This window comes from Kitasatospora sp. NPDC004531 (genome assembly GCF_053602195.1).
Window position 1 is genome coordinate 55,708 of sequence record NZ_JBSGDD010000014.1, and the last position, 47,441, is coordinate 103,148.

Here is a 47,441-nt window from a genome sequence, read left to right on the forward strand (position 1 = left end):
CTCCACGTGCCGAGCCGCCCTTCGCGTGGTCTGCGTACGAGTCGGCATTCTGCCAGGGCCCGACGACGCCCCGGGGCGGTGCACAACCAGGGGCGCGGGGAACTGCGCGAGGGGGAACGCACTCGTCGGAAAGATCGCGACGCAGGACAATGACCTGCACGTGATCGCGACCCGGCTGACGTGCGCTCCCCTACTTCACCTACGAGTGCCCGAGCTCCTCCGCCGGCGCGTCCGGCTCGACCGAGCCCGAGCCGCGGTCCGGGTGGATGTGGAGCGGTTCGACCACCGTCTCGTCCAGGATCAGCTCGGACGGCACCGGCGGCGCCGGCAGCACCGCGGCCTCCGAGTGCGCCCCGCACCCGTACGCGAGCGACACCACCTGGCCGTCCGCAGGACCGAACTCGTTGCCGCACACCCCGAACGCCTGCCCCAGCGACCCGCCGATCGGCACCAGGAAGCCGCAGGTGTTGCAGGACGCGGGCGCGGACTGCGCCATCGGCGTCTGCGCCCCGTACGCGGTCTCCCAGCGTTCGGCGGCCTGGTGCAGCCCGCGCCGGGAGAGCACCCGCGGCCGGCCCAGGCCCAGCTCGTCGGCCACGGCACCGATCTCGGCGCGGGCCGGCGGCGGCTGGATGCCGGGCTCCGTGACGACGAGCTCCTCCTCGGCGGCTTCGGCGAGCGCCGAGTTGGGGGCGGGCTCGTCCTCGCCGGTCCAGCCGGGTTCGAGGCGCAGGTCGTCCGCGCCGGTGGGCAGCAGGTCGCCGGGGCCGAGGTCGCCGGGCAGCAGGCGCTCGCTCCACGGCACCCACTGGGGGGCGAGGACGGCGTCGGGGCCGGGCAGCAGCGCGACCTCGTCGAGGGTGACGTTCTTGGCGCGGGGTGCGCGGGCCACGGTGACCGCCCAGTGCCAGCCCCGGTAGGCGGGGTCGAGGCACTCGAAGGTGTGGGTGACCAGGCGCTCGGCGTCCGCGTTCGCCTTCAGGTGGGCGCCGACGACGGACTGTCCGACGCTCTCCACGACTGCCTGGCGGGCGAGATCGACGGCCTCGGCACAGAGCCGGTCAGGGGTACGGCTTCGCATCGCAGCACTCACGGCGTCGGTTCTCTCCCAGTCCTGTCATCCTGCGGTCTGTCCCGAGTCGGCCCTCGCTGGGCGGGCTCGCACCGGTTGCCGCTGCCGCGTCAGCCGGAGCAGCACCCGCAGTCGCGGGACCGATCCATTCTGCTCGACCGGGGACCGCTCCGTGGCCGGGCCGCGCCGCCCCGGTCGGCCACCCCCTGCGCAGGCCGGGCAGGCGCGTAGTGCAGGCTACCCGCCGGTCGGCGGTGGAGCACAGTCCGGGGCCGTGCCGGTGGGCGCGCCGTGCCGCGTTCAATCACTCGTACGGCGTGTGTTTGTCGGGCAGGATGGGCTTGTGGCGGAGGAGAACCCGCCGCAGCACGGACTGCGCCCCGGGCAGGACGAGAGCCGGCCGGAGCCGTCAGTCGCGCCGCGGCAGCATCCCGCAGCCCCCGGCGAGCCGGAGGCGGACGAGCCGCGCCCGACAGCCCGTCAGGCCGAGCCGCGGCCCGGCGAACCGTCCGGCGACGCGGCCCCGACGGTGCGCACGCGCGGGGTGTGGGCCAGGGGCGCGTCCGCCGCGGGGGTGCGCACGGGGCGGGTGGTGCACGGCACGGGGCAGCGGATCCGGAGGGCGACGTCGGCGGAGGGCGCGGGCGAGTCGGGTCTGGCGAAGCTGATCGAGCTGCACGCGCTGAACTCCTTCGGCGACATGCTGATCACGGTGGCGCTGGCGTCGACCATCTTCTTCTCGGTGCCGACCGGCGAGGCCCGCGGCCGGGTGGCGCTCTACCTGGTGATCACGATGGCGCCGTTCGCGGTGCTGGCCCCGGTGATCGGCCCGCTGCTGGACCGGCTGCCGAACGGCCGGCGCTCCGCGGTGGCGATGGCGATGCTGGCCCGGGCGGTGCTGGCCTGGGTGATGGCGGGTCTGGTGCCGGGCGGCGGGCTGGCGTTGTACCCGGCGGCGCTGGGCGTGCTGGTGTCGTCGAAGGCGTACGGGGTGGTGCGCAGCGTGGTGGTGCCGCGGCTGCTGCCGGCCCGGTTGTCGCTGGTGAAGGCGAACTCGCGGGTGACGCTGGCGGGTCTGGTGGCGACGCTGGCGGCGGGCGGGGTGGGCGGGGCGCTGCACCTGATCGGGCCGGCCTGGCCGCTGCGCGGGGCGTTCGTGGTGTTCGTGATCGGCACCCTGATGGCGTTTCACCTGCCGCACCAGGTGGATTCGGCGAAGGGCGAGCAGCGGGCGCAGCTGCTCGCGGAGCCGTCGGAGCCGCGTCCGAAGGGGGTGCTGCGGGCGGTCGGGCCGTCGGTGATCATGGCGTTGCGCGGGGTGGCGGGCCTGCGGTGGCTGGTCGGGTTCCTGGTGATGTTCCTGGCGTTCCTGATCCGCAAGCATCCGCCGGGCGGGCTGCCGGAGACGGTGGCGCTGGGCGTGGTCGCGGCGGCGGCGGGCCTGGGCAACGCGCTGGGGTCGGTGCTGGGGTCGTGGCTGCGCACCCGCGGCTCGGAGTTGACGGTGACGGTGATGCTGCTGCTGGCGACGCTGGCGGCGAGCGCGGCGGCGCTCTGGTACGGCATCGTGACGGTGACGGTGGTGGCGGCGACGGCGGGCATGGCGGCGTCGTTGGCGAAGCTGGCGCTGGACGCGCTGATCCAGCGGGACGTGCCGGAGGCGGTGCGGACCTCGGCGTTCGCCCGGTCGGAGACGGCGCTCCAGCTGAGCTGGGTGGTGGGCGGCGTGGTGGGGATCTCGCTGCCGTTGAACCCGGTGCTGGGTCTGTGGGTGGCGGCGGGGGTGACGGCGGCGGTGCTGCTGTGGACGTTCCGGGCGCTGCTGCGGGTCGGTCCGCGCCGTTCGGCGGCGCGTCCGCGCGTGGCGTAACGTCACCCGACTCGGGCACCCCGGCGTCACGTGATCACGGAAGGCGAGTAGCCTCTTGCGCATGAGCCTCAGCACCAGCGTCACCGCCGGACTCGCCGCCGCCGCCGTCGTCGGCGCCGGCCTTGCCGGTTTCGGCATCTACCAGGCCGTGGACAACGGCAAGCCCGCGAAGAACGAGGCCACGCTGGTCGTCGGCACCTCGTCGGTCCGCGCCGAGCCGGCCTGCTTCAACGGCGGCAAGGCGATCACCGACGCCGACCTGACCGCCTGCGCGAAGCAGGCCGCGAAGGACTCCAAGGACAAGAAGCTCGCCAACCTGGACGTGCGCTCCAGCGACCGCGTCGGCGTGGGCGTGCCGAAGGACCTGGCGGACAAGGGCTGGTACGCGTTCACCGGCTCGGGCCAGAACCGGATGCCGATCACGCAGAACTCCGTCGGCAACACCTTCTCGGGTGCGGTGTCGGCCACCACGGTGATGAGCCCGGGCGACGAGCAGACGCTGGTGACGGTCGCCGCGGTCGACCAGGAGACCAACGAGTACTTCGCGGTGTGGTTCTTCAACCTGAACAACCAGAAGAGCTGACACCCGGTCGATGACCGCTGAGCTTCACGACGAGCAGTCCGGCCCCGCCGCCGGGCTGCTCGTCGTCGTCGCCGTGCCCGCGGAGGCCGAGGCGGTCCGCCGGGGGCTGGGCGAGGGTTCGCCGGTGGAGGTGCTGGCGGCGGGCGTGGGCCCGGCCGCGGCGGCGGCCGGCACGGCGGTGGCACTGTCCCGGGGCCGGTTCCGGCTGGTGCTGTCGGCGGGCATCGCCGGCGGTTTCGCACCCGCCGCGCCGATCGGTTCACTGGTGGTGGCGGACGCCCTGGTGGCGGCCGACCTGGGCGCCGAGACGCCGGACGGCTTCGCGGACGTCGCCGAGCTGGGGTTCGGCACGGCGCGGTACGCGGTGCCGGACGGGGTGGCGAAGCTGCTCGCGGCGGCCACCGGCGGGGCGGTCGGCGAGGTGCTGACGGTGTCCACGGCGACGGGTTCGGCGGAGCGCGCCGACGCGCTGAGGGCGCGTCACCCGGGGGCGCTGGCGGAGGCCATGGAGGGGTTCGGGGTGGCCGAGGCGGCCGCCCGTTTCGGTCTCGCGGCGGGGGAGCTGCGGGCCGTGTCCAACGCCGTCGGGCCGCGCGACCGCGCGGCGTGGCGGATCGGCGAGGCGCTGGCGGCCCTGGAGCGGGCCTTCGCGGCGCTGCCGGTGTCCCGTCTGCTCCAGGAGGTCTGAACCGATGGCCGAGCCGCTGAGCGTCGCCTACTCGCCCTGCCCGAACGACACCTTCGTCTTCCACGCCTGGGCACACGGCCTGGTCGCCGGCGCGGACGCCCCCGAGGTGCGGTTCGCGGACATCGACATCACCAACGGGCTGGCCGAGCGCGGCGAGCTGGACGTCCTGAAGATCTCCTACGGCCAACTGCCGTGGGTGCTGGACGAGTACGCGCTGCTGCCGTGCGGCGGGGCGCTCGGCCGGGGCTGCGGGCCGCTGGTGCTGACCGCCGCGCCGATCGACGCGGCGGAGCTGGCGGGGCGGCGGGTGGCGGTGCCGAGCGAGCGTTCGACGGCGTACCTGCTGTTCCGGCTGTGGGCGGCCGAGGCGGTGCCGGGCGGGTTCGGCGAGATCGTGGTGCTGCCGTTCCACGAGATCATGCCGGCGGTGCGGGACGGCCGGGTGGACGCCGGGCTGGTGATCCACGAGGCCCGGTTCACGTACCAGCGGTACGGGCTGCACTGCCTGGCCGACATGGGCGAGGCGTGGGAGGCGGCGACCGGGCTGCCGATCCCGCTGGGCGCGATCGTGGCCCGGCGCTCGCTGGGCGCCGAGCGGCTGCGCGAACTCGCCGACACCGTGCGCTCCTCGGTGCGGCAGGCCTGGGCGGACCCGGCGGCCTCCCGGCAGTACGTGCTGGCGCACGCCCAGGAGATGGACCCGGCCGTCGCCGACCAGCACATCGGGCTGTACGTCAACGAGTTCACCCCCGACCTCGGCGAGGACGGCTACGCGGCGGTGCGCGGCCTGCTCACCCGGGCCGCCGAACAGGGACTCGTCCCCGCCGTCGACCCGGGCGCGCTGGCCTTCCCCTGAGCGGGGATCAGACGTCGAACTGGTCGGCGATCGCGCGCAGCACCATGGCGATCTTCTGGCCCTCCGGCTTGCTCGGGTAGCGGCCGCGCTGCAGGCCCGGCAGGACGCTGTCCAGCTTGGTGATCAGATCCTGCACGATCGGGGCCATGTCGTCGGCGCTCTTGCGCTGGTTCGCCGCCACCGACGGCAGCGCGTCCAGCAGCGTCACGCTCATCGCCTGGTCGCCGCGGTGGCCCGCGGCGATGCCGAACTCGACGCGCTGCCCCGGCCTCAGGGTGGTGACGCCCGCGGGCAGCGCCTTGGTGTGGACGAAGACCTCGCCGCCGTCGTCGCGCGACAGGAAGCCGTAGCCCTTCGTCTCGTTGAACCACTTGACCTGGCCGGTGGGCATCTCGAAAAGTCCTCGGTGTCGGGTGCGAGCGACCTCGTCCGGTCGCGGGTGGATGTGCGGCTCGGCCGCCGCGAACGGGCGGCCGGTGTCACTCAGTGGGGCAATGATCCCTCAGCGTGCGCCCCAGCGGCGACGGGATTCCGGACCGGGGCGTGGCCGTGCCTCGCGCCTGTCGCGCCTTCCATCGGTCCACACCTCCCATCGGCTCCGGGCGGGCGATTCGTGGACCAGCCGCTGGTCCGCCCGCGCGATGGCTGCATACCCGGGCCCGACGAGGGTCGAAACTCTTTGCGCGCACCGAGTTGCGCGCTGTGACGCAGGGCCGGTCAGGCGGGGTCGGCCAGGTGCCCGCCGAGCCAGCCGAGCGAGGCCGGGAGCATCCGCGACCAGGTGTTGAAGTTGTGCCCGCCGGTCTCCAGGGTGATCGCGGAGACGGTCGTCGCGGTGCCCTTGGCGGCGGCCCGGAACCGCTCGGTCTCGCTGAAGTAGTCGCCGTCGCCCTCCCGGCTGCCGCCCACCAGCAGCGCGGTGCCGGGGGCCGGCAGGTGGGCCAGCCGCCAGTTCAGGTCGGCCTCCTCGCGGCGCTTCTGGTCGCCGCCGAACAGGTCGCCGGTGGTCGGGTCCTCGGCGGCCTTGTAGTAGCCGGACAGCGACACCGCGGCGGAGAACACGTCCGGGTGACGCATCGCCAGCTTCAGCGCGCAGTACCCGCCGGTGGAGTTGCCGATCACGCCGAGGCTGCCCGGGCCGTCCGAGATCCGGTACGAGGAGCGCAGCGCGGCCGGCACGTCGGCGCTGAAGTAGCGGTCGGACTGCGGGCCGCCCGGCACGTCCTCGCACTCGGTGTCGCGCGGCATCGCCGGGGACGGGCGCATCAGCACCAGGACGGTCGGTTTGGTCTTGCCCTCGGTGGTGAGCTTCAGCTGCACCGCCGGGTAGTTCAGCTTGGTGATCAGGTTCTTCGCGTCGCCGGGGAAGCCGGTGATGGCGATCGCCGCCGGGAAGCGCTTGTCCTGGAAGGCGGGCTGGAAGTACTGCGGCGGCAGGTACACGTAGCCCTCGGTGGACAGGCCGGTGGCGGCGCCGGGCAGCCGGACCTTCTCCAGCCGGCCGACCTGCGCCGGGTCGCGGCCCATCGCGCCGGTGTCGCGGACGTTCTCCGAGCTGATCCGCTCGACGCCCTTGGTGCGGCCGAGCAGCTGGTTCTGGATGGTCACCGGGCCGTCGTCGTTGGTGCCCAGCAGGTCGGCCCAGCTGCTGTAGAAGGCGAAGTAGTTGTTGGCGACCAGGCCCAGGGTGCACATCACGGCGAGCTGGGTGCCGACGATGGTGCCCAGCCGGCCGAGCACGGCCTGCCAGCTCCGCCGGGCCAGCCTCGGCCACAGCCAGACCGTGCCCGCCACCATCAGCGCGGAGAACAGCGCCGACAGCGCCAGCACCTTGTGACTGGTCAGTCCCATACCGCCGTGCGCCTCGCTCCCCGCCGATTTCCCCCGGAGGGTTCAGCATGCCTGAGAGCTTCCTGGGAATCCTGAGCGTTCAGGTGGAGGGCGCACGGTCGCGCCCCCGCCGATCGGCGGGGGCGTACGTGGGAAACTGGCACAAAGTCCCCGCGAAGGAGAGCAGCAGTGACCCGTCAGTCCCGCGCAGCCGGTGAGATCGTGGTCCGCGTCGGCGGAGTGGTGTTCGGCCTCGGCACCCTCGCCACCGTCGTGACGTTCATCCCGTTCCTGTTCCACCTGCGGCGGCTGCCGTCCATCGCCTACGGGCTGTCCATGCTGATGCCGCTGGGGATGCTGCTGGCCCTGATCGGGCTGTTCCTCACCGCCCGCGCCGAATCCCGCCGGCGGCGGGCCGCCCGCGAGGCCGCCGCCTCCGCCTGACCGGCCGTCAGGCCAGGTGCGAGGCCAGCCAGTCGGGGAACTCGGTGAGGTCGCGCAGCACCACGTCCGCGCCCGCCTCGGCCAGTTCGGCGGCGCTGTACGGGCCGGTGGCCACGCCCACCGCGACGGCCTCGGCGGCCCGCGCGCCCCGGATGTCGCCCAGGTGGTCGCCGACGTAGATGTCCGCGCCGTGCGCGCGCAGCGCCTCGCCCTTGCCCTCCGCCCACAGGTCGCCGAGCAGGACGTCCACCTCCAGGCCGATGCCGTCCAGGTGCAGGCGGGCGTTCGGCTCCCACTTGCCGGTCACCACCAGCACCCGGCCGCCGACCGCCCGCACCGCCGCGACCGCCGCCAGCGCGCCCGGCAGCTCCAGCGACCCCGCGACGGCGTGCTCCGCGTACAGCGCCCGGTACCGGTCGGCCACCGCGTCCACCTGCTCGGCCGGGAACCAGTGCGCCAGTTCGTGCAGCAGCGGCGGCCCGAGGCGGCTCACCGCCAGCTCGGAGTCGATGAAGGTGCCGGTCTCCGCGGAGAGCACGTCGTAGGTGTCCCGGATGCCCGGGCGGGTGTCGAGGAGTGTCATGTCAAGGTCGAAGCCGACGGTCAGAGCCATGCCACCAAGCCTAGCCAGCGCCGTTTCGGACCGGAAAAGCCGGACGGACGCCCACAATGCGGACATACTGCTGGAGTCCGACCGAGCCATCGGAGGTCCCGGGTGCCGCCCCCGCTCTCCCGCCGCGCCGCCCTCGCCGGGCTCGGCGCCGTCCTGCTCACCGGCTGCGGCCCGCACGACCTCCCGCCGCCGCTGCCCCCGGCCCCCGCCGGCTCCGCGCCGCCGCCCACGCCCAGCCCGACGCCCAGCGTCACCGTCGACAGCGCGGACGGGCCGGTCGCCGTCCCCGGCGGGGCGACCCGGGTGATCGCCCTGGACACCGCCGAACTGGACTCCGCGATCACCCTCGGCATCCCGCCCGTCGGCGCCGCCAAGGCCCCCCTCGACGCCGGCCTGCCCGACTACTGGCCGGCCTCCTGGCGGGCCCGGATCACCGTCGTCGGCGACATCGCCGCCCCGCCGGACCCGCCCGCGATCAGCGCCCTGCGACCGCAGCTGATCCTCTCCAACCGCACCCGCGACGCCGCCCACCTGGACACCCTGCGCGGCCTCGCCCCGACCGTCCTGACCCACACCACCGGCGCCCCCTGGAAGGAGAACTTCCAGCTGCACGCCACCGCCCTGGCCCGCCACGAACAGGCCGCCGCCGTGGTCGACGCCTACGCCCGCCACCTCGACCAGGCCGCCCGGGCACTCGACACCGCCGGCCTCACCGGGCAGCACATCAGCCTGGTCCGGTTCGTCGAGGGCTCCCCCACCGTCCGCCTGTACGCCCGGCAGAACTTCCCCGGCAGCATCCTGGCCGACCTCGGCCTGCCCCGGCCCGACCAGCAGAACACCGACCAGTTCGCCGTCGAGACCGCCCCCGACCAACTCGCCCACGCGGACGGCGACCTGCTGCTCTACTCCGGCTACGGCCACCCCGACCGCAACGGCCTCAACGCCACCCTCGCCTCCCCCGCCTGGCAGGCCCTCACCGCCGTCCGCGCCCACCGCGCCCTCCCGATCGACGACCAGCTCTGGTTCCAGGGCATCGGCTACACCGGCGCGCACTTCCTGATCGCCGAACTCCTCTACCTCCTCGGCGCGAACTGACCCGGCGGAGGGTCGCGGCGGCGGCGGCCGACACGAGCCGTCGGAGGAGCAGCTGCGGCTGTGCAGGCCGGCGCGAGACGCGTGGATGCCGCCGCCGGGCGCTCGACGCCGAACGACGCGGGCGGAGGCGACGCGGGCAGGGCCACCCGTGCCGTCGCCGTCTCCGCCGTTGCGCGGCCACCGCGAGGTACTGCGCCCCACGGCGGACAGGGCCGGCAGACCAGGCCGGATGCCACCGCCCCGCCGCCCCGCCGGACCTCGACGCCCGGCGGTGTGGGCGCAGGCAGCGTGGGCAGCGCCACCCGTGCCGTCGCCGTCTCCGCCGTTGCGCGGCCACCGCGAGGTACTGCGCCCCACGGCGGGAAGGGCCGGCGAACCGGGCCGGAGACCCCAGTCCCCCGCCCCGTCGTCCCGCCGGTCTCCTCGACCCCCGGCGACGCGGGCGGAAGCAGCGCAGGCAGCGGCGAGGTGTCGACCGCCCTGCTCTGCAACGGCGCCCGTGCCGTCGCCACCTCGCCCTTGCCTGGGCCCGGTGGCGTCTCCGCCGTGCGGCGCTACGCCTTGCGGCGGCCAGGGCCGGCGAACCGGGCCGGATGCCACCGTCCCCCGCCCCCGTCGTCCCGCCGGGCCTCGACACCCGGCGACCCAGGCGGCGGCAGCGCGGGCAGCGCCACCCGTGCCATCGCCGTCTCCGCCGTTTGCGCGGCCACCGCCAGGTACTGCGCCTCGCGGCGGACAGGGCCCGATGCCACCGTCCCCTCGCCCCTGCCGTCCCGCTGGTCTCCTCGACGCCCGGCGACGCGGGCGGAAGCAGCGCAGGCAGCGGCGCCTGTACCGTCGCCGTCTTCGCCGTTTGCGCGGCCACCGCGAGGTACTGCCTGAGCCCGATGGCGTCTTCGGCGTGCGGTGCTATGCCTTGCGGCGGCGCAGGGTCAGCGCCAGTAGGAGGAGCGCCGTCAGGACGGCTGCGACGCGCAGGGCGCCGACGCCCGCGTCGAGGGTGGCGCGGCTCGCGTCGGTGCCCGGGGCGAGGGCGGTGCCCCAGCGGCCTTTCTCGCGGCCCCAGTTCCACACGGTCAGGCCGGTCACCGTGATCAGCGGGATGCCCAGCACGGCGAACTTCTTCGTCAGGTCGGACAGTCCGCTCGACAGGTAGGCCAGGCCCCAGCCCAGCACCATCGCCAGCAGCGAACCGGCCCCCGCGCCGCCGAGCAGCACGACCGCCCCGAGCAGCAGCAGCGGTGCGGGCCGCCGCGACCCCCCGGACGCCGCCGGGGTCTCGGCCGGGGCGGGCTCGGGGGCCGGCTGCGGCTTGCCGAACAGCGCCCGCAGGGCTCGCACCGCCAGGCCGGGGCGCGGCTCGGGCGCGGGCTCGGGCTCCGGCTCGGGTTCGGGTTCTGGCGCGGGCTTGGGCGCGGGCTCCGGCTCCTCGGTCGGGAGGTCGAAGTACACCTCCGTCCAGCCGGGGAAGACCGAGGTGACATCGGCCCGGCCGCGCCCCTCCGCCCACTGCGCGGCCCGGTCCACCTCGGCGGGGGACGGGCCCGGCGGCAGGTCGAACTCGACCGGGGGCACCACCGGCTTGTCGAACTCCACCGCGCGCCGCGGGGGCGGGAGCACCGGCGCGGGCGGGACGTCGGGCTTCGGCGGCACCTCGGCTGCCGGCACGTACACGCTCTCCCCGCTGTCCGAGCCGTCCCTCGCCCCGTCCTCACGCCACCACGAGCCGCCCGCCATCGCCCCGCCACCCACCCTCGGAAGTACCGCCTGCCGCACCGAGACGGTACCCACCCGCACCGGCCCGAAGCGAGCCCCGCCGGACGGCGTCGGCGCCCGATCGGAGCGTGATCGCCCAGGGGTTCGACGGGAGTTCTTCCTCCGTTCTGGGCCTCGGACGGGGGCGTTGACTAGGCTGGACCGGATGACCGCACCGCAGAGCGCGCCGCGCGCCACCCGCACAGGCGCCCCCCGGACGCTGGCCGAGGAACTCCGCGGCCGGGAGGACGGGGCTGTCGCCGCGCTGCTCCGGGCCCGCCCCGACCTGCTGAACCCGGTGCCGACCGACCTCACCCAGCTGTCCGCGCGGCTCTCCAGCCGGGCGTCCGTGCTGCGCGCCCTGGAGCGCCTCGACCGCTTCACCCTGCAGACCGCCGAGGCACTGGCCGCCGCCCCCGAGGGCGCGTCCGACACCGCGGTGCGCAACCTGCTGGCCGGTCCCGCCCGGGTCAAGCCGCACGCCGGGGCCGACCCGGTGGACCGCGCCGCCGTGACCGCCGCGCTCCCGGGCGCGCTGGCCGGGCTCCGCGAGCAGGCCCTGGTCTGGGGCCCGGACTCGGCACTGCGCCTGGTCCTCGCCGCCCGCGAGGCGCTCGCCCCCAGCGCGCTCAACCCCGGCCGCACCGGCCTCGGCCCGACCTTCGCCGAGGCCACCGTCGGCATGTCGCCGGCCCGCCTCCAGCAGCTGCTGGCCGGCGCCGGTCTGCCAGCCACCCCCGACCCGGTCACCGCCGTGGCCGCGCTCACCGCGCTGCTCGGCGACCGCAAACGCCTCACCGCGCTGCTCGACCAGGCCCCGCCCGCCGCCGTCGGCCTGCTGGAACGCCTGGTCTGGGGGCCGCCCACCGGCACCGTCCCGGACGCCGCCCGGCAGGTCACCGCCGCCGAGGCGCACAGCCCCGTCGAGTGGCTGCTCGCCCGCGGCCTGCTGCTGCCGTCCAGCCCCACCTCCGTGGTGCTGCCCCGCGAACTCGCCCTGCACCTGCGCGGCGGACGCACCCACCGCACCGTCGAACCCGCCCCGCCCGCCGTGCTGCCCGTCGTCGAACGCGACCCGGCGACCGTCGACCGCACCGCCGCCGGGCAGGCCGCCACCGCCGTCCGGGTCCTCGACGAGCTGCTCGAAGCCTGGGGCCTCACCCCGCCGCCCACCCTGCGGGCCGGCGGCCTCGGCGTGCGCGACCTCAAGCGCGCCGCCCAACTGCTCGAAAGCTCCGAGTCCGACGCCGCGTTCTGGCTCGAACTCGCCTACACCGCAGGGCTGTTGGCCCCCGACGGCGAGATCGACGAAGTCTGGGCCCCCACCCCGGCGTACGACCAGTGGCGGCAGCAGGACACCGCCGAACGCTGGACCCTGCTCGCCCGCGCCTGGCTCACCGCCACCCGGGTCGGCCGCCTCACCGGCACCCCCGACGGCAAGGGCCGGCCGCGCGCCGCGCTCGGCCCCGAACTCGACCGCACGCTCGCCCCGTCCGTCCGCCGCGCCACCCTCGCCCGGCTCGCCGAACTGCCCCCCGGCAGCGCCGCCGGCGCCGAGGCCCTGCTGCCCGTCCTGCGCTGGCACCGCCCGCTGCGCGGCGGCCCCACCGGCGCCGACGGCCGCGACCTGCGCGACCAGCTCGCCGACTGGACCCTGCACGAGGCCGAACTCCTCGGCGTCACCGGCCGCGGCGCGCTCGCCGCCCCCGCACGCGCCCTGCTCGACGGCGCCGACCCGACGCCCGTCCTCGCGCCGCTGCTGCCCGAACCCCTCGACCACGTCATCCTGCAGCCCGACCTCACCGCGATCGCCCCCGGCCCGCTGCTCACCCCGCTCGCCCAGGCCCTCGCGCTCTGCGCCGACATCGAGTCCAAGGGCGGCGCGACCGTCTACCGCTTCACCCCCGACTCCGTCCGCCGCGCCCTCGACGCCGGACGCACCGCCGCCGACCTGCAGACCTTCCTCGGCCGGCACTCCCGCACGCCCGTGCCGCAGCCGCTCGCCTACCTGATCGACGACGTCGCCCGCCGGCACGGCATCCTCCGGGTCGGCGCCGCGAGCTCCTACCTGCGCTGCGACGACCCCCGGCTGCTCGGCGAAGTCCTCGCCGACCGGCGCGCCGCCGAGCTGCGCCTGCGGCTGCTCGCCCCCACGGTGCTCGCCGCCCAGGCCCCGCCCGACACCCTGCTCACCGTCCTGCGCGCGATGGGCTACGCGCCCGCCGCGGAGTCCGCCGAGGGCGACGTCGTGATCACCCGCCGCGACGCCCGCCGGACCCCGCCGCGCAGCGCCCCCACCCCCGTGCCCGACGGCCCCGCCCGGCCCGACGACGCCCTGCTCACCGCCGCAGTCCGCGCCATCCGGGCCGGCGACCGCGCCGCGACCGCCCCCCGCAAGGACGCCGTCGCCGGCCCCGCGAGCGCCGCCGTCCCCCGCACCGCCGCCGCCGACACCCTCGCCTCCCTGCAGACCGCCGTCCTGCTCGGCGAACGCATGTGGATCGGCTACATCAACGCGGAAGGCCTCTCCTCCCAACGCGTCATCGACCCCGTCAAGGTCGAGGGCGGGTTCGTCACCGCCTACGACCACCTCTCGGACGAGGTCCGCACCTTCGCCCTCCACCGGATCACCGGCGTGGCCGAGGTCGACGACTGAGGGGCGCTCACGCGAAGCCTGGCGCCCCCGGTGGCGCGCCTGCCGCTAGATGAGCTGCTTCGCCGCGTCGTTCGCCGCCTTCTGCTTCTTCGCCTCGTCGTCCGCCGACCTGTGCTGCTGCTTCTTCGCGTCCTCCTCCGCCTTCTGCTTCTTCGCCTCTTCCATGATCGCGTGGGTGTCCGGCATCTTCGGCTCCACGCCCGTCAGCAGGCCGGTGCCGGTGAAGACGAGGGTGCCGAGGACGCCGCCGGGCTGGCCGACGTCGGCGACCTGGTCGATGGCCGGGGTGGCGGTCTCGGCGTTCGCGGGGGTGGCGCCGACGGCGGTGGCGAGGGCGGCGCCGGAGAGCGCGAGGCCGGCCAGGATTCGGTTGCGCATGGTCATGGCCTGCCCAACGATCCGGCGGCCGCGGGGTCACGTTCGGCGAACCGCCTCAAGCGTCCGCGGGCGGCGGTTAGACTGCGTGGCGGCCGGCCGGAACCGGGCCTTCGCCGGCGACCGACAGGACCGGAGCCGTGACCACTTCCCCCGCTCTGCCGACCGCGGCCGCCCCCCGGGCGACGTCCCGCGGGCCCGGGGCCCGACCGTCCCGCCGACGTCGGACCGTCCTGTTCAGCCTGCTGAGTTTCGCGGTCTGCCTGGCGCTGGGCCTCCAGCAGTGGACGTCGCTCCAGCTGGGCGGCTTCGACCTGGGGATCTTCGACCAGGGGGTGCGCGGGTACGCGCACTTCGGGCTGCCGGTCTCGACGCTCAAGAGCGTGCACCACGAGTTCCCGCCGGGATTCTCGCTGCTGGGCGACCACTTCTCGCCGGTGCTGGCGCTGCTCGCCCCGCTGTACTGGGTGTGGGACGACCCGCGGATGCTGCTGGTCGGGCAGGCGGCGCTGTTCGCGGCGGGCGTCCCGCTGGTGCGCCGGATCGCGGGCCGGGCGTTCGCGGGGGCGGACGCGCGGGTCCGCGCGCGGGTGCTGGACGTCGCGGCGCTGGTCTACGGGCTGGGCTGGCCGCTCATGATCTCCTCGCGCGGCGGGTTCCACGAGGTGGGGTTCGCCGTCCCGCTGTTCCTGCTGCTGTTCGAGCGGGCGGGGGCGCGGCGCTGGGGCGGCGCGGCTGTCGCGGCGCTGCTGCTGTGCGCCACCAAGGAGGACCTCGGCCTGGCGGTGGGCGCGTTCGGCGCGGTGCTGCTGTGGCGCGAGCGCGGCGGCGGCGACCGGTGGGCGAAGGTCCTCGGCTGCGCGCTGCTGGTGGGCGGGCCGCTGGCCAGCGCCGTGGAGATCGGGTACCTGATACCGGCGATGGGCGGCGAGCCCGGCTACTACTGGAACTACGGGCAGCTCGGGGCGGACGGCGGCGAGGTGCTCCGGCACGTGCTGGGCAATCCGTGGCTGCTGGTGGAGTCGGCGTTCTCCAGCCCGCTGAAGCCGATGCTGCTGGGCTGGCTGCTGCTCACCACGGCCGCGCTGCCGTTCCGCTCGGCCACCTCCCTCGTCGCGCTGCCGCTGCTCGCGGAGCGGATCCTGTCCGACAATCCGAACCACTGGTCGATCGCCCGCCACTACGACGCGTTCCTGTGGCCGATCCTGGTGACCGCCGCGATCGAGACCCTGGGCGTCCTGTGGTCGCGCGGCCACCTCCGCCAGGCCCGCCGGCTGGGCGCCACCGCCGCCGTCCTCTCGCTCGCCGCGTCCGGCGCCCTCGGCCTGTACCACCTGGTCCTGCCGTACGAGTGGCAGCCGAAGGCCCCGACGGCGGCGCTGGCCCGGGCGGCGCAGCTGATCCCGGACGGCGCCACCGTGGAGGCCGACAACCAGGTCGCCCCGCGCCTCACCAACCGCACCCGGGTGATGCTGGCGGACGGCACCCCGCGCGGCCAGGAGTACGTGATCCTCCGCTACACCCAGCGCGCCTTCCCGTTCCAGAAGGACCCCGACCAGGCCGCCTACCGCGCCTTCCTGCTCGCCCACGGCTACCAGGAACTCTTCGACCAGGACGGCGTCACCCTCCTCCACCGCACCGGCTCCACCCCCGCCCCCGGCACCCACCTCCCCGGCCCCGGCTCCACCCCGTACCAGGAGGTCATCCCCCCGGACGTCGGCCACAACTTCTTCCTCGGCTGACCGGCCGACTCGCGCGATGCGGCACACTGGAGGTTTGGCCCGCGCGGAAGGGGATGCACAGGCGTGAACGGACCGCTGATCGTGCAGAGCGACAAGACGCTGCTGTTGGAGATCGACCACCCGCAGGCGGCGGAGTGCCGGCGGGTGATCGCGCCGTTCGCGGAGTTGGAGCGGGCGCCGGAGCACATCCACACGTACCGGGTGACGCCGCTGGGGCTGTGGAACGCGCGGGCGGCGGGGCACGACGCCGAGCAGGTGGTGGACGCGCTGGTGAAGTACTCGCGCTACCCGGTGCCGCACGCGCTGCTGGTGGACGTCGCGGACACCATGGCGCGGTACGGGCGGCTGCAGCTGCAGAAGCACCCGGTGCACGGGCTGGTGCTGACCACCACCGACCGGCCGGTGCTGGAGGAGGTGCTGCGGTCGAAGAAGATCGTGCCGCTGGTGGGGGCCCGGGTCGATCCGGACACGGTGGTGGTGCACCCGTCGGAGCGCGGGCAGATCAAGCAGGTGCTGCTGAAGCTGGGCTGGCCGGCCGAGGACCACGCCGGGTACGTGGACGGCGAGTCGCACCCGATCCACCTGGAGGAGGACGGCTGGCAGCTGCGCCCGTACCAGCGGCACGCGGTGGACGGCTTCTGGCACGGCGGCAGCGGCGTCGTGGTGCTGCCCTGCGGTGCGGGCAAGACGCTGGTGGGCGCGGCGGCGATGGCGGAGGCGAAGTCGACCACGCTGATCCTGGTGACGAACACGGTCTCGGCGCGGCAGTGGAAGCACGAGCTGATCAAGCGGACCTCGCTGACCGAGGACGAGATCGGCGAGTACAGCGGCACCCGCAAGGAGATCCGCCCGGTGACCATCGCCACGTACCAGGTGATGACCACCAAGCGGAAGGGCGTGTACCCGCACCTGGAGCTGTTCGACGCCCGCAACTGGGGCCTGGTGGTGTACGACGAGGTGCACCTGCTCCCGGCGCCGGTGTTCAAGTTCACCGCCGACCTGCAGGCCCGCCGCCGGCTCGGCCTGACGGCGACGCTGGTGCGCGAGGACGGCCGGGAGGGCGACGTGTTCTCGCTGATCGGCCCGAAGCGCTTCGACGCCCCGTGGAAGGAGATCGAGGCGCAGGGCTACATCGCGCCGGCCGACTGCTGCGAGGTACGGGTGACGCTGTCCGACTCCGAGCGCCTGATGTACGCGACCGCCGAGCCGGAGGAGAAGTACCGGTTCTGCTCGACCACGGCGACCAAGCGCCGGGTGGTGGAGCGGCTGGTGGAGAAGCACAAGGGCGACCAGACGCTGATCATCGGCCAGTACATCGACCAGCTGGACGAGCTGGGCGAGGCGCTGGACGCCCCGGTGATCAAGGGCGAGACCTCGAACGCGCAGCGCGAGAAGCTGTTCGAGGCGTTCCGGTCGAAGGAGATCAGCGTGCTGGTGGTCTCCAAGGTCGCGAACTTCTCGATCGACCTGCCGGAGGCCACCGTGGCCATCCAGGTGTCGGGCACGTTCGGCTCCCGCCAGGAGGAAGCACAGCGGCTGGGCCGGGTGCTGCGGCCGAAGGCGGACGGGCACGCTGCGCACTTCTACTCGGTGGTCGCCCGGGACACCGTGGACCAGGACTTCGCGGCGCACCGCCAGCGCTTCCTGGCCGAGCAGGGCTACGCGTACCGGATCGTCGACGCCGACGACCTGTAGGAGCGGCTACATCTTGACGCCGTCGCGCCCGAGGAAGAGGACGCGCGCGGCGGTGTCGAGCACGATGCCGACGTTGCGGACGGCGTTGGCGAGCGGGCCGCGGCGCCGTCCGTGGGTGCCGTTGAGCTGCGGGTTCATTCGTTCGGTCGTCATGTCTCCACGCTAGGTTCACACCCGTGCGGCGGACATCAACCGAAAGGCCGTACCTGTCGGGCGGCCGGTCGTCCCGCAGGCGTACCGACCCCTACGCCGCCTAGGGGTGCCGTCCCCCAGGGGAACCGGCGGGAAATGGATTCGCACCCCGGCGGCGGCGGGTCTAGGATCGTCCGTCTGCCCCTCCCGAACCGTGGTGCCGCGTCGGCAGCCGTGGGAGGTGCCGGCCGCTCGGAAACCGGCCGGTGTCCTTCACCGTGAGCCAAGACGAGTCCGCCGCCCCGTGATGCCGGGCGGCCGGGAAGGTCCGCCGTGCACTCCCCCACCCCTGCCGACACGTTCGCCGCCGACACCGGTCCGCTGGGCCGCGAACGCTCCCACCTGGCCGCGTCCCGGGCCGCCCTGAAGGCGATGCGGGAGGACGTCGAGGCGCTGGACCTGCGCGACGTCACCGGCACCTGGGTGTCCGCGCTGGTGCTGCAGAAGCAGATCGACGAACGCATCAAGGCCCTCGCCGACCTCGCGCACACCCCGCTGTTCTTCGGCCGCCTGGACTACCTGCACGCGATCAGCGAGGCCGACTCCGAGGGCAGCGGCGGCGAGCAGTTCTACATCGGCCGCCGGCACGTCCACGACGCCGACGGCGACCCGATGGTGATCGACTGGCGCGCGCCGGTCTCCCAGCCGTTCTACCGGGCCAGCCGCAAGGACCCGATGGACGTCGCCAAGCGTCGCCGATTCGGTTACACCGGCGGCGAGTTGACGGCCTACGAGGACGAGAACCTGTCCGACCCGGACGAGGGCGACACCCGCTCCGCGCTGCTCGCGGCCGAGATCGAGAAGCCCCGCGTCGGCCCGATGCGCGACATCGTCGCCACCATCCAGCCCGAGCAGGACGAGATCGTCCGCGCCGACATCTCCGGCACCGTCTGCGTCCAGGGCGCCCCCGGCACCGGGAAGACCGCCGTCGGCCTGCACCGCGTCGCCTACCTGCTGTACGCGCACCGCGAGCGGCTGGCCCGCACCGGCACCCTGGTGGTCGGCCCGAACCGCTCCTTCCTCCAGTACATCGAGCAAGTCCTGCCCGCGCTCGGCGAGTTGGACGTCGCCCAGGCCACCGTGCAGGAACTCGTCGGCCACGTCGAGGTGCGCGGCGCCGACACCGCCGAGGCCGCCCGGATCAAGGGCGACGCCCGGATGGCCCGGGTGCTGCGCAACGCCGTCCGGGCCGGGATCACCCTGCCGACCGAGCCCTGCGTGGTGGTCCGCGGCTCCCGCCGCTGGCGCGTCCCCGCCTACGAACTCGAAGAGATCGTCCGCGAGTTGATGGACCGCGACATCCGCTACGGCGCCGCCGCCGAGGCCCTCCCGCAGCGGATCGCGCACGCCGTCCTGGTCAAGATGGAGCAGGGCGGCGAGGCCCCCGACGACCGGGTGCAGGACGCGGTGGCCCGCAACGCCGCCGTGAAGGCCGTCGTGAAGGCCTGCTGGCCCGCCGTCGACCCGGTCAAACTGGTGCACCGCCTGCTCGCCGACGCCGAGTTCCTGGCCGCCGCGGCGGACGGCGTCCTCACCGCCGAGGAGCAGGCCACCGTCCGGTGGGCCAAGGCGCCGCGCTCCGCCCGCACCGCGCCGTGGTCCGCCGCCGACGCCGTCCTGATCGACGAGACCGCCGACCTCGTCCACCGCACCCCGTCGCTCGGCCACGTGGTCGTCGACGAGGCCCAGGACCTCTCCCCCATGCAGTACCGCGCCGTCGGCCGCCGCTGCACCACCGGCTCCGCGACCGTCCTCGGCGACCTCGCCCAGGGCACCACCCCGTGGGCGACCGGCAGTTGGCAGGAGGCGCTGCACCACCTCGGCAAGGACGGCGCCCACATCGAGGAGCTCACCCAGGGCTTCCGCGTCCCCGGCGAGGTCATCGCCTACGCCTCCCGGCTGCTGCCCGCGATCGCGCCCGGCCTGGCCCCGGCGACCTCCGTCCGCGACACGCCGGGCTCACTGGTCGTCCGCCACGTGCCCGCCGGGCGGGACGAGGCCGTCCTCGCCGCCTGCCGCGACGCCCTCCGCCACGAAGGCTCCGTCGGCCTGATCGCGGCGGACGCGCGGATCCCCGCCCTCGCGCAGGCGCTCGACGCCGCGGGGCTGCCCTACCTGGAACCCGGCACCGAGACCACCGCCGACGCCCGCCTGACCCTCGCCCCGGCCTCCCTCGCCAAGGGCCTCGAATACGACTACGTGGTCCTCGACGAACCCGCCGCGATCATCACCGGCGAACCCGACCACCGCACCGGCCTGCGCCGCCTCTACGTCTCCCTGACCCGCGCGGTCTCGGGACTGACGGTGCTCCACACGGAGCCGCTCCCGGAGGAGTTGGGCTAGACGAGGAGCGCAACCCCGGGGGCGCGAGGAACTGCGCGAGGGGGAACGCACCACGTCCGCAAGATCGCGACGCAGGACAATGACCTGCACGTGATCGCGACCTTACGGACGTGACTTGCGCTTGTCGCGCAGTTCCCCGCGCCCCTGGTGGTTCACCCTCCGATCAGAGTCCGCCACTCGGCGACCTTCGCTGCGTCCACCGCCCCCGCCCACCCCCCCGTGCGCGCCGCGCCGCCGATGTGGAACGCGTCGAAGCCCGCGGAGCGCAGGTCGGGGACGTGTTCGGCGCGGAGGCCGCCGCCGACGAGGATCTGCTGGCGGTAGCCGGGTTCGCCGGCCTTGGCGAGTTCGCCGATGAGGACCTCCTGGCCGGCGTCCACGCCGGCCGCCGCGCCGGAGGTGAGGAAGGTGTCGAGTCCGGGCAGGTCGGCGACGGCGGCGCGGACCTCGGAGCGGTCGGCGCTGTGGTCGATGGCCCGGTGGAACGTCCAGCGGCAGCCGGCGACGGCGTCCGCGACGGCGCGGGTCGCGTCGAGGTCGACCGCGCCGTCCGGGGTGAGGAAGCCGAAGACGAACTCCTCCGCGCCCTCGGCGCGGAGGGCTTCGGCGCGGGCCAGCAGCACGTCGAGGTCGCCGGGCGCGAAGCCGTCGCGGATGCGGAGCATGACCCTGAGCGGCAGCGAGACCGCGGCGCGGATCGCGGCGAAGTCCCGGACGGTGGGGGTGAGCCCGTCGGCGGCCATGTCGGTGACCAGTTCGAGGCGGTCCGCGCCGCCCGACTCGGCGGCCCTCGCGTCCTGGGCGGTCAGCGCGATCACTTCGAACATTGGTCTAGACATATCCGATAGCCTGCCACATCGTCCCGCGCCGAGCGACCCCCCTCGGCCGTTCGGCCCCGCGTCCTCCTCCGTTCGTCCCCCGCTGGTGTCCCGTTCGCCCGATCCGCTCCCGTTCAGCCCAGCGGGGAGGCGATCTGACGCCCCGCCGGACGGGCGGATCCGAGCAGCCGGAACGCCAGCAGCAGCACCAGCGCGGTCGTGAGCGCGTAGGGCGCGGCCCGCCACACCCCGCCGAGCTGCTCCCAGAGCGAGAACAGGCTGAACGCGGCGGTCAGCGGCAGCAGCGCGAGACCGAGCGCGGCGGGCAGCAGCCGATCGCGGGCTGCGAACAGCATCAGCAGCAGGGGGAGCAGCAGCAGCGCGACCGGCCACCAGCCGTCCATCAGGTTGCGGGTGTCGTAGCCGCCCTGGGCGCGGGTCGCCGCGAAGCCGGCGGCCGCGCCGGCCAGGATCAGCAGCCGGTCGGTCCGGCCGTGCGCGTCGGCCGGGCGGGTCGGGGCGACGGCCAGCATCAGGCCGCCCAGCAGGTAGGGCAGCAGGGCGGTGGTCTCGTAGGCGAAGAACCAGCCGCTCCACACCCCGCTGGCCGGCAGGCTCAGCGCGGCGTGCCCGATCCGGACGGCGCCGAGCAGCGCCACCACGGTGCCCAGCAGCCGGACGGCCCGCCAGGCGCCGAGCGCGCCGGCGGCGACCAGCAGCAGCGGGATGACGGCGAGGCCCAGGACGGCGATGTTCTCGACCAGGTGGGGCCAGGGCAGGTCGGTCCCGGAGCGGGCGGCGCGAGTGAGCGTGTACTCCCGCCAGTCGCCGACGCCGGGCAGGACGGCGAGGCCGAGCAGGGCGCCGACCAGCAGCGGGGCGGCGGCGGCCAGCAGCCGGCCGGGGAGCGCGGTCTCGGTCAGCCCGGTGCGCAGCCGCAGGCCGTACGCGGCGAGGTCGAGGGCTTCGCGGGCGGTGGCGAGGCGGCCGGAGCCGGCGGTGCTGTCGGCGAACACCTCGGCGAGTTCGGCGCCCCGGTCGCGGCGGTAGCGGGCGGGGTAGAGCGCGAGCGCGGTGCGCAGGGCCATGTTCACGCGGTCGCTCCCCGGGGACGGACGGCGCCGCCGAGGCGGCGCTGGGCCTCGGCGGCGACGGTGCGCAGCCGCTCGGCCTCGGTGGCGAGGACGCCGCGGCCGGCGGTGGTGAGGGCGTACGTGCGGCGGGCCCGGCCGTCGACGATCTCCTCGGCGGCGACCTCGATCAGGCCCTGCTGGAGCAGCCGGTCGAGCGCGCCGTACAGGGTTCCGGTGCGGAGCTTCACCCGCCCCCCGGAGATCGCGTCGACCTCCTGGATCAGCGCGTATCCGTGCCGGGGGGCGTCCGCGAGGGCGGTGAGCAGCAGCAGGGTGGGTTCCTGCATGGCGCGTTCAGTCATACGACTACATATATCGCCGACCTGCCTATCCGCGCCATCCCGCCGGGTCGTCCCGGCGCAGCGCGCCGAGCAGGCCGGCGGCCACCGGCAGGGCCAGCGCGAGCAGCGCGATGGTGGCCCACGGGATGTCGGCGGGGTTCAGCACGGCGGGCGCGCCCATCACGCCGGACACCCGGGAGCGCAGCAGGGCGTACGCGGGGACGAAGCCGCTGACGGTGCCGAGCACTCCGCCGAGCAGGGCGATCAGGCCGGCCTGGAGTCCGGCGACGGTGCGCCGGGTGCGGGGCCGGGCGCCGATCGCGGACAGCAGGGCGCGTTCGCGGCGGGCGTCGGCGGCGGCCAGCGCGGTGGAGACCACGGCCGCGCCGAGCACCACCAGGGCGGCGAAGCCGCTGAGCGCGACCTGCATCACGCTGTCGGTGGCGCGGTAGCCGCGTTCCACCCCGAACTCGGCGTGCGGCGCGAGCCGGGCGACGGTGGCGGCGGCCCGCTGTTCGGCCTGCCGGGCGACGGGCGCGGTGGGCAGCCAGATCGCCCCGGCGGGCGCGGCCTTCAGGCCGAGTCCGCGGACGGCGTCCGGCGAGATCACCACCGCCGTGTACCGCTGCGAGGCGGGCCGGTCGACCAGGACGGCGTCCACGGCGATCTGCTTGACCTCCATGCCGTTGCCCTGCATCTGCAGCACCGCCTTGCCGTCGTGCAGGTAGGACGGGTCGGTGACCACGGCCTTCCCGGCGAGCAGCGCCGCCTCGGCCTCGCGGTCGTGCAGCGCCAGCAGGTTGCGCAGCACCGGGGCGTCGCCGACCACGACCGACTTGGTGACGGTCCGGCCGTAGCGCGGCCCGCCCTCCGCGGTGACCACGCTGGAGCAGCCCTCGCAGAAGATGTACTGCGCCTGGTACAGGTCGGCCCGCTCGCCGAGGTCCGGCAGGTCCTGGACGACGGCGGTGCGCAGCTGCGGCATGGTGTCGGTGTCGCCGTTCAGAACGACCCGGACGGAGCCGACGGGCTGCTCCAGCCGGTAGGAGGCGCGGTCCTGGGCCTCGGCGCCGGCGGTGTGCACGCCGACCGCGACGGCTCCGGCGACGGCGGCGAGCACGGCGGCGACCGCCGGTCCGGTGCGGGAGCGGTGCCGGGCCATGTCGCGCAGCGCGAGGCGCGGTCCGACCGGCAGCAGGCGGGCGAGCCGGCCGAGCAGGGCCAGCAGCGCCGGGGTGAACAGCAGCAGGCCGAGTTCGGCGAGCGTCGCGCCGCCCAGCACCGACAGGGTGCGGGTGGTGAGCCCGGCGAGCACCGGCATCGCGGCGGTCGGGGCGACCACCGCCCCGTACAGGGCGAGGCCGACGCCGGCCAGCACCACGACCACGCCGAGCACCGGCGTCCAGCGGGCGGAGCGGCGCACCGGGTCGCGGTCCGTCAGGCCGTCCAGCACCTCGCGGCGGCCGGCCTGCAGGGCGGGCAGCAGCGCGGCCAGCAGGGCGGTGACGGTGCCGACCGCGGCGATCGCCGCCAGGTCGGCGGGGCGCAGGGTGAACGCGCCGAACCGGCTGCCGCCCCACTCCTCGATCGGGCCGCGCAGCACCGCGACCAGTGCCGCGCCGAGCACGGTGCCGAGGGCCGCGCCGGCCGCGCCCAGCACCAGGCCGCCGCCGAGCACCACGGCCCGGACGTGGCCGGGGCGGCCGCCGGCCGCGCCGAGCAGGGCGAGTTGGCGGCGGGCCCGGCGGGCGCCGACCGCGAACGCCGGGCCGGCCAGCAGGGCGACCTCCAGCAGCGCCATCGCGGCGGTGGTGGCGACCGTCATCATCCGGCGCTCGCGGGCGTCCTCGGCGCCGACGGCCTCCTGGCGTTCCAGCGCGTCGGCCGGCGGGTGCGCGGCGACCTGGCGGCTCGCCAGGGTGTAGCCGTAGCGGTTGAGTTCGCGGACCTGCTCCCAGCCGAGGGTCGCCCCGGCGGGCAGCCGGACCAGCCAGGCGGCCTTCTTGGCGGCGGCCTGCTCGGCACTCGGGTCCTGCGGGGCGAGCCCGGCGGTCACCTGCGCGGCGTCCAGCTGCTGGTACAACTCGCCGGGGCGGGCGACCAGTTCGGACTTGTTCAGGTCGCCGGGGTGCTCCACGGCGCCGGTCAGCGTGAACGGGGTGGACTCCAGGCCGCGGACGGTGACCCGGTCGCCGATCCGCAGGCCGGTGTCGGCGAGGAACGCCCGGGTGGCGGCGGCCTCGTGGGCCGCGGCGGGGGCCCGGCCGGAGACCAGGTTCAGCCGGCCCTGCCACAGGTCGCCGGCCAGGTCGGCCTCGAAGGTGTCGACGGGGGCGAGGCCGTCACGGGTCTGCACGGAGGCGACCGGGCCGGTGCGGGCCGGCGTCAGGACGCTGCCCTTGGGGAGCAACTCGCCCAGCAGGACGGTCGGTTCGGTGGCGGCGGCGCGCTTCTGCTCGGGCGTCTCGCTGCCCGGGCGCAGCGGCAGGGTGCGGACGCCGTCGGCCGGGAACACCGACTGTTCGACGGCCCGGCCCGGGTCGTGGGCGCCGATCAGGGCGTCCGCCCGGCCCATCAGCCGGTCCGACCGCTCGGCGGCGCCGAGCTGGCCGCTGCGGTGCACCACGTCCACGCCGGTCGCGCCCAGCACCGGCAGCGCGATCATCGCGACCACCAGGGCGCTGCGGCCCTTGGCCCGCCACGCGTCGCGGCGCGCCATCCGCAGCACCGCCCGCCAGGCGCTCATCGGCCGGCTCCGGTGCGCTGCGCCGCCTCGCGGAGGAAGCGGCCGTCCCGCAGGAACACCACCCGGTCCGCCCAGGCCGCGTGCGTGGGGTCGTGGGTGACCATCATCGCGGCCGCGCCCGCGTCGCAGCGCGCCCGCAGGACCTGCAGCACGGCCTCACCGGTGGCCGAGTCCAGCGCGCCGGTCGGCTCGTCGGCGAGCACCAGGCGGCGCTCGCCCGCCAGCGCCCGCCCGATCGCGACCCGCTGCTGCTGGCCGCCGGACATCTCCTCCGGGAAGCGGTCGGCGAGTTGGGGGATGCCCAGCTCCTCCAGCGCGGCCACCGCCTCGGCCCGCGCGGTGCGGGCGGAGACGCCGTCCAGCTCCCGCGGCAGCGCGATGTTCTCCGCCGCCGTCAGCGACGGGATCAGGTTGTACGACTGGAACACGTAGCCGACCGAGCGACGCCGCACATCGGCGAGCTTCGCCCGACTCAGGCCCTCCAGCGGGGTGCCCTCGACCAGCACCCGGCCGACCGACGGACGGTCCAGACCACCGGCCAGCGCCAGCAGGGTGGACTTCCCGGAGCCGGACGGCCCCATCACGGCCAGGAACTCCCCGGCCCGCACCTCCAGGTCGATCGGGTGCAGGGCGTGCACCTCGGCCTCGCCCCGGCCGTGCACCCGGCCGACTCCCTCCAGGCGCAGCACTGCCTGCGCGCTCGATCCGGTCATGGCTCCCCCTCGGAACAGCGGAACGTCTTGCATACCGAGTATGTATAGCCGTCGAGCGTCGACTACTCAAGTGTGCGTCATAAGTCGGTGAACTACATATAAGCTCGATCACATCACGGGGCCGCATCCGACCGGGAAGGAGCAGAATGGCCGTCATGACCGCCTCGCTGTCCGAGCGGTGGCACGCCCTGCTCACCCGCTGCGGCGCCACCGTCGATCCGGAGCCCTACGCCCGCGACCTGCTCGAACGCTGGGCCGAACCCCAACGCCGCTACCACACCACCGACCACCTGCGGGCCGTCCTGGACCGGATCGACGAACTCACCGACCACGCCGACGACCCGGACGCCGTCCGACTCGCCGCCTGGTTCCACGACGCCGTCTACCGGCCCGACCGCTCCGAGAACGAGGAACGCAGCGCCGCGCTGGCCTGCCGCGCCCTCCGCGAGGCGGGCCTGCCCGAACCCCTGGTCCACGAGGTCGCCCGGCTGGTCCGACTCACCGTCACCCACCACCCGGCCCCCGGCGACCACAACGGCGAGGTCCTCTGCGACGCCGACCTCGCCGTCCTCGGCTCACCGCCCGACCGGTACGCCGCCTACGCCGCCGCCATCCGCGACGAATACTCCTTCGTCCCCCCGGACGCCTTCCGCGAGGGCCGGGCCGCGATCCTCCACCACCTCCTCGCCCTCCCCGCCCTCTACCGCACCCCCGAGGCCCACGCCCGCTACGACGCCCGGGCCCGCACGAACATGCAGGCGGAGCTCAGGGAGCTGGAGGCCTGAACCGGTCGGCGCGGCCTCAGGCCAGCTCGCCGACCGCCGCGACGACGATCCCCTTCTTGCCGCAGACCCAGTGCGGGTCCGCCCCCAACTCCGGCTCCACGCTCAACGCGTGCGGATCGTCGTCCTCCGCCGCACAGGCCTCGCACAACGGCCAGCGCCCGTACGACTCCAGCAGCGCGTCCTGCACGTCCTGCGCGACCAGCCCGAGCACGAACTCGCGCCCGTCCGGCCACTGTTCGAGCCACCACCGCCGGTGGGTGACGGCATCCTCGACCAGCGAGACGATCGCGGCATCGGCGACGTCCCGCGCGGTGAGGTCGGCAAGGATCTGCGCCCGCGCATTGTGCAGGGCGGTTTCGATTTCGGGGCTGGCCATCCGCCCATTGTCCCAAAGAACGCCGCGAGGGCGGCCTCCCGAAGGAGACCGCCCTCACGGCGTGAGAACGACGGATCCGTCCGAAGGGCCGGATCAGAAGTCCATGTCACCGCCCGGCATGCCGCCGCCGGCGGCCGCGGCGGCCTTCTCCGGCTTGTCGGCGATGACGGCCTCGGTGGTCAGGAACAGCGCCGCGATGGAGGCGGCGTTCTGCAGGGCGGAGCGGGTGACCTTGGCGGGGTCGATGATGCCGGAGGCGATCAGGTCGACGTACTCGTTGGTCGCGGCGTTCAGGCCGTGGCCGGCGGGCAGGTTGCGGACCTTCTCGACCACGACGCCGCCCTCGAGGCCGGCGTTGGTGGCGATCTGCTTGATCGGGGCCTCCAGGGCCACCCGGACGATGTTGGCGCCGGTGGCCTCGTCGCCGTCCAGCTCCAGCTTCTCGAACGCGACACCGGCCTGCAGCAGGGCGACGCCACCGCCGGCGACGATGCCCTCCTCGACGGCGGCCTTGGCGTTGCGCACCGCGTCCTCGATGCGGTGCTTGCGCTCCTTGAGCTCGACCTCGGTGGCCGCGCCGGCCTTGATGACGGCCACGCCGCCGGCCAGCTTGGCGAGGCGCTCCTGGAGCTTCTCGCGGTCGTAGTCCGAGTCGGAGTTCTCGATCTCGGCGCGGATCTGGTTGACCCGGCCGGCGACCTGGTCGCTGTCGCCGCCGCCGTCGACGATGGTGGTCTCGTCCTTGGTGATGACGACCTTGCGGGCGGTGCCCAGCAGGTCCAGGCCGGCGTTCTCGAGCTTGAGGCCGACCTCCTCGGAGATCACGGTGCCGCCGGTCAGGATGGCGATGTCGCCCAGCATGGCCTTGCGGCGGTCGCCGAAGCCCGGGGCCTTGACGGCGACGGACTTGAAGGTGCCGCGGATCTTGTTCACGACCAGGGTCGACAGGGCCTCGCCCTCGACGTCCTCGGCGATGATGACGAGCGGCTTGCCGCTCTGCATGACCTTCTCCAGCAGCGGGAGGAGGTCCTTGACCGAGGAGATCTTGGAGTTGGCGATGAGGATGTACGGGTCCTCGAAGCTCGTCTCCATGCGCTCCAGGTCGGTGGCGAAGTAGGCGGAGATGTAGCCCTTGTCGAAGCGCATGCCCTCGGTGAGCTCAAGCTCCAGGCCGAAGGTGTTGCTCTCCTCGACGGTGATGACGCCTTCCTTGCCGACCTTGTCCATGGCCTCGGCGATGAGCTCGCCGATCTGGGTGTCGGCGGCGGAGATGGAGGCGGTGGAGGCGATCTGCTCCTTGGTCTCCACGTCCTTGGCCTGGGCCAGCAGCTGGTCGGAGACGGCGGCGACGGCCTTCTCGATGCCGCGCTTGAGGGCCATCGGGTTGGCGCCGGCGGCGACGTTGCGCAGACCCTCGCGGACGAGCGCCTGGGCGAGCACGGTGGCGGTGGTGGTGCCGTCACCCGCGACGTCGTCGGTCTTCTTGGCGACCTCCTTGACGAGCTCCGCGCCGATCTTCTCGTACGGGTCCTCGAGCTCGATCTCCTTGGCGATGGAGACACCGTCGTTGGTGATGGTGGGGGCGCCCCACTTCTTCTCCAGGACGACGTTGCGACCCTTGGGGCCGAGCGTGACCTTCACGGCGTCGGCAAGCTGGTTCATGCCACGCTCAAGGCCGCGGCGGGCTTCCTCGTCAAAGGCAATGATCTTGGCCATTAGAAGTGGTCCTCCGGGACACGGTCGACTGCTCGGACCAAGGGGGTGCCCGCGACGGACGGCCCAGGACGCGGGGGTCTCCTCCCCTACCGCTTCCGGGGCCTCACCGGCCCGGTCCGTTGTCACTCTCACGCTGTGAGTGCTAACGCCAATGATTAGCACTCGGGGGTGTCGAGTGCAAGCCCATTCGGCATGCCCGGACAGGCGCCCGGGAAACCCCGCGGGCCGGCTCCGAGCAAACCCGCAGGCCCGGCCCGGAAACGCCGGCAGGCCCGGCCCCGGACGCGCGTCGCGCCGGAGCCGGACCTGCCGGTTGGTACCTGTCGTGCGTGCGGTCCTGCCGGGCTGTCAGGCGCCGGCGGCACGAACCATGTCGGCCTGCGGACCCTTCTGACCCTGCGAGATCTCGAACTCGACCCGCTGGCCCTCTTCCAGGGTGCGGTAGCCGTCCATCTGGATCGCGCTGTAGTGGACGAACACGTCCGCTCCACCGTCGACCGCGATGAAGCCGTAGCCCTTCTCGGCGTTGAACCACTTGACGGTGCCCTGAGCCATTCCGAACTCCCCTTGTGCTGTGCTGGCCCTTCAGAGATCCGCGGGACGCGGACCCGGAGGTCTGGAAGGCCGGCCTGTGGGGACTCCCCCCCGTACGGCGCAGCCTCTGTCGCGGCTGAATGTATCCGGATATGCGCCCTGCGCAACAGGCCCTAATTTCGCGGAAACTCCGTACCCGCCAGGGGATATGACGGGGCGAAAGGTGTGCGGGGCGACAATTGCCACCGGACATAACGGACGCGTCACCGCAAATCGCCGGAAGAATTCTGACGGCGGCCTGACAGGTCGGGCGGTGAACGGTCCGGCGCATGTCTCAGAGCGCGGGACGGGACGGGGACCGGCGCGAGTGCGATTCGGGGAAAAACGAGGATTGGAACGGGCCGTATCGGGGAACGGCGCCACCGGCACTCTACTCCTGTGCGGGCGCCGGAATTCCAGCGCCCCGCCGGGCCGGAAACCCGGCCGCCCGCACCCGGGAAGCGCACCCGGCGCGGATGCGGCAAGCCGCCGCCAGGCGGTTCGGAAATCGAATTCCGAAGGCCTGACGGCGGCTGCCGGGACGGGGCGAATGCGCGGCGTCAGCAGCCGCCGGCCACCGCCGGAATGATCGACACCGAGGCGCCGTCCTTGATCTCGGTCTCCAGGCCGTCCGCGAAGCGCACGTCGTCGTCGTTGACGTACACGTTGACGAAGCGGCGCAGCTTGCCGGTGTCGTCCAGCAGGCGGGCGGCGATGCCGGCGTGGTTGGCCTCCAGGTCCGCGATGACGGCGGCCAGGGTGGCGCCCTCGGCGGTCACCTCGGCGGCGCCGCCGGTGTAGGTGCGGAGGATGGTGGGGATGCGGACGGTGGCGCTCATGGGGGTGCTCCTAGGAAGGCGTGGGGGCGGCGGTTCAGGCGGAGACGAGGCCGGCGGCGCGGAAGGACTCCAGCGTCGGGCGGATCACGGCGGTCATGCCGGAGTCGGCGACCGCGTCGAGGGTCTTCAGGCCGTCGCCGGTGTTGATCGCGACGGTCTCCTTGCTCGGGTCGAGCTGCCCGGTCTCGACCAGCTTCTTGAGCACGCCGACGGTGACGCCGCCGGCCGTCTCGGCGAAGACGCCCTCGGTGCGGGCCAGCAGCTTGATCGCCTCGACCACCTCGGCGTCGGTGACGTCCTCGACGGCCCCGCCGGTGCGGCGGGCGATGTCCAGCACGTACGGGCCGTCGGCCGGGTTGCCGATCGCCAGCGACTTGGCGATGGTGTCCGGCTTGACCGGCTTGATCACGTCGCGGCCGGCCTTGAAGGCGGCGGAGACCGGGGAGCAGCCCTCGGCCTGGGCGCCGAAGATCTTGTACGGGCGGTCCTCGACCAGGCCGAGCTTGATCAGCTCCTGCAGGCCCTTGTCGATCTTGGTGAGCTGGGAGCCGGAGGCGATCGGGATGACGATCTGCTCGGGCAGCCGCCAGCCGAGCTGCTCGCAGATCTCGAACGCCAGGGTCTTGGAGCCCTCGCCGTAGTACGGGCGCAGGTTGACGTTGACGAAGCCCCAGCCCTCGCCGGCCGGGTCGCCGATCAGCTCCGAGCAGAAGCGGTTCACGTCGTCGTAGTTGCCGTCGATGCCGACCAGCTCGCCGCCGTACACCCCGGCCATCACGACCTTGCCCTGCTCCAGGTCGTGCGGGATGAACACGCAGGACTTGAAGCCGGCCCGGGCCGCGGCGGCGCCCACCGCGCCCGCCAGGTTGCCGGTGGAGGAGCAGGACAGCGTGGTGAAGTCGAACGCGCGGGCGGCCTCGATGGCGCAGGCCACCACCCGGTCCTTGAAGGAGTGGGTGGGGTTGCCGGAGTCGTCCTTGATGTGCAGCTGCGCGGTGAAGCCCAGCTCGCGGCCCAGGTTGTCGGCCTTCACCAGCGGGGTCCAGCCCGGGTTCAGGTTCGGCTTGCCGGCGACGTCGGCCGGGACGGGCAGCAGCGGGGCGTAGCGCCAGATCGACGCCGGGCCGGCCTCGATCCGCTTGCGCAGCTCCTCGGCGTCGTAGCCGGCGTAGTCGTAGGCGATCTCCAGCGGGCCGAAGCACTCCAGGCAGGCGAAGCTCGGGCCGAGCGGGAAGCGGGTGCCGCACTCGCGACAGGACAGCGCGGTGGCCGGACCGAGGTCGACGGCGGCGGGTGCGGGGGTGTCAACAGCCATGGTGGCGAGGCCCTTTCTCCTCATCTTCCCCGGGTCGCGGTCGCGCCCGGGACGGAATTGGCACCTGTCCCGCCGGGCCTGCGCGGCCGCACGGGAGGGTTGCCGGGACTTCAACGGGCCGTTCCCTCAGTCCCTCTGGATGAGCTCTGTGAAGTTGTGGTCGTACGCTGCGAAAGACCCCGACGTGCGAAGGTCCGAACGCAGTACGAAGACTGTAACGGAAGGCCGGTGCAGTCGAACCCCACCGTCCGACACCCGAGACGGTCCGAGACAGGGAGCGAGATCTTGGCCGAGCAGCCCGAGCCCGGGATACTGCCGGAGGTGGCCGACTGGCTGCGCCGCCGATCCTGGACGGCCGCCGACCGGCCGCTCGACCGGCTGCTCGCCGCCAAGCGCGCCGCCGGCCCGGCCGGCACCGTCAGCGTGGTGCTGCCCGCCCTGGACGAGGAGCCCACCGTCGGCGAGATCGTCACCGCGATCCGCACCGAGCTGATGGAGCGCGTCCCCCTGGTGGACGAGCTGCTGGTGGTCGACTCCGGCTCGGTGGACGGCACCGCCGCCGCCGCGGCCGCCGCCGGCGCCCGGGTGGTGCACCGCGACGCCATCCTGCCCCGGCTGCCCGCCGCCCCCGGCAAGGGCGAGGTGCTGTGGCGCTCGCTGCTCGCCAGCAGCGGCGCGATCGTCTGCTACATCGACGCCGACCTGCGCGAATTCGACCCGGCGTTCGTCTCCGGCATCGTCGGCCCGCTGCTCACCGACCCTGCGCTGCACCTGGTCAAGGCGATGTACGACCGGCCGTTCGAGGCGGCCGGCGCGGTCGTCCCGGCCGGCGGCGGCCGGGTCACCGAACTGGTCGCCCGCCCGCTGCTCAACCTGCACTGGCCGCAGCTGGCCGGCTTCGTCCAGCCGCTCGGCGGCGAGTACGCGGCCCGCCGCAGCCTGCTGGAGCGACTGCCCTTCCCGACCGGCTACGGCGTCGAACTCGGCCTGCTGGTGGACGCGTTGGAGCTGGTCGGACTCGACGCACTGGCCCAGGTCGACGTCGGCGTCCGGCACCACCGCCACCAGGACGGCCAGGCCCTCGGGCGGATGGCCGCCACCATCTACCGCACCGCGCTGGAACGCCTCGACCGCAGCCACCGGCTCAAGGCCGACGAGGACCTGGTCCGCCCGCTGCTCACCCAGTACACCCGCACCCCCGACGGCTTCACCCCCCGCACCCACCCCGTCCCCGCCACCGAGCGTCCCCCGATGGTCACCGTGCCCGAGTACCGCGACCGCTGACCGGCCCGGCCGACCCCGACTGTTCACCGGGTGCGGACCGCGCCGGGTGGTTTGGTCCGCTGATCACACGGCAAGGTTGGCTGTATGGCCGATCACGCGTCCGAACGCCCCACGCAGTCCGGAGCCGCCCCGATCCTGGTGGCCTCCAACCGCGGCCCGGTGTCCTTCCGCACGGAGGACGACGGCACGCTGAGCCTCCGCAGAGGCGGCGGCGGCCTGGTCTCCGGGCTCTCCGCGATCGACGACCCGAACGCCGTCTGGGTCTGCGCCGCCCTCTCCGACGCCGACCGCACCGCCGCCCGGCAGGCCCCCGACGGCCGCCTCGACCGGGCCGGCCACGACGTCGGCGGACAGGCCGTCCGCATGCTGGACATCGATCCGGAGACCTTCGCCCGCGCCTACAACGGCGTCGCCAACTCCACCCTGTGGTTCGTCCACCACCTGCTGTACGACATCCCCACCGAGCCCGCCTTCGACGCCGGCTTCCGCACGGAATGGGCCGCCTACCGGGCCTACAACGCCGCCTTCGCCGACGCCCTCGCCGCCGAGGCCGCCCCCGGCGCCGCCGTCCTGATCCAGGACTACCACCTCTCGCTGGCCCCCGCGCTGCTCCGCGAACTCCGCCCCGACCTGCGCATCGGCCACTTCTCGCACACCCCCTGGGCGCCGCCCGAGTACTACCGGCTGCTGCCCGACGACATCGCCGCCGAGGTCCTCCGCGGCATCCTCGGCGCCGACCGCGCCGCCTTCCTCACCCGCCGCTGGGCCCTCGCCTTCGCCGACTGCTGCGAGGCCGTCCTCGGCGCGAGCGTCGACCGCGACGCCCTCACCGTCACGCTGGCCGGACGCACCACCCGGCTCGGCGTCCACGGCCTCGGCGCCGACGGCGAGTTCCTGCGCGAACGCGCCCACCGGCCCGACGTGGACGAACGCCTCGCCGCCCTCCGTGAGACGGTCGGCGACCGGCGCACCATCGTCCGGGTCGACCGCACCGAACTCAGCAAGAACATCGTCCGCGGCCTGCTCGCCTACCGGCACCTGCTCCGCACCCGCCCCGAATGGCACGACCGGGTGGTCCACATCGCCTTCGCCTACCCCTCGCGCACCGACCTCGTCGAGTACCGCGACTACACGGCGGCGGTGCGGCGGATCGCCGAGGAGATCAACGCCGAATTCGCCACCCCCGACTGGCAGCCGCTCGTCCTGCACGTCGACGACGACTTCCCGCGCTCCCTCGCCGCGTACCGGCTCGCCGACGTCGCCCTGGTCAACCCCGTCCGCGACGGCATGAACCTGGTCGCCAAGGAAGTCCCCGTCGTCTCCGACCACGGCTGCGCCCTGGTCCTCTCCCGCGAGGCCGGCGCCCACGAGGAACTCGCCGAGGACGCGATCACCGTCAACCCGTTCGACGTCGTCGCCACCGCCGAAGCGCTGGCGCTGGCCCTCGCCATGCCCCAAGCCGACCGCGCCGACCGCACCAAACGCCTCGCCGCCGCAGCAACGGCGCTGCCGCCCCAACAGTGGTTCCTCGACCAACTGCGGGCCCTCTGAGCGCGGGGAGGAAGCGCACAACCAGGGGCGCGGGGAACTGCGCGAAGCGGAAGGCATCCCACCGCAAGATCGCGACGCGGGACAATCACTTGCACTTGATCGCGACCTTGCGGACGTGACTTGCGCTTGTCGCGCAGTTCCCCGCGCCCCTGGTGGTGCGCTCCCTGGCCCTCGCGCCCGCCCCCGCCCTCACTTCAAAAGTCGCGCGAGCTCAGTCAGCAGGTCCACCACCCCCGCCGGCCCCGCCACCACCAGGTCCGCGCGGTCCGCGAGCTCGCGGACCGGCCGCTCGCCGGTGACGGGCCCGCTGCAGACCAGCAGCCCGGGGTGGCCGGCCTTGCGGCGGGCGGCGATCTCCTCGTACGCGGCGATGTCCCCGAGGTCGTCGCCGGCGAACAGCACCGCCCCGGCGTCCCGTTCCGCCAGGAACTTCCGGAGCGCGACGCCCTTGTCGACGCCGGGCGGCCGCAGTTCGAGGACCATCCGCCCGGGTTCGACCACCAGCCCGTGCCGCCGGGCCAGTTCACCCAGCGGTGCCCGCAGCCGCGCCAACTCCCCGTCCGGGTCCGCGGCCCGCCGGGTGTGCACCGCCAGCGCCCGCTCCTTGTCCTCCACGAACACCCCCTCCCCCGCCTTCAACTCCTCAAGGATCAAAGGGAGTTCGCCCCGCACCGCAGCCACCCCGGGCGCCACCGGCGCGGCCGTGACGCCGTCCGTCGAGGTCCAGCGTTCGGCCCCGTAGTGCCCGAGGACGGTGAGGTGCTCCAGCCCGGGGGTGGCGGCGAAGCCGCCGTAGGCGGCGGCGGTGGCGGCGGGCCGCCCCGTCACGATGACGACCGCGCCGACCAGCGGCGCGAGCGCGGTGAGGGCGGGGACCACGCCGGGGTGGGCGCGGGCCTGTTCGGGGTCGGCGACGATCGGGGCGAGCGTGCCGTCGAAGTCGAGTCCCACGACCGCGGAGCGCGGGTCGGCGAGCAGGCCCGCCAGTCCGGTCCGCCCTGCCTGGGACGTGATCTGCTCAGCAATTCCCATGGCCCCGACGCTACCTGGCGCACGCCGCCGGCGGGCGGGTCTCACTGCCGGGCGTCGCGCCGGTTCTGCCGGACCCGCCGCAGCCGGTTGACCAGGACGGGGGCGTGGGCGAGCGCCTCCGGCCGGTCGAGGAGGGCGTTGAGCAGCTGGTAGTAGCGGGTGGCGGAGATGCCGAGTTCCTGCCGGATCGCCTGTTCCTTGGCGCCGGCGGTCCGCCACCCGCGTGCTTCCAGTTCGAGTACCGCCCGGTCGCGGTCGGTCAGTTCAGCCATGCGTCCAGGCTAAGCACCCCGGCTGTCAGGACGGGGTCACCCCTTGCGGGCCCGCGAGGCCTCCGCCGCCGCGGCGGTCTGGAGGTCGCCGAGCACCCCGTCCGCGCCGGGCTTCACGGCTTCGCCGATGCGCTGCTTGAGCATGCTGGAGACCTTGTCCCAGGAGGGGTCGCCGAGCGGGTAGAAGTTGGCGCTCGGCAGCGCGTTGAGGAACTCGGTGAGGTCCTTGTGCGCGGGGTTGGCGGACATCTCCTCAAGGGTGTCCTGGGTGACGGGCAGCATGTTGTACTGCTCGTCGAACTTGAGGGTGTTCTCCTTCGTGTAGACGAAGTTGAGGAACTTCTTGATCTCGGCCTTGTGCCCGTTCGCCTTGAACGCCATCACCCAGTCGGCGACGCCGAGGGTGGAGGGCTTGACGCCGGTGTCCTTGCGCGGGATCACGGCGGTGCCGTACCGGATCTTGCCGGCGACGGCCTTGCTGACCAGTCCGGGGTGGCCGTTGAGCATGGCGGTCTTGCCGGCGGCGAAGTCGTTGAACGCGGTCTTGCGGTCGACCTTGGACGGGTCGTCGTAGGTGAGGCGCTTGTCGACCAGGTTGGTGCGCAGCCAGCTGAAGGTGGCCCGGTTCGGCGTGCTGTCGATGGTGTAGTTGCCGGCGTTGTCGGAGAGTCCGCCGCCGCCGCTCATGGTCCAGATCATCGCCTCGCCCTGGGCCTCCTCGGGGCCGAGCGGCAGCGCGTACGGGATGACGCCGGGCACCTTGGACTTGATCGATTCGGCGGCCCGGCGCAGCTCGTCCCACGTGGTGGGAGGGTTCGCGATGCCGGCCTTGTCGAAGATGTCCTTGTTGTAGAAGAAGACCCGGCTGGAGGAGATGAACGGGATGCCGTACTGGCTGCCGAGCACCTGGCCGGCCTTGGCGAAGGAGTCGAGCAGGTTGACCTGGGTGCTGTTGGAGAGCACGTCGCCGGCGGGGTAGAGCCGGTCGGCGGCGACCTGGTCGGCGTAGCCGCCGGTCTGCGCGATGTCGGGGGTCTTGCCCTTGGCGATCAGGTCGGCAAGGTGCTTGTCGATGTCGTTCCAGCTGACCACGTCGACGTTGATCTTGATGTCGGGGTTGGCGGCCTCGAAGCGGCGGGCCAGGTCGTTCCAGTAGATCGAGCTGGAGTTGGTCTCGTTGTCGCCGTAGTCGGCTGCGACCAGGTTGAGCGTGACACCTCCCGACATGTCGAGGACCCCGCAGCCGGTGAGCAGCAAGGATCCGACGATGGGCAGGGGGAGCAGCGCTGATCGCTTCACGAATGGACCGCCTTCATAAGGGTGACAGCGTGACCCTGGCAGGTGTCCCGTGATGTGGTCCAGGCCTGTCCTGGCGGAGTTATCGAAGTGTCAGATCTTGTTGCGCTCAGAGTGACGACCCGTCAGCAAGCGTCCGTTAATAGGACGTTCAGGCCTTCAGAACGGTGACTCCCGCCTCGCCGAAGGCGGCCGCCAGCCGGTCGTCGACCTGGCTGTCGGTGACCAGGGTGTCGACCCGGTCGAGGCCGCAGATCCGGGCGAAGGCGCGGTGGCCGAGCTTGGAGGAGTCGGCGGCGACCACGACCCGGCGGGCCCGTTCGGCGAGCAGCCGGTTGACAGCGGCCTCGCCCTCGTGGTGCGCGGTGGCGCCGTGTTCGGCGTCGATCGCGTCCACGCCCAGCACGGTGGTGTCGAGGGTGAGTTCGCCGAGCACCTGGGCGGCCAGCGGGCCGATCAGCTCGTAGGACTGCGGGCGGGCGACGCCGCCGGTGACGACGATCTTCACCTGGGGGCGGACGGTCAGCTCGTTGGCGATGTTGAGCGCGTTGGTGACCACGGTGAGGCTCTGGCCGTGCTCGGGGTGCTCGGCCAGGTCGGGGCGGACCGCGAGGGCCCGGGCCACCTCGGTGGTGGTGGTGCCGCCGTTCAGGCCGACCACCTGGCCGGGGGCGATCAGGCCGGCCACCAGGGCACCGATCCGCTGCTTGGCGTCGGCGTTGCGGGCGGTCTTGTAGCGCAGCGGCAGGTCGTAGGAGACGCTGTGCGCCACCGCGCCGCCCCGGGTGCGGGTGACCATCTGCTGGCGGGCCAGCTGGTCGAGGTCGCGGCGGATGGTCGCGGCCGAGACGTCCAGCGCGCCGGCCGCCTCCTCGACGTCCAACTTGCCGTGTTCGGCCAGCAGTTCCAGCAGCGCGTTCCACCGTTCGTACCTGGACACCGTTCCGCTCCTTCCGCGCTCGCCGGCGCGCGCCCCGCGGCTCGGCCGGGACAGCTTCGCACACCCCGGTCGCCGCCGATGCATTGCGCAATGCTGCGCGAAACGGCTATAAAACAATCAGCTTTGCGCACACCTCTCCCGTCCTGCCGACCGCAGGCACGTAGCCGCAGGCATTCGTAAGGAGTCCGCACCCATGCCGCACCTGTCCCTGACCGGCGAGGAGATCGCCACCCAGCCCGAGAACTGGCGCACCGCCGCGGCGCTGGCGGCGAGCGGCCCGGCAGGCCTGCCGCGGCGCGGCGAGCGGGTGGCCGTGGTGGGCTGCGGCACCTCCTGGTTCATGGCGCAGGCGTACGCCACGCTGCGCGAGTCGGGCGGCCACGGCGAGACCGACGCCTTCGCCGCCTCTGAGTTCCCGCACGGGCGCCGCTACGACCGGGTGCTGGCGATCACCCGCTCCGGCACCACCACCGAGGTGCTGCGGCTGCTCGCCGACACCGACCTGCCGAGCACCGCGATCACCGCCTGCGTCGACCAGCCGGTGGCCGCGGACGCCGGCCACCTGATCGACCTGGGCTTCGCCGACGAGCGCTCGGTGGTGCAGACCCGCTTCGCCACCACCGTGATCGCGCTGCTGCGCGCCCACCTGGAGCTGGAGGAGGCCCGCCCGGCGGGCGTCGCCACCGTCGCCGAGGCCGCCGCGGACGCCGAGCGCGCCGTCGCCTGGCAGGTGCCGCAGGAGCTGGTGGAGCTGGAGCAGATCTCCTTCCTCGGCGCGGGCTGGACCAACGGCCTGGCGCAGGAGGCCGGGCTGAAGATGCGCGAGGCGGCGCTGGCCTGGACCGAGGCCTACCCGGCGATGGAGTACCGGCACGGCCCGATCTCGATCACCGCCCCGGGCCGCGCCGCCTGGGCGTTCGGCGCGCTGCCGGTCGGCCTGGCGGACGAGGTGGCGGCGGTCGGCGGCCGGCTGGTGGCCGACTCCGGCGCCGGCGGCCTGGACCCGCTGGCGGACCTGGTCCGGGTGCACAAGCTGGCCGTCGCGCTGGCCGAGCACCGCGGCCTGAACCCGGACGAGCCGCGCAACCTGACCCGCTCGATCATCCTGACCTGACCGCCCGCCAAGGCCCCGAAAACCCCCAGGAGTCGGCAAAGAGCGACAAACCTCACCTCTCAGGACCAGACCAATCGAGCAACTGGACTAGACCTCTTCGACCTGGCCAAGGGAAACTGTCCCCCGTGAAGCACGTCATCGCACTCGATGTAGGCGGCACCGGCATGAAAGCCGCGCTGGTCGCCCAGGACGGCTCCGTGCTGTACGAGGCACGCCGACCGACCGGGCGGGAGCACGGCACCGACGCCGTCGTCGCCACCATCCTCGACTTCGCCGCCGACCTGGCGCAGGAGGGCCGCACCCGGTTCGGTGCCGCCCCCCTCGCGGCGGGCGTCGCCGTGCCGGGAACGATCGACGAGAAGAACGGGATCGCGGTCTTCTCCGCCAACCTCGGCTGGCGGGACCTGCCGATGCGCAAGCTGCTCGGCGAGCGCCTCGGCAACGTCCCGGTCGCCCTCGGCCACGACGTCCGCTCCGGCGGGCTCGCCGAGGGCCGGATCGGCGCGGGCCGGGGAGTGGACCGCTTCCTGTTCATCGCGCTCGGCACCGGCATCGCCGGCGCGATCGGCATCAACGGCGCCATCGAGGCCGGAGCCCACGGCTACGGCGGCGAGATCGGGCACGTGGTGGTCCGCCCCGGCGGCCCGCAGTGCGGCTGCGGCGCCCGCGGCTGCCTGGAGACCCTGGCCTCCGCCTCGGCGGTGTCCCGGGCCTGGGCCGAGGCCACCGGCGACCCGGACGCCGACGCCGCCGCCTGCGCGCTGGCCGTCGAGGCCGGCGACCCGGCGGCCGTGGCGGTCTGGCAGGACGCGGTGGACGCGCTCGCCGACGGCATCGTGCTGGCGCAGAGCCTGCTCGACCCGTCGACGGTGATCGTCGGCGGCGGGCTGGCGGAGGCCGGTGACACCCTCTTCACGCCGCTGCGCGCGGCGGTGACCGAGCGCCTGACCTTCCAGATGCCCCCGAAGGTCGTTCCGGCCATGCTCAAAGACACCGCCGCGTCCCTGGGCGCCGGTTTGCTCGCCTGGGATCTGCTCTCCATGGAGGTGACCGCGTGACCGCGGACCGAACTGCACTGGCCGGCGCCCGACTGGTCCTGCCCGGCGGGGTGATCGAAGGCGGCCGGCTCACGGTCGAGGGGCCGCGCATCGCGGACCTCGGCGGCGAGACCGCGCCCGGCGACCTCGACCTGACCGGGTACACCGTCGTCCCCGGCTTCGTCGACCTGCACGTGCACGGCGGCGGCGGCGCCTCGTACGCCTCCGGTGTCGCCGAGGAGGCGCTCACCGCCGCCCGCACGCACCTGGAGCACGGCACCACCACGACGATGGCCTCCACCGTCACCGGCGAGATCGACGAGGTCTGCCGCCAGGCGGCCGTGCTCTCCGAACTCGTCGAGGACGGCGTCCTGGCCGGCATCCACTTCGAGGGCCCGTTCATCTCACACAACCGGTGCGGCGCCCACCGCCCCGACCTGCTGCGCGACCCCGACCCGGCGCTGGTGCGCAAGCTCGCCGACGCCGCCCGCGGCCACGCGAAGATGTTCACCCTCGCCCCGGAGCTGCCCGGCGGCCTGGAGTCCGTCCGGATGCTCGCCGACCAGGGCATCATCGCCGCCGTCGGCCACACCGACTCCGACTACGCGATCACCCTGGAGGCGATCGACGCCGGAGCCACCGTCGCCACCCACCTGTTCAACGCGATGCCGGGCATCCAGCACCGCGCGCCCGGCCCGATCGTCGCGCTGCTGGAGGACGAGCGGGTCACCGTCGAGCTGATCAACGACGGCATCCACCTGCACCCCTCGGTGCTCGAACTCGCCTACGGCACCGCCGGCGCCGAGCGGGTCGCGCTGATCACCGACGCGATGGGCGCGGCCGGCATGGGCGACGGCCTGTACCCGCTCGGCCCGCTCCAGGTCCGGGTCGAGAACGGCGTCGCCCGCCTGGTCGAGGGCGGCTCCATCGCCGGCTCCACCCTCACCCTGGACGTCGCCTTCCGGCGCGCCGTCACCGTGCTCGGCCTGTCGCTGAACCAGGCCGTCACCTCGCTGTCCACCGTCCCGGCCCGGCTGATGGGCCTGGACGGCACCCTCGGAACCCTGGAGGCAGGCAAGAACGCCGACCTGGTCGTCCTCGACTCCGACACCTACGAGCTCGCCGCGGTGATGCGCCGCGGCGAGTGGATCGTCGGCGCGGACCGCTTCACCAGGACCGGCAACCCGGCCTGACCCGGCGCCGCCCGCGAGGGCGGGTCCGCACGGGGGTGAGCAGCGGAACCTGCGCCTCGTTGCTCACCCCACCGGGAGACCCCCTTTGCCGCTCGCCACCACCTCCGACCTGCTCGCGTCCGCCGCCGCCGACCGGCGCGGACTGCCCGCCTTCAACGTGATCACCCTGGAGCACGCCGAGGCGATCGCCGCCGGCGCCGAAGCCGCGGGGACGCCCGTCGTGCTCCAGCTCAGCCAGAACGCGGTCGCCTACCGCGCCGGCCGGCTGCTGCCGGTCGCCCGGGCCTGCGCGGAGATCGCCGCCGCCGCCCGCGTCCCCGTCGCGCTCCACCTCGACCACGTCGAGGACTTCGACCTGCTGCGCGCGGCCCCCGCCGCCGGGTTCTCCTCCGCGATGTTCGACGCCTCCGCGCTGCCGCACGACGAGAACGTCAAGGCCACCGCCGAGGCCGCCGCCTGGGCGCACCGCCACGGCCTGTACCTGGAGGCCGAGTTGGGCCGGGTCGGCGGCAAGGACGGCGAGCCGCCGCTGTCCGCGCACGCCCCCGGCGCCCGCACCGACCCGGCGGAGGCCGCCCGCTACGTCGCCGACACCGCCGTGGACGCGCTGGCCGTCGCGGTCGGCTCCTCGCACGCGATGACCTCGCGCACCGCCGCCCTCGACCTGGCCCTGATCGGCGAACTGGCCGCCGCCGTCCCCGTCCCGCTGGTCCTGCACGGCAGCTCCGGCGTCCCCGACGAGCAGCTCGCCGCGGCCGTCGCGGCCGGCATGGTGAAGATCAACATCGGCACGGCGCTCAACCTGGCCTGCACCGCCGCCGTCCGCGACCACCTGGCGGCCCACCCGACCGCCACCGACCCGCGCAAGTACCTCGCCGCGGGCCGCGACGCGATGACCCGCACCGTCGAGCAGCTGTCCCGGGTGGTCACCGGCCGCTGACCCGCCGACGGGGGCGCCGGAACGTGCTCCGGCGCCCCCGTCGGGGCGGTCACTTGACGGGGTACTTGTCCACCGACATCGGCGTCACCGCCATCTGGTCGAGCAGCACGGGGCCCGCCCCGGCCGGCAGGGTCACCGTGATGGTGTTGGAGCCGGCCTGCAGGTCCGGCCATATGTTGGTGCTGTACCAGGACTGCGCCGGGTCCTGGCCGCCGCCCTTGGAGTAGTTCTTGAAGGTCACCCCGCCCGGGTGCTCCTTGCCGTTCACCGTGACCTGCGCGGGCTGGTCGGCGCCGGTGTTGTTGAAGTGCAGCCAGACCTTGGTCCGGCCCGCGGTGTCCCAGTTGACCGTCCAGGTGACCGACGAACCGCCCTGCAGCGCCAGGTACTTGCCGTCCGCGGAGACGGCGCCCTTGACGGCCGCGTCGGTGCCCGCGCCCTGCGCCTGCAGCTTGGACGCGTCGCCGAGCGGCTCGTTCAGCGCGCTCGGGCTGGGCGACGGGCCGGACGGCGCCGAGGAGCCGGACTCGGCCGGGGCGGACGGGCTGTGGGTGGCGCCGCCGGCCTGGTTCTTACCGGCGTCCGGGTCGCCGGTGGACAGTGCGACGCCCGCGCCGATGGCGATCGCGGCGACCACCGCGACGGCACCGATCACGGCGGCCTTGCCGCGCCCGGCCGGCCGGTCCTCGCCCGGCCGCGGACGCGAGCGCTCCGCGTACCGGGACTGCTGCGGCAGCGCGGCGGTCTCCTGCCCCGGTCCGGCGCCCGGCCCGGCCGGCGGGAAGCCCGGCCCGGCGGGCGGCGGGGTCTGCGGATACGCGGGCCGCTCCCCGTAGTTGGCGCGGCCGACCTCCATCGGGCGGCTGTACCCGGTCCGGGGCCGCTCGGCCGCGGGCTGCTCACCCTCGGCGGGACGGTAGAGGTACGCGAACGGGTCGTCCTCGCCCGCGCCGTCGTTGCTGCCGGCGGTCGTCACGGTCAACTCCCCAGGACTGGATGCTCTCGTACCCAGGGCACCCTACCTGCCGCCCTTCGGGGCGGACGAAGCGGTTCAGCCCGCCCGGCGGTGCGACCGCTCGCCGCGCGAGCCCCGGGCGGCGCCGCCCCTGGTGCGCTTCTCGTCGTACATCCGCTCGTCCGCGGAGTGCAGCACCTCGTCGATGCTCATGCCGCAGCCGGCCCACCCGATGCCGAGGCTGACGCCGACCCGGACGGCCCGGTTGTCGATCCGCATCGGCGGCAGGATGGCGCTGCGCAGCCGCCCGGCGAGCTCCTTGGCCTCCTCGCGCCCGATGGCGTCGGCCAGCACCACGAACTCGTCGCCGCTCATCCGGGCCACCGTGTCGCCCTCCCGGACGACCTGCTGGAGCCGGCGGGCGATCTCGATCAGCACGGCGTCGCCGGCGTTGTGGCCGTAGCGGTCGTTGACCAGCTTGAACCCGTCGAGGTCGCAGTACAGGACGGCGAGCCCCTTCTCCGGCCCGGCGCGGCGGTGGCCGTGCCAGAGCTCGCCGGCCGCCGGGTCGAACGGGACGACGGCGTGCACGTGGTGCGCGGCGGCCGCGTCGTGGCGGAGCACCTCGCCGGCCGCGAAGGCCTCCCGGTCGCGTTCCAGGGCCTCGTCGGGGGCCGGGTGACCGTGCGCCAGGGTGAACGGGCCGCCCTCGGCCGGCGCGCCGTCCTGGAGGGCGTGCGCGGCGCCGGGCGGCAGCCCGGGGGCGGGCAGCGGCGGTCTGGTACAGAGCCGCCGGGCCAGCCGGGCCCGCAGCTCGGCGCCGTTGGGCAGCCCGGTGAGCGCGTCGTGGCTGGCCCGGTGGGCGAGCTGCAGTTCGTGCCGCTTGCGGTCCTCGATGTCCTCGACGTGGGTGAGCAGGAAGCTGGGGCCCTCGGTGGCGTCGGCGACCACCGAGTTGCGCAGGCACACCCACTGGTAGCCGCCGTCGCGCCGGGACAGCCGCAGTTCGGCCCGGCCGCCCTCGGCGCTGGTGCGCAGCAGCAGCTCCAGGTCGTCGGGGTGGACCAGGTCGACGAAGCGCTGCTGGCGCAGGGTGGCCCGGGGCCGGCCGAGCAGCCGGCACAGGGCGTCGTTGACGCGGGTGAGCTGGCCGGTGCCGTCGCCGTGCAGTTCGGTGATGGCCATGCCGCTGGGCGCGTACTCGAAGGCCTGCCGGAAGGATTCCTCACTGGCCCGCAGGGCCTGCTGCTCCTTCTCCAGCCGGGCCAGGGCGCGCTGCATCTCGGCCCGCAGCCGGGCGTTGCCGATCGCTATCGAGGCCTGCAGGGAGAACATCTCCAGCGCCTCGCGGGTCCACGCGCCGGGGCGCTTGCCGCTGCGCGGCCGGTCCACCGAGAGGATGCCGAGCAGGTCGCCGCCGGCGCTGTACATGGGGGCGAGCAGGACGTCGGAGGGGTGCCAGTCGTTGTCGTAGACGGGCAGCGGGCCGTCGCCGGTCCAGGCGGGGATGTCGGTGGCGATCGCCCAGCCCCGGTCGTGCGGCAGGAAGCGCAGGGTGCCCCAGTGGTCGGCGACCTGGAGCATCCGGTCCCAGGACTCGCGGGAGCCGACCTGGCCGAGCAGCACGGACGGGCCGCCGAACGCGGTCTCCTCGATCTCCCAGACGGCGGCGATCACCAGGTCGCCGTCGGGCCGCACCAGGCTGACCGCGGCGGCGTCGAACCCGAGCCCGTGGACCGCTCCCTCGACGACCGCCTGCAGGGTTCCCGCCAGGCTCCGGGCAGCGTTGAGGTCCGCCACGACCCGGTGCAAGGTGCGGAGGGTCGCGAGGCGGACGTAGGGCTCCGACTCGGCTTCCATGCGGGGGCTCCCCGGCTGCTTCGGATGGTTCTTGAGAGGTGTCGTCCGATTGCCAGAAGAACTGAATCACAGCGAGCACTCCGATAGGCACGCTCGGTCAGCAATAGCCTGTGAGTGTGACTCAAATCACATAATGATCAAGTGATGATCGTATTCGAAACGGCAGGGAACGACGGGACGCCCGCCAGGCGACTTCCGTCGGCGCGCCGCCCGTGCGCTCGGCCCAGCGACCGACCCGGCCTACGACCAGGGCCCGATACCGGCGCGCCCGGACGGCGACTACCGTGCGGTACGTGTACAGCTCCCCACAGTCCCCCTCCTCCCCCACCGCCCCCGCCCCGGTCGCGGAGGCCGGCGCCTCCCCCGAGGAGTTCCGCGCGGCCCTCGGCCAGCTGGCCGCCGGCGTCTCGCTGGTGACCGTGCACGACGCCGAGGACGACGAGGACGCCGGCATGACGGCCACCTCGTTCCTGTCGGTGTCGCTGGAGCCGCCGCTGGTGCTGATCTCGGTGCGCGAGGACTCCCGGATGGACGACCTGCTCTCCCGGGCCGAGACCTGGGCGGTCTCGCTGCTCGGCGAGGAGCACCGGACGCTGGCCTCCCGCTTCGCCATGAAGGGCCGGCTCAGCGACCGCCTGCTGTTCGCCGACGCCGCCTGGCACCGCGGCCCGCACTCCGGCGCCCCGCTGATCGACGGCGCGCTCGCCACCGTCGAGTGCCGCACCGAACGCCGCATCCCGGCCGGCGACCACACCCTCGTCCTCGGCCGCGTCCTGGCCGCCCGGGTGCCCGCCCCCGCCGAGCGCCCGCTGGTGTACTTCCGCGGCGGCTACCGCCAACTCGGCTGACGCAGAAGCTAGTCGGGCTTGATCCGGCCCCGCCCCTGCTTCAGCGTGGCGCGGTGCCGCTTGTTCTCCAGCCGCCGCTCGACCATGCCCCGGGTGGGCTTGGTGGCCCGCCGGGCCTTCGGCGGCGGCGCGGTGGCCTCGCCCAGCAGCGACGCCAGCCGGGCGGCCGCGACCTCGCGGTTGCGCCACTGTGAGCGGTGCTCGGAGGCCCGCACCACCAGCACCCCGTCGACCAGCCGGGAGGCCAGGCGCTCCAGGGCGCGCTCCTTCCACACCGGCGGCAGCGCGTCGGACGCCGCCAAGTCCCAGCGCAGTTCGACCTTGCTGTCGGAGGTGTTGACGTGCTGGCCGCCGGGGCCGGAGGAACGGGAGAAGCGCCAGACGAGCTCGGCGTCGGGCACGACCACCGAACCCCGTACGCGCACGGGCTCAGTCATGCCGCCCATCATCCCGCCCGGGCGGCGCGCCCGTCACCTGGTTAACCCGGCACAATGGCGGGCGTGATCGAGCTCGGCTACTCCCTCTCCAACCGCTTCCCCGACCCCCCGCAGACCGACTACCGCACCGCCCCGGTCCGCGCGCTGCGGCACGACCTGTTCGCCGGGGACGTCTACCTGGAGAGCGACGACGGCAACGGCGTCGAGACCCTCTGGGGCTGGGTGCCGGTGCTGGACTTCGCCTGGGCGCTGTGCGACATCGTCGAACGCCTCGACGAGGACCCGCGCGGCAGCCGGGAGGCCCGGGTGCGCACCGAGGACCTGGACTTCACCCAGAACACCGAACTGCTGCGCTTCGCCCGCCGCTTCGGCTGGGTGGAGATCACCGCCACCTGGCGCCCGGACGACGAGCCGCTGGTCGTCCGGCACGCCGAACTCCGGCGTGAGGCACGGGACTTCCTCCAGGACGTGCTGGCCGACCTGACCGAGTTGCACGAGGATCTGGCGGACAACCCGAACATCTGGACCGTGCAGGGCCGGTACCCCAGAATCTGAGCGCGCACCCGGACGGCCGCAGCTGCGGAACCAAAGGCCGCCCGTCCCGCGTTCTCAGGGCAAAACCGACCGAAGGGACACCACAGACCATGCCCGTGAGCCTCTCCAAGGGTGGCAACGTCTCGCTGACCAAGGAGGCCCCCGGCCTGACCGCGGTCACCGTCGGCCTCGGCTGGGACGTGCGCACCACCACCGGCGCCGAGTTCGACCTGGACGCCAGCGCGATCGTGCTGAACGGCGAGGGCAAGGTCTACTCGGACCGCCACTTCGTCTTCTTCAACAACACCAGCACCCCGGACAGCACCGTCGTCCACACCGGCGACAACCGCACCGGCGAGGGCGCCGGCGACGACGAGCAGATCAACGTCAACCTGGCCGCGCTGCCCGCCGACGTCACCCGGGTCACCTTCCCGGTGTCGATCTACGACGGCAACAGCCGCGGCCAGAGCTTCGGCCAGGTCCGCAACGCCTACATCCGGGTGCTCAACCAGGCCGGCGGCGCCGAGATCGCCCGCTACGACCTCTCCGAGGACGCCGCCACCGAGACCGCGATGATCTTCGGCGAGCTGTACCGCAACGGCGCCGAGTGGAAGTTCCGCGCCATCGGCCAGGGCTACGCCTCCGGCCTGGTCGGCATCGCCCAGGACTTCGGCGTCAACGTCTGACGCCCGACGCGAGAAGGGCCCCGCTCCACCGGGAGCGGGGCCCTTCCCATGTCGTCACGGCCGGCCGGCCCGCAGCTCGGGCAGCTCCAGCAGCTCGGTCTCGTCGTGCGGGGTCAGGTCGACCACCTCGGCGGGCTCGGTGTCCGACTCCGCGTGCTGGTGGCTCGGCGGCTGCTCCACGGCGCGGTGCGCGGGCTGCACGGCGTCCACCGGGCCGGCCGCCGGCACCGCGTAGCGCTCGCTGTCGGCCACCGCCTCGTCGCCCACCACGTCCGCCAGGTCGCCGACCGCCGGGGCCGGCGCGGCCGCCCGCAGCGCCGCCCGGGCACTGCCGGGCCGGCCGAAGAAGCTGAACGCC

General features: G+C 74.0%; 45 protein-coding genes, 1 pseudogene and 1 riboswitch (1 of these 47 running past the window's edge). Of the genes and pseudogenes, 20 read left to right on the plus strand and 26 right to left on the minus strand.

Going from position 1 to position 47,441, the window contains the following annotated elements; translation table 11 throughout:
- Together ACWEMJ_RS09185 and ACWEMJ_RS09190 are read right to left on the minus strand one after the other, a co-directional pair.
- Positions 1-6: the start of a sacsin N-terminal ATP-binding-like domain-containing protein gene (locus ACWEMJ_RS09185; protein ID WP_452136339.1), read on the minus strand. Its footprint begins 3,282 nt before the window's first position; only the first 6 of its 3,288 coding nucleotides appear in the window; its start codon is at positions 4-6; the stop codon falls past the left edge of the window.
- 193 nt (positions 7-199) lie between these two features.
- Entirely contained in the window at positions 200-1,081 is an 882-nt protein-coding gene (locus tag ACWEMJ_RS09190) for a DUF3027 domain-containing protein (protein ID WP_452136340.1), read from the minus strand.
- Positions 1,082-1,601: 520 nt separating this feature from the next.
- Here ACWEMJ_RS09190 and ACWEMJ_RS09195 point away from each other — a divergent pair.
- The 4 genes from ACWEMJ_RS09195 to ACWEMJ_RS09210 all read left to right on the plus strand — a co-directional run bounded on the left by ACWEMJ_RS09195 (position 1,602) and on the right by ACWEMJ_RS09210 (position 5,069).
- Complete coding sequence (locus ACWEMJ_RS09195; protein WP_452136382.1) at positions 1,602-2,942, plus strand: MFS transporter; 1,341 nt, start codon at positions 1,602-1,604, stop codon at positions 2,940-2,942.
- Positions 2,943-3,003: 61 nt separating this feature from the next.
- Positions 3,004-3,525 (plus strand): hypothetical protein, encoded by a 522-nt coding sequence (locus ACWEMJ_RS09200; protein ID WP_452136341.1) that lies wholly within the window; start codon positions 3,004-3,006, stop codon positions 3,523-3,525.
- Between the two features lie 10 nt (positions 3,526-3,535).
- Positions 3,536-4,213: a futalosine hydrolase gene (locus ACWEMJ_RS09205; RefSeq protein WP_452136342.1), complete on the plus strand. Its 678-nt coding sequence runs from the start codon at positions 3,536-3,538 to the stop codon at positions 4,211-4,213.
- A 4-nt stretch (positions 4,214-4,217) separates the two neighbouring features.
- On the plus strand, positions 4,218-5,069 hold the full coding sequence (locus ACWEMJ_RS09210) for a 1,4-dihydroxy-6-naphthoate synthase (RefSeq protein WP_452136343.1): 852 nt from the start codon (positions 4,218-4,220) through the stop codon (positions 5,067-5,069).
- A gap of 7 nt (positions 5,070-5,076) precedes the next feature.
- Here ACWEMJ_RS09210 and ACWEMJ_RS09215 read toward each other — a convergent pair whose 3' ends face one another.
- Positions 5,077-5,460, minus strand: a complete 384-nt coding sequence (locus tag ACWEMJ_RS09215) for a cold-shock protein (protein ID WP_035865009.1) — start codon at positions 5,458-5,460, stop codon at positions 5,077-5,079.
- A 326-nt stretch (positions 5,461-5,786) separates the two neighbouring features.
- A complete protein-coding gene (locus ACWEMJ_RS09220) occupies positions 5,787-6,920 on the minus strand; it encodes an alpha/beta hydrolase (protein ID WP_452136344.1) in 1,134 nt (377 codons plus the stop codon).
- 168 nt (positions 6,921-7,088) lie between these two features.
- Here ACWEMJ_RS09220 and ACWEMJ_RS09225 point away from each other — a divergent pair, with 168 nt between their 5' ends.
- Positions 7,089-7,343, plus strand: a complete 255-nt coding sequence (locus tag ACWEMJ_RS09225; protein ID WP_452136345.1) for a hypothetical protein — start codon at positions 7,089-7,091, stop codon at positions 7,341-7,343.
- A gap of 7 nt (positions 7,344-7,350) precedes the next feature.
- On the opposite strand, the gene ACWEMJ_RS09230 is transcribed toward ACWEMJ_RS09225, so the two are convergent.
- Positions 7,351-7,956 carry an HAD family hydrolase gene (locus tag ACWEMJ_RS09230; RefSeq protein WP_452136346.1) on the minus strand — a complete coding sequence of 202 codons (606 nt, stop codon included), beginning with the start codon at positions 7,954-7,956 and terminating at the stop codon, positions 7,351-7,353.
- Positions 7,957-8,058: 102 nt separating this feature from the next.
- Here ACWEMJ_RS09230 and ACWEMJ_RS09235 point away from each other — a divergent pair, with 102 nt between their 5' ends.
- Positions 8,059-9,051 carry an ABC transporter substrate-binding protein gene (locus tag ACWEMJ_RS09235; protein WP_452136347.1) on the plus strand — a complete coding sequence of 331 codons (993 nt, stop codon included), beginning with the start codon at positions 8,059-8,061 and terminating at the stop codon, positions 9,049-9,051.
- 909 nt (positions 9,052-9,960) lie between these two features.
- Here the strand turns inward: ACWEMJ_RS09235 and ACWEMJ_RS09240 are convergent.
- Positions 9,961-10,719 (minus strand): hypothetical protein, encoded by a 759-nt coding sequence (locus ACWEMJ_RS09240; protein ID WP_452136348.1) that lies wholly within the window; start codon positions 10,717-10,719, stop codon positions 9,961-9,963.
- 253 nt (positions 10,720-10,972) lie between these two features.
- On the opposite strand from ACWEMJ_RS09240, the gene ACWEMJ_RS09245 reads away from it, so the two are divergent.
- Positions 10,973-13,462 (plus strand): helicase-associated domain-containing protein, encoded by a 2,490-nt coding sequence (locus ACWEMJ_RS09245; RefSeq protein WP_452136349.1) that lies wholly within the window; start codon positions 10,973-10,975, stop codon positions 13,460-13,462.
- A gap of 45 nt (positions 13,463-13,507) precedes the next feature.
- Here ACWEMJ_RS09245 and ACWEMJ_RS09250 read toward each other — a convergent pair whose 3' ends face one another.
- Entirely contained in the window at positions 13,508-13,840 is a 333-nt protein-coding gene (locus ACWEMJ_RS09250; protein WP_452136350.1) for a hypothetical protein, read from the minus strand.
- A 137-nt stretch (positions 13,841-13,977) separates the two neighbouring features.
- Between ACWEMJ_RS09250 and ACWEMJ_RS09255 the strand changes: the two genes are divergently transcribed.
- The gene (locus ACWEMJ_RS09255; RefSeq protein ID WP_452136351.1) at positions 13,978-15,579 is read left to right on the plus strand and encodes a DUF2079 domain-containing protein; all 1,602 of its coding nucleotides are present in this window, start codon (positions 13,978-13,980) and stop codon (positions 15,577-15,579) included.
- Between the two features lie 63 nt (positions 15,580-15,642).
- Entirely contained in the window at positions 15,643-17,274 is a 1,632-nt protein-coding gene (locus tag ACWEMJ_RS09260) for a DNA repair helicase XPB (protein WP_452136352.1), read from the plus strand.
- Between the two features lie 6 nt (positions 17,275-17,280).
- Here the strand turns inward: ACWEMJ_RS09260 and ACWEMJ_RS09265 are convergent, their stop codons facing one another.
- Positions 17,281-17,427, minus strand: coding sequence for a hypothetical protein (locus ACWEMJ_RS09265; protein ID WP_452136353.1), 147 nt, complete (start codon positions 17,425-17,427; stop codon positions 17,281-17,283).
- 312 nt (positions 17,428-17,739) lie between these two features.
- Here ACWEMJ_RS09265 and ACWEMJ_RS09270 point away from each other — a divergent pair, with 312 nt between their 5' ends.
- Positions 17,740-19,809: a HelD family protein gene (locus ACWEMJ_RS09270; protein WP_452136354.1), complete on the plus strand. Its 2,070-nt coding sequence runs from the start codon at positions 17,740-17,742 to the stop codon at positions 19,807-19,809.
- A gap of 152 nt (positions 19,810-19,961) precedes the next feature.
- On the opposite strand, the gene ACWEMJ_RS09275 is transcribed toward ACWEMJ_RS09270, so the two are convergent.
- The 5 genes from ACWEMJ_RS09275 to ACWEMJ_RS09295 all read right to left on the minus strand — a co-directional run bounded on the left by ACWEMJ_RS09275 (position 19,962) and on the right by ACWEMJ_RS09295 (position 25,500).
- The gene (locus ACWEMJ_RS09275) at positions 19,962-20,648 is read right to left on the minus strand and encodes a copper homeostasis protein CutC (RefSeq protein ID WP_452136355.1); all 687 of its coding nucleotides are present in this window, start codon (positions 20,646-20,648) and stop codon (positions 19,962-19,964) included.
- Positions 20,649-20,761: 113 nt separating this feature from the next.
- Positions 20,762-21,721: a hypothetical protein gene (locus ACWEMJ_RS09280; RefSeq protein WP_452136356.1), complete on the minus strand. Its 960-nt coding sequence runs from the start codon at positions 21,719-21,721 to the stop codon at positions 20,762-20,764.
- Complete coding sequence (locus ACWEMJ_RS09285; protein WP_452136357.1) at positions 21,718-22,062, minus strand: PadR family transcriptional regulator; 345 nt, start codon at positions 22,060-22,062, stop codon at positions 21,718-21,720. The genes ACWEMJ_RS09280 and ACWEMJ_RS09285 overlap by 4 nt, the downstream gene beginning before the upstream one ends.
- Before the next feature lie 25 nt (positions 22,063-22,087).
- Positions 22,088-24,787 carry an ABC transporter permease gene (locus tag ACWEMJ_RS09290; protein WP_452136358.1) on the minus strand — a complete coding sequence of 900 codons (2,700 nt, stop codon included), beginning with the start codon at positions 24,785-24,787 and terminating at the stop codon, positions 22,088-22,090.
- The gene (locus ACWEMJ_RS09295) at positions 24,784-25,500 is read right to left on the minus strand and encodes an ABC transporter ATP-binding protein (protein ID WP_452136359.1); all 717 of its coding nucleotides are present in this window, start codon (positions 25,498-25,500) and stop codon (positions 24,784-24,786) included. The genes ACWEMJ_RS09290 and ACWEMJ_RS09295 overlap by 4 nt, the downstream gene beginning before the upstream one ends.
- Before the next feature lie 146 nt (positions 25,501-25,646).
- On the opposite strand from ACWEMJ_RS09295, the gene ACWEMJ_RS09300 reads away from it, so the two are divergent.
- Complete coding sequence (locus tag ACWEMJ_RS09300) at positions 25,647-26,285, plus strand: HD domain-containing protein (RefSeq protein WP_452136360.1); 639 nt, start codon at positions 25,647-25,649, stop codon at positions 26,283-26,285.
- Positions 26,286-26,301: 16 nt separating this feature from the next.
- Here the strand turns inward: ACWEMJ_RS09300 and ACWEMJ_RS09305 are convergent, their stop codons facing one another.
- From ACWEMJ_RS09305 to thrC, 5 genes are all read right to left on the minus strand, one after another.
- Positions 26,302-26,661 (minus strand): hypothetical protein, encoded by a 360-nt coding sequence (locus ACWEMJ_RS09305; RefSeq protein ID WP_452136361.1) that lies wholly within the window; start codon positions 26,659-26,661, stop codon positions 26,302-26,304.
- A gap of 93 nt (positions 26,662-26,754) precedes the next feature.
- Entirely contained in the window at positions 26,755-28,377 is a 1,623-nt protein-coding gene (gene groL, locus ACWEMJ_RS09310) for a chaperonin GroEL (RefSeq protein ID WP_452136362.1), read from the minus strand.
- 348 nt (positions 28,378-28,725) lie between these two features.
- Positions 28,726-28,932: a cold-shock protein gene (locus ACWEMJ_RS09315; RefSeq protein ID WP_014137493.1), complete on the minus strand. Its 207-nt coding sequence runs from the start codon at positions 28,930-28,932 to the stop codon at positions 28,726-28,728.
- 578 nt (positions 28,933-29,510) lie between these two features.
- A complete protein-coding gene (locus ACWEMJ_RS09320) occupies positions 29,511-29,789 on the minus strand; it encodes a MoaD/ThiS family protein (RefSeq protein ID WP_452136363.1) in 279 nt (92 codons plus the stop codon).
- Between the two features lie 34 nt (positions 29,790-29,823).
- Entirely contained in the window at positions 29,824-31,104 is a 1,281-nt protein-coding gene (thrC, locus tag ACWEMJ_RS09325; RefSeq protein ID WP_452136364.1) for a threonine synthase, read from the minus strand.
- A gap of 17 nt (positions 31,105-31,121) precedes the next feature.
- A riboswitch (SAM riboswitch) is annotated at positions 31,122-31,250 on the minus strand.
- Positions 31,251-31,413: 163 nt separating this feature from the next.
- Between thrC and ACWEMJ_RS09330 the strand changes: the two genes are divergently transcribed.
- Positions 31,414-32,388, plus strand: a complete 975-nt coding sequence (locus ACWEMJ_RS09330) for a glucosyl-3-phosphoglycerate synthase (protein ID WP_452136383.1) — start codon at positions 31,414-31,416, stop codon at positions 32,386-32,388.
- Between the two features lie 84 nt (positions 32,389-32,472).
- Positions 32,473-33,939 carry an alpha,alpha-trehalose-phosphate synthase (UDP-forming) gene (locus tag ACWEMJ_RS09335; RefSeq protein ID WP_452136365.1) on the plus strand — a complete coding sequence of 489 codons (1,467 nt, stop codon included), beginning with the start codon at positions 32,473-32,475 and terminating at the stop codon, positions 33,937-33,939.
- A gap of 189 nt (positions 33,940-34,128) precedes the next feature.
- On the opposite strand, the gene otsB is transcribed toward ACWEMJ_RS09335, so the two are convergent.
- The 4 genes from otsB to ACWEMJ_RS09355 form a co-directional block, all read right to left on the minus strand.
- Positions 34,129-34,971: a trehalose-phosphatase gene (gene otsB / locus ACWEMJ_RS09340; RefSeq protein ID WP_452136366.1), complete on the minus strand. Its 843-nt coding sequence runs from the start codon at positions 34,969-34,971 to the stop codon at positions 34,129-34,131.
- A 41-nt stretch (positions 34,972-35,012) separates the two neighbouring features.
- Positions 35,013-35,243, minus strand: coding sequence for a DUF3263 domain-containing protein (locus ACWEMJ_RS09345; protein ID WP_452136367.1), 231 nt, complete (start codon positions 35,241-35,243; stop codon positions 35,013-35,015).
- 36 nt (positions 35,244-35,279) lie between these two features.
- Complete coding sequence (locus ACWEMJ_RS09350; RefSeq protein WP_452136368.1) at positions 35,280-36,500, minus strand: extracellular solute-binding protein; 1,221 nt, start codon at positions 36,498-36,500, stop codon at positions 35,280-35,282.
- Positions 36,501-36,690: 190 nt separating this feature from the next.
- Entirely contained in the window at positions 36,691-37,479 is a 789-nt protein-coding gene (locus ACWEMJ_RS09355) for a DeoR/GlpR family DNA-binding transcription regulator (protein WP_452136369.1), read from the minus strand.
- 193 nt (positions 37,480-37,672) lie between these two features.
- Between ACWEMJ_RS09355 and ACWEMJ_RS09360 the strand changes: the two genes are divergently transcribed.
- From ACWEMJ_RS09360 to ACWEMJ_RS09375, 4 genes are all read left to right on the plus strand, one after another.
- Positions 37,673-38,593: an SIS domain-containing protein gene (locus ACWEMJ_RS09360; RefSeq protein ID WP_452136370.1), complete on the plus strand. Its 921-nt coding sequence runs from the start codon at positions 37,673-37,675 to the stop codon at positions 38,591-38,593.
- 125 nt (positions 38,594-38,718) lie between these two features.
- Positions 38,719-39,651 (plus strand): ROK family protein, encoded by a 933-nt coding sequence (locus ACWEMJ_RS09365; protein ID WP_452136371.1) that lies wholly within the window; start codon positions 38,719-38,721, stop codon positions 39,649-39,651.
- Entirely contained in the window at positions 39,648-40,823 is a 1,176-nt protein-coding gene (gene nagA, locus ACWEMJ_RS09370) for an N-acetylglucosamine-6-phosphate deacetylase (protein WP_452136372.1), read from the plus strand. Before ACWEMJ_RS09365 ends, nagA begins: the two co-directional genes overlap by 4 nt.
- An 85-nt stretch (positions 40,824-40,908) precedes the next feature.
- Positions 40,909-41,763, plus strand: a complete 855-nt coding sequence (locus ACWEMJ_RS09375) for a class II fructose-bisphosphate aldolase (RefSeq protein ID WP_452136373.1) — start codon at positions 40,909-40,911, stop codon at positions 41,761-41,763.
- A gap of 49 nt (positions 41,764-41,812) precedes the next feature.
- Here the strand turns inward: ACWEMJ_RS09375 and ACWEMJ_RS09380 are convergent, their stop codons facing one another.
- Together ACWEMJ_RS09380 and ACWEMJ_RS09385 are read right to left on the minus strand one after the other, a co-directional pair.
- A complete protein-coding gene (locus ACWEMJ_RS09380) occupies positions 41,813-42,739 on the minus strand; it encodes a hypothetical protein (protein ID WP_452136374.1) in 927 nt (308 codons plus the stop codon).
- A 75-nt stretch (positions 42,740-42,814) separates the two neighbouring features.
- The gene (locus ACWEMJ_RS09385) at positions 42,815-44,578 is read right to left on the minus strand and encodes a diguanylate cyclase domain-containing protein (protein WP_452136375.1); all 1,764 of its coding nucleotides are present in this window, start codon (positions 44,576-44,578) and stop codon (positions 42,815-42,817) included.
- A gap of 293 nt (positions 44,579-44,871) precedes the next feature.
- Here ACWEMJ_RS09385 and ACWEMJ_RS09390 point away from each other — a divergent pair, with 293 nt between their 5' ends.
- Complete coding sequence (locus tag ACWEMJ_RS09390) at positions 44,872-45,426, plus strand: flavin reductase family protein (protein ID WP_452136376.1); 555 nt, start codon at positions 44,872-44,874, stop codon at positions 45,424-45,426.
- Positions 45,427-45,434: 8 nt separating this feature from the next.
- On the opposite strand, the gene arfB is transcribed toward ACWEMJ_RS09390, so the two are convergent.
- Positions 45,435-45,863 (minus strand): alternative ribosome rescue aminoacyl-tRNA hydrolase ArfB, encoded by a 429-nt coding sequence (arfB, locus tag ACWEMJ_RS09395; protein WP_452136377.1) that lies wholly within the window; start codon positions 45,861-45,863, stop codon positions 45,435-45,437.
- A gap of 63 nt (positions 45,864-45,926) precedes the next feature.
- Between arfB and ACWEMJ_RS09400 the strand changes: the two genes are divergently transcribed.
- Positions 45,927-46,418, plus strand: a complete 492-nt coding sequence (locus tag ACWEMJ_RS09400) for a hypothetical protein (RefSeq protein ID WP_452136378.1) — start codon at positions 45,927-45,929, stop codon at positions 46,416-46,418.
- An 89-nt stretch (positions 46,419-46,507) separates the two neighbouring features.
- On the plus strand, positions 46,508-47,083 hold the full coding sequence (locus tag ACWEMJ_RS09405; RefSeq protein WP_452136379.1) for a TerD family protein: 576 nt from the start codon (positions 46,508-46,510) through the stop codon (positions 47,081-47,083).
- Between the two features lie 54 nt (positions 47,084-47,137).
- Here ACWEMJ_RS09405 and ACWEMJ_RS09410 read toward each other — a convergent pair.
- A pseudogene (locus tag ACWEMJ_RS09410) lies at positions 47,138-47,441 on the minus strand (hypothetical protein); the annotation flags it as partial.

Excerpts from the sequence above, each read along its gene's own strand:
- ACWEMJ_RS09275 (WP_452136355.1), bottom strand. The coding sequence starts at position 20,648 with ATGTCTAGACCAATGTTCGAAGTGATCGCGCTGACCGCCCAGGACGCG.
- arfB (WP_452136377.1), bottom strand. The coding sequence starts at position 45,863 with ATGACTGAGCCCGTGCGCGTACGGGGTTCGGTGGTCGTGCCCGACGCC.
- ACWEMJ_RS09305 (WP_452136361.1), bottom strand. The coding sequence starts at position 26,661 with ATGGCCAGCCCCGAAATCGAAACCGCCCTGCACAATGCGCGGGCGCAG.
- groL (WP_452136362.1), bottom strand. The coding sequence starts at position 28,377 with ATGGCCAAGATCATTGCCTTTGACGAGGAAGCCCGCCGCGGCCTTGAG.
- ACWEMJ_RS09405 (WP_452136379.1), top strand. The coding sequence starts at position 46,508 with ATGCCCGTGAGCCTCTCCAAGGGTGGCAACGTCTCGCTGACCAAGGAG.
- thrC (WP_452136364.1), bottom strand. The coding sequence starts at position 31,104 with ATGGCTGTTGACACCCCCGCACCCGCCGCCGTCGACCTCGGTCCGGCC.
- ACWEMJ_RS09320 (WP_452136363.1), bottom strand. The coding sequence starts at position 29,789 with ATGAGCGCCACCGTCCGCATCCCCACCATCCTCCGCACCTACACCGGC.
- ACWEMJ_RS09300 (WP_452136360.1), top strand. The coding sequence starts at position 25,647 with ATGGCCGTCATGACCGCCTCGCTGTCCGAGCGGTGGCACGCCCTGCTC.
- ACWEMJ_RS09285 (WP_452136357.1), bottom strand. The coding sequence starts at position 22,062 with ATGACTGAACGCGCCATGCAGGAACCCACCCTGCTGCTGCTCACCGCC.
- ACWEMJ_RS09205 (WP_452136342.1), top strand. The coding sequence starts at position 3,536 with ATGACCGCTGAGCTTCACGACGAGCAGTCCGGCCCCGCCGCCGGGCTG.
- ACWEMJ_RS09200 (WP_452136341.1), top strand. The coding sequence starts at position 3,004 with ATGAGCCTCAGCACCAGCGTCACCGCCGGACTCGCCGCCGCCGCCGTC.
- ACWEMJ_RS09215 (WP_035865009.1), bottom strand. The coding sequence starts at position 5,460 with ATGCCCACCGGCCAGGTCAAGTGGTTCAACGAGACGAAGGGCTACGGC.
- ACWEMJ_RS09345 (WP_452136367.1), bottom strand. The coding sequence starts at position 35,243 with ATGGCTGAACTGACCGACCGCGACCGGGCGGTACTCGAACTGGAAGCA.
- ACWEMJ_RS09385 (WP_452136375.1), bottom strand. The coding sequence starts at position 44,578 with ATGGAAGCCGAGTCGGAGCCCTACGTCCGCCTCGCGACCCTCCGCACC.
- ACWEMJ_RS09210 (WP_452136343.1), top strand. The coding sequence starts at position 4,218 with ATGGCCGAGCCGCTGAGCGTCGCCTACTCGCCCTGCCCGAACGACACC.
- ACWEMJ_RS09250 (WP_452136350.1), bottom strand. The coding sequence starts at position 13,840 with ATGCGCAACCGAATCCTGGCCGGCCTCGCGCTCTCCGGCGCCGCCCTC.
- otsB (WP_452136366.1), bottom strand. The coding sequence starts at position 34,971 with ATGGGAATTGCTGAGCAGATCACGTCCCAGGCAGGGCGGACCGGACTG.
- ACWEMJ_RS09315 (WP_014137493.1), bottom strand. The coding sequence starts at position 28,932 with ATGGCTCAGGGCACCGTCAAGTGGTTCAACGCCGAGAAGGGCTACGGC.
- ACWEMJ_RS09245 (WP_452136349.1), top strand. The coding sequence starts at position 10,973 with ATGACCGCACCGCAGAGCGCGCCGCGCGCCACCCGCACAGGCGCCCCC.
- ACWEMJ_RS09230 (WP_452136346.1), bottom strand. The coding sequence starts at position 7,956 with ATGGCTCTGACCGTCGGCTTCGACCTTGACATGACACTCCTCGACACC.
- ACWEMJ_RS09335 (WP_452136365.1), top strand. The coding sequence starts at position 32,473 with ATGGCCGATCACGCGTCCGAACGCCCCACGCAGTCCGGAGCCGCCCCG.
- ACWEMJ_RS09360 (WP_452136370.1), top strand. The coding sequence starts at position 37,673 with ATGCCGCACCTGTCCCTGACCGGCGAGGAGATCGCCACCCAGCCCGAG.
- ACWEMJ_RS09220 (WP_452136344.1), bottom strand. The coding sequence starts at position 6,920 with ATGGGACTGACCAGTCACAAGGTGCTGGCGCTGTCGGCGCTGTTCTCC.
- ACWEMJ_RS09190 (WP_452136340.1), bottom strand. The coding sequence starts at position 1,081 with ATGCGAAGCCGTACCCCTGACCGGCTCTGTGCCGAGGCCGTCGATCTC.
- ACWEMJ_RS09295 (WP_452136359.1), bottom strand. The coding sequence starts at position 25,500 with ATGACCGGATCGAGCGCGCAGGCAGTGCTGCGCCTGGAGGGAGTCGGC.
- ACWEMJ_RS09290 (WP_452136358.1), bottom strand. The coding sequence starts at position 24,787 with ATGAGCGCCTGGCGGGCGGTGCTGCGGATGGCGCGCCGCGACGCGTGG.
- ACWEMJ_RS09265 (WP_452136353.1), bottom strand. The coding sequence starts at position 17,427 with ATGACGACCGAACGAATGAACCCGCAGCTCAACGGCACCCACGGACGG.